This window comes from Flavobacterium sp., from assembly GCF_027533505.1.
Classification (GTDB): domain Bacteria; phylum Bacteroidota; class Bacteroidia; order Flavobacteriales; family Flavobacteriaceae; genus Flavobacterium.
On the sequence record NZ_JAPZUB010000025.1, the window covers coordinates 1 to 47,963 of the forward strand.

The 47,963-nt window shown below is 42.5% G+C and carries 44 protein-coding genes, 1 tRNA gene and 1 riboswitch; of the genes, 15 read left to right on the forward strand and 30 right to left on the reverse strand.

Going from position 1 to position 47,963, the window contains the following annotated elements; translation table 11 throughout:
- Nucleotides 1–395 precede the first annotated feature (395 nt).
- Both O9316_RS05305 and greA read right to left on the reverse strand, forming a co-directional pair.
- Nucleotides 396–785 (reverse strand): HIT family protein, encoded by a 390-nt coding sequence (locus O9316_RS05305; protein ID WP_298205523.1) that lies wholly within the window; start codon nucleotides 783–785, stop codon nucleotides 396–398.
- Nucleotides 786–787: 2 nt separating this feature from the next.
- Nucleotides 788–1,264, reverse strand: a complete 477-nt coding sequence (greA, locus tag O9316_RS05310) for a transcription elongation factor GreA (protein ID WP_298205524.1) — start codon at nucleotides 1,262–1,264, stop codon at nucleotides 788–790.
- Between the two features lie 195 nt (nucleotides 1,265–1,459).
- On the opposite strand from greA, the gene O9316_RS05315 reads away from it, so the two are divergent.
- The gene (locus O9316_RS05315; protein WP_298205525.1) at nucleotides 1,460–1,882 is read left to right on the forward strand and encodes a hypothetical protein; all 423 of its coding nucleotides are present in this window, start codon (nucleotides 1,460–1,462) and stop codon (nucleotides 1,880–1,882) included.
- Between the two features lie 34 nt (nucleotides 1,883–1,916).
- On the opposite strand, the gene O9316_RS05320 is transcribed toward O9316_RS05315, so the two are convergent.
- The 6 genes from O9316_RS05320 to O9316_RS05345 form a co-directional block, all read right to left on the reverse strand.
- A complete protein-coding gene (locus O9316_RS05320; RefSeq protein ID WP_298205526.1) occupies nucleotides 1,917–4,037 on the reverse strand; it encodes a TonB-dependent receptor in 2,121 nt (706 codons plus the stop codon).
- Between the two features lie 89 nt (nucleotides 4,038–4,126).
- Nucleotides 4,127–4,220: riboswitch (TPP riboswitch) on the reverse strand.
- Between the two features lie 42 nt (nucleotides 4,221–4,262).
- Nucleotides 4,263–4,664 carry an alternative ribosome rescue aminoacyl-tRNA hydrolase ArfB gene (arfB, locus tag O9316_RS05325; RefSeq protein WP_298205527.1) on the reverse strand — a complete coding sequence of 134 codons (402 nt, stop codon included), beginning with the start codon at nucleotides 4,662–4,664 and terminating at the stop codon, nucleotides 4,263–4,265.
- The gene (locus O9316_RS05330) at nucleotides 4,661–6,784 is read right to left on the reverse strand and encodes a DUF4301 family protein (RefSeq protein WP_298205528.1); all 2,124 of its coding nucleotides are present in this window, start codon (nucleotides 6,782–6,784) and stop codon (nucleotides 4,661–4,663) included. The genes arfB and O9316_RS05330 overlap by 4 nt, the downstream gene beginning before the upstream one ends.
- On the reverse strand, nucleotides 6,745–7,365 hold the full coding sequence (pnuC, locus tag O9316_RS05335; protein ID WP_298205529.1) for a nicotinamide riboside transporter PnuC: 621 nt from the start codon (nucleotides 7,363–7,365) through the stop codon (nucleotides 6,745–6,747). Before pnuC ends, O9316_RS05330 begins: the two co-directional genes overlap by 40 nt.
- Before the next feature lie 77 nt (nucleotides 7,366–7,442).
- Nucleotides 7,443–8,159 (reverse strand): geranylgeranylglyceryl/heptaprenylglyceryl phosphate synthase, encoded by a 717-nt coding sequence (locus O9316_RS05340; protein WP_298205530.1) that lies wholly within the window; start codon nucleotides 8,157–8,159, stop codon nucleotides 7,443–7,445.
- Nucleotides 8,159–8,788, reverse strand: coding sequence for a 4'-phosphopantetheinyl transferase superfamily protein (locus O9316_RS05345; RefSeq protein WP_298205531.1), 630 nt, complete (start codon nucleotides 8,786–8,788; stop codon nucleotides 8,159–8,161). Before O9316_RS05345 ends, O9316_RS05340 begins: the two co-directional genes overlap by 1 nt.
- Nucleotides 8,789–9,043: 255 nt before the next feature.
- Here O9316_RS05345 and ahcY point away from each other — a divergent pair, with 255 nt between their 5' ends.
- Entirely contained in the window at nucleotides 9,044–10,360 is a 1,317-nt protein-coding gene (gene ahcY, locus O9316_RS05350; protein WP_298205532.1) for an adenosylhomocysteinase, read from the forward strand.
- A gap of 391 nt (nucleotides 10,361–10,751) precedes the next feature.
- Here ahcY and O9316_RS05355 read toward each other — a convergent pair whose 3' ends face one another.
- The 4 genes from O9316_RS05355 to O9316_RS05370 all read right to left on the reverse strand — a co-directional run bounded on the left by O9316_RS05355 (nucleotide 10,752) and on the right by O9316_RS05370 (nucleotide 16,598).
- Entirely contained in the window at nucleotides 10,752–11,102 is a 351-nt protein-coding gene (locus O9316_RS05355; protein WP_298205533.1) for a DUF86 domain-containing protein, read from the reverse strand.
- Nucleotides 11,092–11,385, reverse strand: a complete 294-nt coding sequence (locus O9316_RS05360; RefSeq protein WP_297510437.1) for a nucleotidyltransferase domain-containing protein — start codon at nucleotides 11,383–11,385, stop codon at nucleotides 11,092–11,094. The genes O9316_RS05355 and O9316_RS05360 overlap by 11 nt, the downstream gene beginning before the upstream one ends.
- Before the next feature lie 38 nt (nucleotides 11,386–11,423).
- Nucleotides 11,424–13,328: a S9 family peptidase gene (locus O9316_RS05365; protein WP_298347048.1), complete on the reverse strand. Its 1,905-nt coding sequence runs from the start codon at nucleotides 13,326–13,328 to the stop codon at nucleotides 11,424–11,426.
- A gap of 99 nt (nucleotides 13,329–13,427) precedes the next feature.
- Entirely contained in the window at nucleotides 13,428–16,598 is a 3,171-nt protein-coding gene (locus tag O9316_RS05370; RefSeq protein WP_298205535.1) for a reprolysin-like metallopeptidase, read from the reverse strand.
- 206 nt (nucleotides 16,599–16,804) lie between these two features.
- On the opposite strand from O9316_RS05370, the gene O9316_RS05375 reads away from it, so the two are divergent.
- Nucleotides 16,805–17,917: an FAD-dependent oxidoreductase gene (locus O9316_RS05375; RefSeq protein WP_298205536.1), complete on the forward strand. Its 1,113-nt coding sequence runs from the start codon at nucleotides 16,805–16,807 to the stop codon at nucleotides 17,915–17,917.
- Nucleotides 17,918–17,924: 7 nt separating this feature from the next.
- Nucleotides 17,925–18,611 carry a monofunctional biosynthetic peptidoglycan transglycosylase gene (gene mtgA, locus O9316_RS05380; protein WP_298205537.1) on the forward strand — a complete coding sequence of 229 codons (687 nt, stop codon included), beginning with the start codon at nucleotides 17,925–17,927 and terminating at the stop codon, nucleotides 18,609–18,611.
- A gap of 39 nt (nucleotides 18,612–18,650) precedes the next feature.
- On the opposite strand, the gene O9316_RS05385 is transcribed toward mtgA, so the two are convergent.
- A complete protein-coding gene (locus O9316_RS05385; protein WP_298205633.1) occupies nucleotides 18,651–19,031 on the reverse strand; it encodes a DoxX protein in 381 nt (126 codons plus the stop codon).
- Nucleotides 19,032–19,188: 157 nt separating this feature from the next.
- On the opposite strand from O9316_RS05385, the gene O9316_RS05390 reads away from it, so the two are divergent.
- Entirely contained in the window at nucleotides 19,189–19,992 is an 804-nt protein-coding gene (locus O9316_RS05390; RefSeq protein WP_298205632.1) for a TIGR00266 family protein, read from the forward strand.
- A gap of 48 nt (nucleotides 19,993–20,040) precedes the next feature.
- Here O9316_RS05390 and O9316_RS05395 read toward each other — a convergent pair whose 3' ends face one another.
- From O9316_RS05395 to O9316_RS05425, 7 genes are all read right to left on the reverse strand, one after another.
- Nucleotides 20,041–20,625 (reverse strand): type 1 periplasmic binding fold superfamily protein, encoded by a 585-nt coding sequence (locus O9316_RS05395; RefSeq protein ID WP_298347050.1) that lies wholly within the window; start codon nucleotides 20,623–20,625, stop codon nucleotides 20,041–20,043.
- A gap of 18 nt (nucleotides 20,626–20,643) precedes the next feature.
- Entirely contained in the window at nucleotides 20,644–23,022 is a 2,379-nt protein-coding gene (locus O9316_RS05400) for a TonB-dependent receptor (protein WP_298205630.1), read from the reverse strand.
- A gap of 33 nt (nucleotides 23,023–23,055) precedes the next feature.
- Complete coding sequence (locus tag O9316_RS05405; protein ID WP_298205629.1) at nucleotides 23,056–23,406, reverse strand: DUF2946 family protein; 351 nt, start codon at nucleotides 23,404–23,406, stop codon at nucleotides 23,056–23,058.
- An 88-nt stretch (nucleotides 23,407–23,494) separates the two neighbouring features.
- Nucleotides 23,495–24,484, reverse strand: a complete 990-nt coding sequence (locus O9316_RS05410; RefSeq protein ID WP_298205628.1) for an aspartate-semialdehyde dehydrogenase — start codon at nucleotides 24,482–24,484, stop codon at nucleotides 23,495–23,497.
- A gap of 169 nt (nucleotides 24,485–24,653) precedes the next feature.
- Nucleotides 24,654–25,031 (reverse strand): large conductance mechanosensitive channel protein MscL, encoded by a 378-nt coding sequence (mscL, locus tag O9316_RS05415; RefSeq protein WP_298205627.1) that lies wholly within the window; start codon nucleotides 25,029–25,031, stop codon nucleotides 24,654–24,656.
- A 76-nt stretch (nucleotides 25,032–25,107) separates the two neighbouring features.
- The gene (locus O9316_RS05420) at nucleotides 25,108–27,552 is read right to left on the reverse strand and encodes a bifunctional UDP-N-acetylmuramoyl-tripeptide:D-alanyl-D-alanine ligase/alanine racemase (protein ID WP_298347052.1); all 2,445 of its coding nucleotides are present in this window, start codon (nucleotides 27,550–27,552) and stop codon (nucleotides 25,108–25,110) included.
- 5 nt (nucleotides 27,553–27,557) lie between these two features.
- Entirely contained in the window at nucleotides 27,558–28,184 is a 627-nt protein-coding gene (locus tag O9316_RS05425) for a thymidine kinase (RefSeq protein WP_298205625.1), read from the reverse strand.
- Between the two features lie 199 nt (nucleotides 28,185–28,383).
- Between O9316_RS05425 and O9316_RS05430 the strand changes: the two genes are divergently transcribed.
- The 5 genes from O9316_RS05430 to O9316_RS05450 all read left to right on the forward strand — a co-directional run bounded on the left by O9316_RS05430 (nucleotide 28,384) and on the right by O9316_RS05450 (nucleotide 34,138).
- Nucleotides 28,384–29,373: a hypothetical protein gene (locus tag O9316_RS05430; RefSeq protein WP_298205624.1), complete on the forward strand. Its 990-nt coding sequence runs from the start codon at nucleotides 28,384–28,386 to the stop codon at nucleotides 29,371–29,373.
- A complete protein-coding gene (gene rsmI, locus O9316_RS05435; protein WP_298205623.1) occupies nucleotides 29,374–30,051 on the forward strand; it encodes a 16S rRNA (cytidine(1402)-2'-O)-methyltransferase in 678 nt (225 codons plus the stop codon). It begins immediately after the preceding gene.
- Nucleotides 30,052–30,098: 47 nt separating this feature from the next.
- A complete protein-coding gene (recJ, locus tag O9316_RS05440; RefSeq protein ID WP_298205622.1) occupies nucleotides 30,099–31,799 on the forward strand; it encodes a single-stranded-DNA-specific exonuclease RecJ in 1,701 nt (566 codons plus the stop codon).
- Nucleotides 31,792–33,048 carry an MFS transporter gene (locus O9316_RS05445; RefSeq protein ID WP_298205621.1) on the forward strand — a complete coding sequence of 419 codons (1,257 nt, stop codon included), beginning with the start codon at nucleotides 31,792–31,794 and terminating at the stop codon, nucleotides 33,046–33,048. Before recJ ends, O9316_RS05445 begins: the two co-directional genes overlap by 8 nt.
- A 157-nt stretch (nucleotides 33,049–33,205) precedes the next feature.
- On the forward strand, nucleotides 33,206–34,138 hold the full coding sequence (locus O9316_RS05450) for a hypothetical protein (RefSeq protein WP_298205620.1): 933 nt from the start codon (nucleotides 33,206–33,208) through the stop codon (nucleotides 34,136–34,138).
- Here the strand turns inward: O9316_RS05450 and O9316_RS05455 are convergent.
- The 4 genes from O9316_RS05455 to O9316_RS05470 all read right to left on the reverse strand — a co-directional run bounded on the left by O9316_RS05455 (nucleotide 34,133) and on the right by O9316_RS05470 (nucleotide 36,463).
- Nucleotides 34,133–34,879, reverse strand: coding sequence for a UDP-2,3-diacylglucosamine diphosphatase (locus tag O9316_RS05455; protein WP_298205619.1), 747 nt, complete (start codon nucleotides 34,877–34,879; stop codon nucleotides 34,133–34,135). The two genes, O9316_RS05450 and O9316_RS05455, sit on opposite strands and share 6 nt — an antisense overlap.
- Nucleotides 34,880–34,881: 2 nt before the next feature.
- Nucleotides 34,882–35,334: a 6-carboxytetrahydropterin synthase gene (locus O9316_RS05460; RefSeq protein WP_298205618.1), complete on the reverse strand. Its 453-nt coding sequence runs from the start codon at nucleotides 35,332–35,334 to the stop codon at nucleotides 34,882–34,884.
- A gap of 35 nt (nucleotides 35,335–35,369) precedes the next feature.
- Nucleotides 35,370–35,537 carry a hypothetical protein gene (locus O9316_RS05465; RefSeq protein ID WP_200798314.1) on the reverse strand — a complete coding sequence of 56 codons (168 nt, stop codon included), beginning with the start codon at nucleotides 35,535–35,537 and terminating at the stop codon, nucleotides 35,370–35,372.
- A 62-nt stretch (nucleotides 35,538–35,599) separates the two neighbouring features.
- On the reverse strand, nucleotides 35,600–36,463 hold the full coding sequence (locus tag O9316_RS05470) for an Omp28-related outer membrane protein (protein ID WP_298205617.1): 864 nt from the start codon (nucleotides 36,461–36,463) through the stop codon (nucleotides 35,600–35,602).
- A 99-nt stretch (nucleotides 36,464–36,562) separates the two neighbouring features.
- On the opposite strand from O9316_RS05470, the gene O9316_RS05475 reads away from it, so the two are divergent.
- The 3 genes from O9316_RS05475 to O9316_RS05485 are packed head-to-tail and all read left to right on the forward strand — an operon-like array spanning nucleotide 36,563 to nucleotide 39,820.
- Nucleotides 36,563–37,039, forward strand: a complete 477-nt coding sequence (locus tag O9316_RS05475; RefSeq protein ID WP_298205616.1) for a TlpA disulfide reductase family protein — start codon at nucleotides 36,563–36,565, stop codon at nucleotides 37,037–37,039.
- 3 nt (nucleotides 37,040–37,042) lie between these two features.
- Nucleotides 37,043–38,743, forward strand: a complete 1,701-nt coding sequence (locus O9316_RS05480; protein ID WP_298205615.1) for a DUF6029 family protein — start codon at nucleotides 37,043–37,045, stop codon at nucleotides 38,741–38,743.
- Complete coding sequence (locus tag O9316_RS05485; protein ID WP_298205614.1) at nucleotides 38,744–39,820, forward strand: hypothetical protein; 1,077 nt, start codon at nucleotides 38,744–38,746, stop codon at nucleotides 39,818–39,820.
- Between the two features lie 56 nt (nucleotides 39,821–39,876).
- Here the strand turns inward: O9316_RS05485 and O9316_RS05490 are convergent, their stop codons facing one another.
- Both O9316_RS05490 and O9316_RS05495 read right to left on the reverse strand, forming a co-directional pair.
- Nucleotides 39,877–40,602, reverse strand: a complete 726-nt coding sequence (locus O9316_RS05490; protein WP_288040926.1) for a T9SS type A sorting domain-containing protein — start codon at nucleotides 40,600–40,602, stop codon at nucleotides 39,877–39,879.
- A gap of 59 nt (nucleotides 40,603–40,661) precedes the next feature.
- The gene (locus O9316_RS05495; protein WP_298205613.1) at nucleotides 40,662–42,473 is read right to left on the reverse strand and encodes a T9SS type A sorting domain-containing protein; all 1,812 of its coding nucleotides are present in this window, start codon (nucleotides 42,471–42,473) and stop codon (nucleotides 40,662–40,664) included.
- Nucleotides 42,474–42,648: 175 nt separating this feature from the next.
- On the opposite strand from O9316_RS05495, the gene O9316_RS05500 reads away from it, so the two are divergent.
- Together O9316_RS05500 and O9316_RS05505 are read left to right on the forward strand one after the other, a co-directional pair.
- Nucleotides 42,649–42,722 (forward strand) — tRNA-Ala (locus tag O9316_RS05500).
- 141 nt (nucleotides 42,723–42,863) lie between these two features.
- Nucleotides 42,864–43,295 carry a hypothetical protein gene (locus O9316_RS05505; protein ID WP_298205612.1) on the forward strand — a complete coding sequence of 144 codons (432 nt, stop codon included), beginning with the start codon at nucleotides 42,864–42,866 and terminating at the stop codon, nucleotides 43,293–43,295.
- A 231-nt stretch (nucleotides 43,296–43,526) separates the two neighbouring features.
- Here O9316_RS05505 and O9316_RS05510 read toward each other — a convergent pair whose 3' ends face one another.
- From O9316_RS05510 to O9316_RS05525, 4 genes are all read right to left on the reverse strand, one after another.
- Nucleotides 43,527–46,382, reverse strand: a complete 2,856-nt coding sequence (locus tag O9316_RS05510; protein ID WP_298205611.1) for a type I restriction endonuclease subunit R — start codon at nucleotides 46,380–46,382, stop codon at nucleotides 43,527–43,529.
- 2 nt (nucleotides 46,383–46,384) lie between these two features.
- The gene (locus O9316_RS05515) at nucleotides 46,385–46,831 is read right to left on the reverse strand and encodes a hypothetical protein (protein WP_287785683.1); all 447 of its coding nucleotides are present in this window, start codon (nucleotides 46,829–46,831) and stop codon (nucleotides 46,385–46,387) included.
- 361 nt (nucleotides 46,832–47,192) lie between these two features.
- Nucleotides 47,193–47,591, reverse strand: a complete 399-nt coding sequence (locus tag O9316_RS05520; protein WP_298205609.1) for an Abi family protein — start codon at nucleotides 47,589–47,591, stop codon at nucleotides 47,193–47,195.
- 125 nt (nucleotides 47,592–47,716) lie between these two features.
- The coding region (locus O9316_RS05525; protein ID WP_298205608.1) for a restriction endonuclease subunit S at nucleotides 47,717–47,963 on the reverse strand (247 nt) is incomplete at its 5' end.

Genomic DNA, 47,963 nt, shown 5'->3' on the forward strand with positions numbered 1-47,963 from the left:
CAAACCTTCCTAACGGCAGGCAGGTCTTCAAATTACCTCATTTTCAAATTGAAGTGTAAAAGTGTAGTACGTGCCGTTTATGAATGAAGCATTTCTTTTCTCTTGCTTCTTTTCTCTTTCTTCTAATTTTACCGCAAAGTCACAAAGTAGTCGCAAAGTTCGCAACGATTTAAGTAGGCAAAGACATGGCCCTTGGCCGACTTAATACCCTTAATGAAGGCGGTTTGGCGGAATATTCTTAATCCCTTAATGGTAAAAAATGGAGCTAGAAGACGTAGTTTGCCCTCACGACCTCGAAGTATCGGGAGCAGTTGTAATGATCCGTCCTCACCAAAAAGTTCTTAGAAAGTATTCCCCCTTTGGGGGTTAGGGGGCTTGGGGATGTTGTTTTCTCGCTATACTTTTTCTGCGATATTTTGAGCGAGTGCCGAAAATTCTTCGGGGGTGAGACTCGTTTTGCGTTGGAAGCGCATGTCGTCCATGTCTTGCAGCGGAATGAGGTGCACGTGCACGTGCGGGACTTCGAGTCCGACCACCGCTACCCCGATGCGTTTGCATTCCACGGTTTGTTCCAAGGCTTTGGCTACCTTGCGGGAAAACTGCATGAGTCCAAGGTAGTGTTCTTCTTCCATATCAAACAGCTTGTTGATTTCCTGTTTGGGGATACACAACGTATGTCCTTTGGCATTGGGATTGACATCCAAAAACGCCAAGTAGCGGTCGTCTTCGGCTACTTTATAACACGGGATTTCGCCGTTTACGATTTTGGTGAAGATACTACTCATGGTTAGTCGCGTGAGATTTCTAAGATTTCAAACTTCAAGGTACCGTTAGGAACAGTGATTTCCGCTACCTCGCCTACTGATTTTCCGAGTAATCCTTTCCCGATGGGCGAAGTTACTGAAATCTTACCCGTTTTTAAGTCGGCTTCACTTTCGGCCACCAAGGTGTATTTCATCTCCATGCCGTTGGCTTGGTTTTTAATTTTTACATTCGAAAGCACCAATACTTTGGACACGTCCAATTGTGATTCATCAATCAAACGGGCGTTGGCATACAATTCCTCCATTTTGGCAATACGCATTTCCAATAACCCTTGGGCTTCTTTCGCTGCATCATATTCGGCATTCTCCGATAAGTCGCCTTTATCGCGGGCTTCGGCAATGGCTTGTGAAGCTTTCGGGCGTTCTACGGATTTCAAATATTCCAATTCGTCTTTTAATTTTTTTAATCCTTCTGCGGTGTAATACGATACATTACTCATAATCATTTTTTTTACTTTAGTATATCAAAAGCCGTTGTTTCAACGTTTCATAAAATAGAAAAAATCCCATCGCGACGGGATTTCTTCCTCCAAAGATATATTTTTTTGATGAATTAATTCCTACTTTTGTTGTGTTGTAGAACGCAAATATACGCAAATTGTAGGCGTAAAATCAAGTTTAAACGAATATTTACCATGAAAAAAGGGGTCTACTTACTGTGTTTACTCGGATTACTGACCGGTTGTTCTCGGGAACAATTCAACAATGAAAATCCGTTTTTACCCAACTATGCGTTCTCCATGAGTTTGGACACCAATTTGGCCAATTACAACTCCCTGCTTTTTGCCGGCAACAGCATTCGTGTGTTTCCAGTAAACGGACCTGCCAATGGGGTGATTGTGTTTTACACCGGTGGGCAATACAATGCGTTTGACGGCTCCTGTCCCAACCAAAACATCAGCAGCTGTTCCCGTCTAACGTTATCGGGTTCCAATGCGCAATGCGAATGCGAGGGCGAAAACTACAACCTATTCACAGGACAAGCGCCCAACAAACCCTATAGCTTAAAACTGTATCGGGTGCAAGTCGCCGGAAATATCATCACTGTTTTCAACTAATAACAAAGCCGGCTTTCACCGGCTTTTTGCTTATTTAAAACTGCATCGTGAGTCCTACCAAGAAATTGCGCCCCGCCTGCGGATAGTAGTACGGAAACACATCCCACATGTATCCGTTGGAGACATAGGTTTTGTCCAAAATATTATTGACCAATCCGTTGACCGTTATCGTACGGAAAACCGATTTGGGATTCCATGCATACGAGACATTAAAATCGTTGACAAAATAATCGGGCAAACGTGCTTCGGGACGTTCTAAGTTGTTCATATACTGCTCCCCAACAAACTTACTTAACCACGTAAGGTGTAGATTCTTTATGGGTTCAAACAACAACAAACTCCCCGCAATTAGATTGGGCGAATAGGCAATCGCGGTGTTGCCTACTGCTACACCATTGTTGGTTAAATCAATGTTTTGGTTTTGACTTATCGTAAAATTGGGTTTCCAAATCCACTGTTTTGCCAATGCAATGGTCGCATCGACCTCCAAGCCCAAACGGTAACTGCGCTCGCTATTGGAACGCACCGGACTCCCCACATCGTCAAGAGCTCCTGTTAAAATCAACTGGTCGCGGTAGAGCATATAATACACGTTGGCATTGAATTGCACTTTGGACGCTTCGTAGCGCCACCCCAACTCAAAATCGTTGAGTTTCTCGGGACGTACATTACCGCCCTCATAGTCGGTGCGATTGGGTTCGCGGTTGGCGCGGGCATACGAGAAATAAAGAATATTTTTAGTGTCTACCGCATAATTCACCCCTACTTTGGGATTAAAAAAGTTGAAGGTATCATCGACCAACGTGGGTTGTACCCCATTGGCTTTGTAATTTACGCGACGGTATTGCACATCGCCGTAAACACTCCATTGGGAGGTTACATCATAAGTCGCTTTGGCAAATACGTTGCCATCGGTTTTGATGCCGTAGTCGTTATAGTATTCATCGCCCAACTCCGACGTTGAGGCGAAGCGCGCCCAAATCACGCGACCGAAGTGTAAGCCTTCGTATTTGTTCCATCCCCCGCCGAGAATCAAGTCAAACTTCTCTTTTTTGTAATTGGCTGAAAAGGTTGTCCCATAAAAATCGTTATCCAACCATTTTTGACGGATAAGGTCTGTGCTGGTTTGTCCCGCTACCGGAGTGAGACCGTACTCGGCAAAGTCGGCATCTTCTCTGTAATTTTCAAAATACCCTTTCCCTTTGGTATAATGCAAGGCTACATTGGTACTCCAGCGGTCATTCCAACGCTCACTCCAGTGCAATTGCGCATGATCTTGTTGGTAATTATCGGTTTCATTATCGTAAAAACGGGTGTTTCCAAATTCGTCGGTAAAAATCCCGGCCGAGTTAAACGTTCGGTCTATCGCCAAGGTAGGGCCATCGATCCCGTTCCAAGACTGATAGGTGCGTTCGCGTCCACCAAATACCAATCCTTTGATTAAAGTGGTTTTGCCCACATAGGTTCCTTGCAAAAAATACGACTTCAGGTCGGCACTCGCCCGGTCTACATAACCGTCGGAAGCAATTTGCGAAAGCCGTCCTGCAATTTCAAAACGATCATTCATTAATCCGGTGCTAAATTTTACTGTGTGCTTGCGGGCATTAAAACTCCCGAAGGAGTTGGCAATTTCTCCCGTTCCTTTTTTGGAATACGAATCGGTAAGCAAGTTCAAACTCGCTCCAAAAGCCCCAGCCCCATTGGTTGAAGTCCCCACGCCGCGCTGCAATTGCATACTTTGAACGGACGACGCAAAATCGGGCATGTTGACCCAAAAGGTACCGTGACTTTCGGAGTCGTTGTAAGGAATCCCGTTGATGGTTACATTGACTCGGGTAGCATCGGTACCCCGAACGCGTATGCCCGTATACCCAAAACCGTTTCCAGCGTCGGAGGTGGTGACTACCGAAGGCATATAATTCATCAAAATTGGAATGTCCTGCCCCAAGTTGCGACTGGCAATGTCTTTTTGGGTAAGGTTACTGAAGGTGACCGGTGTTTTTTTGTTTACACGTACGGCCTTGACCAACACTTCATCCAGTTGATTCACTTGGGTAGAGTCGTTGGACTTTTGCTGGGCACCAAGCCACAGCGGACCGAGAAGTAGCGTCAAGAAGACTGCAGCTTTCAAGGATTTAACATAGGAATTTTCCATTCGTAAAAAAGGTTTACGAATAACTGGGGTACATTATTCTTTGGTTAAAAAATGATTGTACTGGCCCGACATCGACGAAGGCGCGCTTCTTCTACCGCTGTCTTTTTTCCTTGGCAGCATTACCTGCCCAGGTTCAATGGGTATGATCTCAGCTCGTAATTTTGAGCACCCCGATGAGACGGCGCAAAGGTAAATTAAAAACTCGGGGAATTGCAAACCCTTTTTTTAAAAATTCGGTTTGCGGCGGTTTTGCTTGATTTCAGATTTGGATTTCTTGGCTGCTAGACGTTCCATTTTGACACTATAAGGAATGTTTGTCGCCTTTCGGGGCTTGGCCACTTCAAGGGCTTGGGCCACCAAACGAAGGAGTTTTTTCTCGGCATTGGTGCGGTTTTTCAACTGACTTCGGTCGGCTTCAGAGGTAATTTGTAGCACCCCTTCGTTGGAGATACGGGCCGCTAGTTTTTCCATGATCTGAATTTTCTCCTGTGCCCCCACGGCTTGGGAAGCCTGAACATCCCAGGTCAACACCGCTTTGGAGGCCACTTTGTTAACGTTTTGACCGCCGGCGCCGCTGCTGCGTACGGCTTTAAATTGAAGTTCTGCGAGAAGTATTTCTGAATTCATGTACGGGGTTGATGGGCCGGTTTCAACAAATCATTGACCGTTTTTACGGGATTAAACGTTTCCAAGGGGACTTCCACAAAAAGGGTAATCCATTTGGCCATAGCGCCATTCCACAACCCTGGCAATTCAAAAGCTTTCAGCGGACGACCGTCTTTGTTTTTTTCGACGATAAATCCGGTATGCGGATCCACAAATCGGGTGAGGTCAAAATTGCGCCCCTGAAAATCGCGAATGCCACACACCAAATCCACGGGGTTGAAATGGGTGGCTTGCTCCATAATGAAGCGCTGGTTTTTCTCAATTTGTGACGACTCAATAATTTGCAAAAACACACGGCCTTTCTGATCGCGCACCCAGAATGGACCTCCTCCGGGTTCGCCTTCATTTTTCACCATCCCGCACACGCGAATGGGTCGGTTGAGTGCTTCCATTAAATACTCAATCTTGCTTTCGCGGGTATATTTGGGGAAGTCATCACTGATTTCCATCAACAGTTTCTGACTGACAAACTGGGCGATTTCGTGGAGCATATCGTGGGTAACCTGGTCCTGTTGCAAGTATTTTAAATAGCGGAAAACCGTTTCTTGCACTTGCAATAAGATTCCCCCAAGGGCTTTTTTATACAAAGCAATTTGGGCGGTATGGTTGTGCGAGACGTTGTCAATATTTTTGACAAACACAATATCGGCGTTCAAGCGATTCATGTTTTGAATCAGCGCCCCGTGCCCTCCCGGTCGAAATACGATGGCATCGTGCTTATCGCGAAAGGGTTTCCCATCAGGGGTGAGCGCAATAACATCGGTTGCTTTATCTTGGTAGGAATAGTTCACTTGAATGGATACCCCGTGTGCGGCTTCAATGTTCGATTTAACCGTTTCTACGATAGCCTCAAATTGCGACTGGTACTCCTCCGACACCGTAAAATGTACTTTGGATTTTCCATCGGCATGCGCATAGAGCGCGCATTCCAACAAATGTTCTTCAATAGGCGTGATACAGACTTCCCCTTGTTGATGAAAAGGCAGGACCCCTTTGGGTTTATTGGCAAAATCAAATTGCGGCGCTGTCATCAAGGTTTTTATAAAATAATAATGCCTTTCGTCGGTGGATAAGGAATCATAATTGGGATACAACGAACGGGTGGCTTCGTTGACTTCCTTGAAAAATGGAAATTTATCAAGCGCGATTAAAAACAGGGCTAGGTCTTTATTTTTCGCGTGATTGATGTACGAATTAAGGGTATCCTTTCCGGGTTTGAAATCGTGCAAGAACTCGTTTAAAAATTTAAACATGCGACTCGCTGCGCCCGAAGCAGGAACGAATTTTTTAAGGCAAAAGGATTCCTTTTTTTGTTCAAAATACGTGGCGTAATAACGTGCTTCCTCCTCTGTCAGGGATTGAATACCATCATCGATCGTGGCAGCGCGTTCCAATTGAATCTTGGGCAAGCCATTTTTGAGGATGGAAAACTGGTAGCGCAATACCTCCCAATCCATTTTTCGGGCATGCATTTGCAAAAAGTCATGCGACGTAAAGCCCCATTGCAAGGCTTTTTCCAAATCGACAATCATTTGTTTGACTTGAGCCACTCGTGATTCTAAATCACCACTTAACTTGACATAGGGTTTTTGGTAGCGAATAAGTTGCGCTTCAAAAAACTGCAATGTTTCGGCACGATTATGGGGGCGATCGCGAAGATCATCGGGCTCCCAAGGCACATCGATATCGGTGAGAAAAATAAGGTCGTATTTATGTTTTTTGGCCGCCTTCTCCAAAATGGGATCCACAGCACCGTAATACAATTCGCCAAACGCTTTGGTAACCAATACGGTGGTATCGCAAAACAAAAAGCGACGGGCTTCTTGCAGTTTTCGATTTTCCAATTGGGTTTGTCCTAAGGCAATAGGCAATAAATCCTCGGGTTGACAGGGTTCGCCTTTTTCATTCCATTTTTCTTGTAAATAGTCACGGGCAAATTCAGGCGCCCAAACCGTATCAAAATCGGCGGCCAACTGCTGCGCAAGGGTTGTTTTTCCCGTTGATTCGGGACCGTAAAAAGCAATCCGCAAAACCGATTTTCCTAGGTTGAGGACGGGGTATTGTTTAAGATTTTCTTCCATTCGATGTAGGCTAAAACGGCCAAAACCGTGAATAGTAAATATTGTAAGGAAAGCATCCCGAGTCCGCGGTAGGCAAAAAGCGGAACAACGATGCAATCGCCGATAATCCAAAGGGTCCAGTTTTCAATCTTTTTCAATGCCATATACCACATGGCGGTAAAAAATAACCCTGAGGTAAAAATATCAATATAATTGGGAATTTCAAAAGAATAGTCAAAAAATTGGTAGACGCCAAACGTCACCAAAAGGGTCAATACAAACAATCCGAAACCGATGATTTTCTCGCGGGAGGTGGTGCGGGATATGGGGAGCGAACCCGTTGCTGCCCCTTTGGACCAGCGGTACCACCCGTAAACACTCATGAGCGAATAATACACATTAATCGTCATGTCGCCAAAATACTGCGCTTGGTACAACAAATACACGGTAATAACGGTAGAAATGAGTCCGGTGGGATACACCCCAATGTTTTCCTTTTTGGCGAAATACACGCTTAAAATCCCCGTGACAAAAGCCAAAAACTCCAAAGTAATTTGGAGTGTCGAAGCGTTTTCATAGGATTTTAAAAAGAAATCAAACATCGTTTCGGGTTGGAGCGTAAAAGTACGGATTCTCTACAGAAAACGAGGTTATGATTTTGTAAAATGCCTTTCTTGATTTATGAAGATTTAAAAAAATTGGGGTTTTCCTCAAAAGCAGTTCCAATCACCACCATCGTGGCCCCGGCTTGGTGGGCGGCTTGAATTTGGGCGAAACTACGAATACCGCCTCCCACAATCAACGGAATCGTTACCGATTGGGCTACTGTGGCAATCATTTCGAGGGGTACCGCGTGTTGCGCCCCACTCCCCGCTTCGAGATACATCAGTTTTTTACCCAACAATTGTCCCGCGAGTGCCGTCATTGCTACGTGTTGGGGATTATTACGGGCCAAAGGCTGTGTGCCACTCACGCGTTGCACCGCGGTTTCCGTTCCGCTTTCAATAAGCAGATACCCTGTGGGAATGACTTCTAACGAAGTGTGCTGCAATAAAGGCGCGGCTTTGACTTGCTGTTCAATTAAATATTCGGGGTTGCGTCCTGAGAGTAAGGACAAAAACAAAATACCGTCGGCGGCTTCGGTGATTTGTGCATAATCGCCAGGAAACAAGAGCACGGGCAGGCCGGATTCATGTTTGAGTTGGGTGACCAATTCCTCCAAATGTGGTCCTTCAAAGGTACTGCCACCCACAAGGAGATGGGTGACCGGAGTCCCTTGGAGTCGTTGGCACAAATCAGCCCCCTGCTCCGGCTGGGTTTTCTCGGGATCAATAAGCACCGCCAACAAGGACTGTTGGTTTTGGTAGGCCGTAAATATGGAATCGTATACCTTCATTAGGATTCAAAAACGCAGACAAAGATATAGTCTTCGCGCTGAATAAAATGCACGGGGAAAAATTCTGTTTGGTGCTTAAAGTCCAAACGCGCCACCGTAGTTCCCTCGGCAGGCGCAAAGGGTTGTTCACTGATGTGATTGGGGTAACTAATGCCTTTTTCATTTTTGATTTTAAACACCGCTTCTTTGATACTCCAAATGATGGTGGCTTTTTGGAGTTGTTCGGCGAGCGATAAACCCGTTAAATGTGTATCTACATCCATAAATCGGGGAGCTATCTTGAGCACTTTAGGCCGCATGGCTTCAATGTCAAGACCGAGGTTTTCGTCACTGATGGCGACTGCCGCAAAGCCATAGGAATGGGAAATTGAAACGTGATGGCCATCAGACAAATGGGGTTTCCCACTGGTGTCGTAGGTGAGATCGGTATCGGCATAGCCGAGATGCTGCAGCAAATGGCGTACGGCGAGAAACCCTTTTTGGTGGACTTCCGATTTGAGTTTGTGCAAGCGAATGAGGGAATAATCTTGTAAGAGAACTCCAGCAATCAAATAGTCTAAAGGCTCGTCAATTTTCCAGAGGTGCAGTTGGGTTTGTGGACGGATGTGTATGGTTTCGTAAAATGGCATTGGTGCAGTTTATCCTAGCCCCGATAGTAGTGGAAATCCTTTTTGGGGTGGTGGTAATGACGTGAATCTGATACGCTTGACGGCATCACCCCAAAAAGATTGCAACGGATAGCGGGAAATAGCTTCTTATTATTTTTCTGATTCTTAGCGGGTTAAATCGGATTAACGATTCATAAAATTACATTAAAGTTTTTTATTTCGAAACTTAGTTTGTAATTTTGCACCCTCAAATATAAACACAAATATACACAATACATGAGTACGAAAACTGTGCCTTACGTGGCGTACAAAGTTAAAGACATTTCCCTAGCCGCTTGGGGACGTAAAGAAATTGAATTGGCAGAAGCTGAAATGCCAGGTCTAATGGCATTGCGTGAAGAATACGGTGCTTCGCAGCCTTTAAAAGGAGCGCGCATCGCAGGATGTTTGCACATGACGATTCAAACTGCGGTTTTGATTGAAACCTTAAAAGCATTAGGAGCTGAAGTAACTTGGTCTTCATGTAACATTTTCTCGACACAAGATCACGCTGCGGCTGCAATTGCTGCTGCGGGTATCCCCGTGTATGCTTGGAAAGGTATGAACGAAGAAGAGTTCGACTGGTGTATTGAGCAAACGTTATTCTTTGGGGAAGATCGTCAGCCGTTGAACATGATTTTGGATGATGGTGGAGATTTAACCAATATGGTTTTCGACCGTTACCCAGAATTAATCAGCAACATCAAAGGGTTGTCGGAAGAGACGACTACAGGAGTGCACCGTTTGTATGAGCGTATGAAGAATGGTACCTTACACATGCCCGCAATTAACGTAAACGACTCGGTGACAAAATCGAAATTTGACAACAAATACGGTTGTAAAGAATCGGCTGTAGATGCGGTTCGTCGTGCAACGGATGTGATGTTGGCTGGGAAACGCGTGGTAGTTTGTGGCTACGGTGACGTAGGAAAAGGGACAGCGGCTTCGTTCCGTGGTGCAGGTTCTATCGTTACGGTAACTGAAATCGACCCAATCTGTGCGTTACAAGCGGCTATGGACGGATTTGAAGTGAAAAAATTAGATACGGTGATCGCTACTGCTGATATCGTAATCACGACTACAGGAAACAAAGACATCGTAGTAGGTCGTCACTTCGAAAACATGAAAGACAAAACAATCGTATGTAATATCGGTCACTTTGATAACGAAATCGACATGGCTTGGTTGAACGCGAACTATGGCGAAACCAAAATCGAAATCAAACCACAAGTGGACAAATACAACGTGAACGGTAAAGACATCATCATCTTGGCCGAAGGTCGTTTAGTGAACTTAGGTTGCGCTACGGGTCACCCCAGTTTTGTAATGAGTAACTCATTTACTAACCAAACATTGGCACAAATCGAATTGTGGAACAACAGTGCGAACTACAAAAATGAAGTGTACATGTTGCCGAAACATTTGGATGAAAAAGTAGCCGCGTTACACTTAGCGAAATTAGGCGTGGAATTGGAAACCTTAAACCACGAACAAGCCGAATACATCGGAGTTCAAGTAGAAGGGCCGTACAAGCCTGAGTATTACAGATACTAGTATTAGACGTTAGACATTGGACGTTAGTCTTTAGTCTTTAGAATTTAGATTGAATTTTCGCAAAACTCATAATTCATAATTCATAACTCATAATTTATTAAAGTCGTTTCTTCATGGAGACGACTTTTTTTATGGCGTTCCCCCGATGAGGAATACGGCTAAAATTTCGAGTTGGGCTATCGGGGTCAGGCTTTCCGCTGTATCTCCCGAAGGATCGGGAGGATGCCGCTTCAATCCTTAACGCAAGGAGAGAAAAGAAGAAAGAAGAAAGAGAAAAGAAGAAAGAAGCAAGAGAAAAGAGAAAGCCAGTGCAAAACACTGGCTTTTCTATTATAAAGTTTCTTTCAACCCTTTGTAAAATTCATTTTGCCAAACGATGGCGTTTGCCTTATTAAAAATCATCGTTGTCCAAAATGGCTTGAACATTAACTTTCAATTCGGGTAAATTTATTTTAATTACATTCCAAATCGTGAAATCATCGATACCAAAATATTCATGAATAACTAAATTTCGTAATCCAATGATTCTCGCCCAGGGTATTTCTGGATGATTTAACAGTAAATTTTGTGATAATCTATTACAAGCCTCTCCAATAATTTCAAGCTGTCTCAAGGTTGCATTAAACATCATAGAATTTTTTACAAAATGCTCTATATCGGTATCTTGCAAATAGTTTTCAATTTCAGTTATTGCATCCAAAACATGAAGCAATCGCACTTTATCACCTAATCTATCTTGCATAAATTAACTTCTTTTCTTTATCTACTATTGGTTTGATGTATTTTGACAAACCGCGTTCAGAAATCAAATCCACTTTTTTGGACAGTAGTTCTTGTAAATCCAATTGCATCTGAATAAATTCTAATCCAATAGGCTGCGAATAATCCAACTCTACCAACAAATCAATATCGCTAGTATCATTTTCTAAATCTTTACTGTAAGAACCAAAAAGATAGGCTTTCAAAACGGGTTGCTTTGAAAAAAAATCCCGTATAATATTGATTTGATTGCTATTAAGACTCATCTTTAAAGTATTTAAACAAAATTAATCAAAAAAAGCATCTATAGAGTCTCTTTCAACCATTTGTAAAATTCACGTTGCCAAACCATCGCATTTTGGGGCTTCAACACCCAATGGTTTTCATCAGGGAAATACAAGAACCGACTCTTGATTCCTTTCAACTGAGCCGCTTGGAAGGCTTCTTGTCCTTGTCCAATCGGCACACGGTAAACTCTACCGCCTTGAATAATTAAAATCGGCGTATTCCAATTGTTCACGAAGTTAATCGGGTTAAACTGACTGTAGGTTTTTTGCGCCACAGCATTGTCTTTCTCCCAATAGGGTCCGCCATGATCCCAATTATTGAAAAACACTTCTTCGGTGGTGCCGTACATACTTTCTAAGTTAAACACCCCACAATGGGAAATAAACGTTTTGAAACGGTTGTTGTGGATACCGGCCAGATAAAACACCGAATACCCGCCATAACTTGCCCCTACCGCACCCAAACGGGTTTTGTCGACATAGGCTTCTTTCGACACATCATCAATCGCCGATAAATAATCTTGCATTACTTGACCGCCCCAATCTTTCGAGATTTGTTCGTTCCATGCCACCCCATGACCGTGCATTCCACGACGGTTGGGCGCCACTACAATATAGCCTTGTGAAGCCATCAAAGAGAAATTCCATCGGAACGAATACGACTGCGTCAACGGCGACTGGGGCCCACCCTGACAATACAATAAAGTGGGGTATTTTTTAGTCGCGTCAAAGTTGGGAGGCAAAATTACCCAAACCAACATTTTCTTGTTATCGGTAGTCGTCACGTAACGGCGCTCGTATTTGGGCAAAGTCAAACTTGCATACGCCGCATCATTCACATGCGTAATTTGGTTCCACGCTTTTGATTTTAAATCATAGGTATATAACTCAGCGGCATGGTTCATATCGGTGCGGGTTACAATTACTTTGCTCCCTGAAAAGCCAACGATATCAGCCACATCAAAATCCCCATTCGTGATTTGTTTAACGGTTATGGCTATTTTGGTCAACCCCGGATTATTGACTTCGAACAATTGTTTTGTCCCGTCAATAGCGGCTACAAAATAAATCTTCTTCCCATCGGGCGCCCAAAGGAAACTATCGACACTTCCATCCCAAGCGGCGGTTAGATTTACTTTCACTTGATCGTTGATGCGAACGATAATGTCATTTTTATCCGCTTCATACCCATCACGTTGCATTTGCAAATACGCCAAAACCCCTTGTGCTGAAAAGGCGGGATTGGTATCGTAGCCTAAGTTGCCTTCGGTTAAATTGCGTGTCGTTTTGGTTTCGATGTTGTACTCGTACAAATCGGTATTGGTCGAAATGGCATAAGCGGTTCCGGCTTTCTTTTTACACACATAAATGATGGTATTGTTGGGTGACCAAATGTAGTCTTCTTCTCCACCGTGTGGTTTTTGGGGTGCGTCAAAAGGTTCGCCCGCCATAATGTCAAACGGTGTGGCTTTGGGATCCTTCGCATCAGCAAAATACACGTGGTTGTGTGTACCGTCGTTCCACGTATCCCAATGACGGTAATCGAGTCCGTTGTATACTTGCGCCGAAGACTTTTCCAATTCAGGATAAAAATCTTTCCCCAGTACTTTTTCAACTTTGGTTTCTTGCGAAGACAATACATACTTGCCATTAGGTGATACATTGCGATTAGCTACAAGGGATTCTGCATTTTGAACCTCCGTAGCGGCGCCACCCGAAACGGGAACCGTATAATATTTTGATGACGATTTATTTTCAGCCACCGAGGGTGTCGATACTTTATATACGACCGATTGTCCGTCTTTGGTCAATCCCAAAACGGAAACGCGACCTAACTTCCATAGCATTTCGGGTGTTAGGGTTTGCGCAGTTGCTGCAACACTCATAAGACTTAGGATTAGTATACCTATTTTTTTATTCATAACTCGAAAGGTTTAGTTTGTGGGAATAGTGATTCCGCCTTAAAAGTAATAAAAAAACCACTCCGAAGAGTGGTCTTTTATGAATTGAAAAAACGGATATTATTGTTTGATAAATCGTTTTGTAGCGGCTCCTTCAGGAGTAGCAACTTCCAAAAGATAGGTGCCTGGCGCAAGGTTTTGCACTTCAATACCCTCCCCTTGAGTGGTGCCGCGTTGTACTTCTTGACCCATTACATTCACAATGCGGTAAGAAGCCTCTTGCGCTAAGTCGGAAATATACAACACATCACGCACAGGGTTTGGATATACTTTTACTGCCAACGCTGGGGTACTCTCTTCTTCACGAGCTGTAGCAGTGATGTTTACCGTATAATCTTCCACTTGACCAAAACCGAAAATCTCACAAGCGGTCGGCACGGCATTGTACTTCATAGAAACACGCATACGCGTAGTGCCTAAAGCTGCTGTGGTTGGAATGGTGAACGAACCCGATACAGGCGTTGTTGTTGTTGCATTGCGCGAGAACACACGCTCACCCGTATCCAAGAAATCGCCATCGCGGTTTAAATCGATAAATACGGCATAGCCTTCACGATATACTGTGGAAGTCCACGTTGGGGTAATGGTGATCGTATTGGCCACACCACGCACTAAATTGGTAGAGATTGCCGTAAAGTCTTCATAACCCGCGGTACCTGTTGAAGCATTATTGATGGTTCTTAATTGAACGCGACCAATGCGCTCATCGGCAGTGCTGTTTCCTTGCGAAGCACAGTACGTAACTGAAGCCGTTAACGTAGTCACGGTAACGGTATTACTGTTGACTGAAACATTACCCGCTGCATCTTTAGCACGCACGTTAAAGGTATACGTTGTTGCAGCCGTTAATCCAGTTACGGCAAACGTAGTGCTGGCCGTTGATCCGATTAAAGTAGTGCCACGGAACACATCGTAACCTGTTACTGCCACATTATCGGTAGCGCCTGTCCAAGACAAGTTGGTACTGGTTGTTGTTGTCCCAGAAGCAGACAACGTAGGCGCTGTAGGAGCAGTAGTATCCGGCGCAGTGGTTGTTACAGACACCGCATTACTGGCGACAGAAACATTGCCAGCAGCATCTTTGGCACGAACCGTAAATGAATACGTAGTTGCGGGTGTTAATCCCGTTACTGCAAATGTAGTAGCGGCAGTAGAACCCAATAAAGTAGCCCCTTGGAATACATCATATCCGGTTACTGCTACGTTATCGGTAGCACCCGACCATGATAAGTTGGTTGATGTTCCCGTTGTTCCCGAGGCGCTTAACGTTGGTGCTGTAGGCGCTTGCGTATCGGCTACACCTGAAACAATAGTGAAATTGGCATTAGAAACGTCAAAGAAAATATGGTTGGTTCCTTTCACCATAATACGACAAGTGGTACTTGGTGTATTCGGAATAGTAACGGCTTGCGTTCCGTCATTGGGGGTAGCCGCTAATAGCGTTGACCAAGTGGTTCCTCCGTTAGTCGATAAAAGAATATCAACATTGGCACAGTTTACTCCATTGGCCGTAGTACCAGCCACATTCCAAGTAATAGTTTGTGACGATCCTCCTGTATAGGAAACAGCTGTGTTGGGCGCTGTTACCGTAAACGGACCAGCCGTACCATTTACGGTTACAATCATATCGTCGCTATTGTTATTTCCACCACCGATGCGGTTATCGCGAACGGTTAAACGGAAATTCATTGTACGGGCCACCGAAGGCAAAGCTTCTACGGTAATTTCAGTTCCCGCTGTAGTGGTAGCACCCGCTAAGATTGATTGCATTCTCGGGAAATAACGCACAGGAGAAGTAGACGAATTATACGAACGGAACGTAGGACCGCTGGTACGGGTAGCACTAGCCGCCGAACTCGCCCCTGTAGCCGTTGAAGCGGCGTTGTCAAACTGCTCCCAATTGTACGTGATTACATCGCCATTGCTATCGGATCCAGTTCCTGTCAACATAAAAGGGGTACTGCGTGGAATCGTATAATCCAAACCGGCATTGGCCGTGGGCACTGCATTTCCAGTTGGCGTATTCACCGAACAGGTTTTGGCTTTGATATTGTTGGTCACTTGCTGGATGCTAAATGCATGAAAATACGCATCCGAATTGGGCTGCACATCTTGACTGGTGATTCCAGCGTAGCCCATGATCGTCGATCCAGAACCCGGCTCCATGTTGGCCCCTGTTCCTTCGTTACTCATAGAAAATGTATGATTCGCTCCAAATTGGTGCCCCATTTCGTGGGCTACGTAATCGATATCAAACGTATCCCCTGTTGGAATCGTACTTGAGGTAAAAGCACTTCCTTTTCCAGAAGCACAAATACAACCGATACACCCGGCATTTCCATTGTTGGATGCTCTTACAAATAAATGTCCTACATCATAATTCGCATCACCAATTACCGAAGTTAAAGTAGATTGCAATTGACTGTTGTAGCTCGTGGTATAAGGATCTGTTGCTGCATCGGTATAAATAACCAAGTCGGTATTGGCAATCAACACCATACGCGCATTGAAATCATTTTCAAAAACCCCATTGACACGTGTCATGGTATTATTTACAGCAGCTAGTGCTAAGGCTTTTGTTCCACCAAAATAGGCAGTATACTCTCCCGTACAGGACAATGCCAAGCGGTAGGTGCGTAATACACCATCATCAGCATTAGGGCGCGCTTCCATACTGTTGGTTAAGACTTGTGCCATGGGTTCGTCATCCACCAAACAACGAAAGGTATCTGAAGCGGCATAAGACCCCTTTTGAAAAATAGTATAGGTGTTTAAGTCCTCCGTCAAAGGTTCGATAAACTCCGCTTTGCGATCGGCACCAAGCACCATCGATTTAAATCCTAGTGGGGAAACACTGAAATAGGCCGTTAAGGTTGGATTATCAACCCCGTAGCCGATATAGGATTTAATTTCAGGATATTGTGCAGCTAGAGCAGGATCCATATTGGAATTTTCAAACACTTGAAAACGCTCCATAGCCCCTTGACTGTTGGGAATTTCGACAATTACAGCACTCGAACGACCTGTAAAGTTACGTTGGGGCGCAGCTTGCAAGGCTGCTTTAAAATCATTGACACGCAATTGCATCACATTTTGCTCTGGAAGTTGCATACGACGCTCCAACAAGGGGGTATTTCCTCGTGAGGTTCGACTCCAAAACGAGCCCTTTTGCTGTGCCGAAACCAATCCAGTAAAGGCCAAAAGAGCAACAGTTAGTAATCTGTACTTCATATTCAATCGCTTTTTTTAGGTTATGAAATCGAAAGTATTAAGTTTTTGTTAAGAAATTGCGGCGCATTAACAAAAGATATTAACAAATCGACAAAGCGCATGGCTGAAAAATAGGTATTTAACAGCATTTTTTCTATTTCATTATTACATTCCTAAAATTAAGCCACAAAAAAAATCTGCGTATTTTCGTAAAAAAATAAAGCGGGATGACCTATAGTTTTTGGGAATTAAAAAATTGGTTTACAAATGTCGATTACACCATCGTGGGTAGTGGAATTGTAGGATTGCATTGCGCTTTACAATTACGGCAACGGTTTCCAGAAGCTAAAATTCTAGTGCTGGAACGCGGTATTTTGCCCCAAGGTGCCAGCACTAAAAATGCGGGTTTTGCTTGTTTTGGTAGTATTTCAGAAGTTATAGACGACTTGAAAACACACTCGGAAGAAGAAGTTATCCAATTGATTAAAAAACGTTGGGAGGGGCTGCAACTGTTACGCAAAAACATAGGCGATGACCAATTGGATTTTAAACCGCACGGCGGATATGAATTGTTTTTGAAAGAAGACGAAAGCTTATATCATGAATGTTTGCAAAAAATCCCCTTCGTCAATGACCTTTTAAAACCGCTCTTTAAATCGGATGTTTTTGCCCGAGAAATGGATCGATTTGATTTTAAAGGCATCCACGAATATGTGGTTTTCAATCCTTTTGAAGCCCAAATCGACACGGGAAATATGATGCAAGTTTTACTGCAAAAAGCCGCTGCAGCGGGCATTCTCATCCTCAACCAAATGGAGGTCAAGAACCATTATGAAAGCAACAATCAGGTACACGTTGAATTAGAACATACAAGCTTTACCACCCAAAAATTACTTTTTACGACCAATGGCTTTGCGGGTGGCCTAACCCAAAATGCGGTTCGTCCTGCTCGTGCCCAAGTGTTGATTACCGAACCCATTCCGGACTTAGATATACGAGGTACTTTTCATTTGGACCGCGGCTATTATTATTTCCGTAATTTTGAAAATCGAATTTTATTGGGCGGCGGGCGAAATTTGGATTTTGAAGGAGAAACTACCACTTCAATGGAAATTACTCCTACAATTCAATCCCGATTGGACCAGCTGTTAAAAGAAGTCATTCTTCCGGGTAAAGAGGTAAATGTTGCACACCGTTGGAGCGGCATTATGGGCATTGGAACTAGTAAAAATCCCATAGTGGAGCGTTTATCAGAACATACCTATTGTGGCGTTCGCATGGGCGGTATGGGTGTCGCCATCGGGAGTTTGGTTGGTAAAGAATTAGCGGATTTGATTTAATCTCACTATGAAACGTTTCTTGAAAATTGTTCGGAAAATTATCCTTTGGTTTTTTGGTTTATCTATAGGTAGTGTCATTTTATTTAAATGGGTGCCCATTCCGTTTACCCCTTTAATGATGACGCGCGCCATTGAAAACAAATGGGAAGGGAAAGAAATGATTTGCAACCACGATTGGGTGCCGTTGGATAGTATTTCGGTCAATCTTCAACGGGCGGTTATTGCTAGTGAAGATGGAACTTTTGAAGAACATTGGGGCTTTGATTTTACCGCGATGCAAAAAGCGTTCAAAAACAACCAAAAAGGACGTCGCATCAAAGGGGGAAGTACGATTTCACAACAAACCGCCAAAAATGTATTCCTATGGCAAGGAAGAAGTTATGTGCGAAAAATCTTTGAAGCCTATTTTACCGTTTTGATTGAAGTAATTTGGGGTAAAGAACGCATCATGGAGGTGTACCTCAACAGTATCGAAATGGGCGAAGGTGTGTATGGCGCCGAAGCAGCTGCACACTACTGGTATGGCCATTCGGTGCGCTCTTTAACCAAACGGGAAGCAGCGGGTATTGCGGCCATTCTTCCAAATCCTCGAAAATACAAACCCGTCAATAGCTCGAGCTACATTGAACGCCGAAAAGATAAAATCCTGCGCATTATGCGGCATGTGAATCGTCCTAGCTATTTAGAACCTTAAAAAAAAGCGTTGTTTTATAGAACAACGCTTTTCATTTTATTATAAAAACAACGATCGGTATTGCGACCAATGTTTGTAAATTAATATACTATTCAAAACGGCGATTACTAAAGCTACCAGCATCCCTGAAGCATCTAAAAATAAATGGAAGAGCACAATATTAATGGAAATTGGCGCTAACATAATTAAAGCAAAAGCAATCCATTTTCGAGTCAATAATAATGCCCCGATGAATACTTCCAAAATCCCTAACACTTTTAAAACATATCCCGTAGCTGCCAAAGAAGTCATAAAAGAGGCTGCATTGTCAGGCAATTGTGGCAACGGAATGATAGGTGAAGGAAGAACTTTGTTGAGTCCAAAAACCACCAAGACGAGCCCTAGCACTATTCGGACAATTTTAGTAAACATTGAATTCATAATATACAGGTTTATTGGTTATAATTATGGTAAAAATATAACATTATTTATTTATTTTTTGTATTCGTATTGTTAATTTGTAAATAATACCCTCTACACTTGTTCTGTTGTAACGTTTCGATTAGGGTTCACACTAATAGGTAAAAAAATAAACAACATGAATGCACATGAAATTGATTATACCATTTATGGTGAAGAAATGCAATACGTAGCCATTGAATTGGACCCTCAAGAAGTAGTGGTTGCCGAAGCGGGAAGTTTTATGATGATGGACCACGGCATCCAAATGGAAACCATCTTTGGCGATGGTTCGGCACAACAATCCAGTGGAATCTTTGGAAAATTACTATCGGCAGGAAAACGGGTATTAACTGGCGAAAGTTTATTTATGACAGCCTACCTCAACCAGCATCCTGAAAAACGAAAGGTTTGTTTCGCTTCCCCCTACCCAGGCAAAATTATTCCGATTGACTTAAAGCAATACAACGGTAAATTTATTTGTCAAAAAGACGCTTTTTTGTGTGCGGCCAAAGGAGTCGCAGTGGGCATTGAATTTTCACGCAAACTAGGTCGTGGTCTTTTTGGGGGTGAAGGATTCATCATGCAAAAACTAGAGGGAGATGGAATGGCATTTGTCCACGCTGGTGGAACTTTAGCCCGCAGGGATTTGGGTCCAGGCGAAATCCTAAAAGTCGATACGGGTTGTATCGTAGGGTTTTCACAAGAAGTTGATTATGATATTGAATTTATCGGCGGTATCAAGAATTCCTTGTTTGGGGGCGAAGGACTCTTTTTTGCCACACTACGCGGTCCGGGTACGGTATACATTCAATCGCTTCCCTTTAGCCGTTTGGCCGATCGAATTATAGCCTCCGCACCAAAAGCAGGTGGCAGTTCTCGCGAAGAGGGTAGCCTTTTGGGCGGTCTTGGCAACTTATTGGACGGTGACAATCGTTTTTAAACAAAAAAGCCTAACAAAATTGTTAGGCTTTTTTTTGAATCTTTCTAATTAGTTGATGGTAATTGGATATTGAACTTGCACATCGGTGCTTCCCCCTGCGTTGGTAATATCACCAGCCGCCACTCCAGCTGCTGCTTTGTTAGGCATGTGGCGTAAAGTCACTGTTAAACTTCCTGTTCCTGCATTTCCTGACAAATAATTGAAAGAAAGGCCAATCGGTCTCCCAGAAGAATCTGAATCGGTGTAGGTAAAGGTTCCTAACCCACTTGTCGGTTGAAAAAATACTTGGTGTTCTAAACCTTCGGCTAAGATTTCTGCCGTTTTATCTTCCGCAGGAGTTTCAGCCTCGTTCAAGAAACTTACCGTTCCTGTGTAGGTAGTGTTTGGTGCTAAATTTCCCGAAGCAGTAACCACTGGGGCATTGGGTCCATCCCCGTCCAAATCTCTTGACGTCAAGGTAATCACTTGCCCTCCTCCTGTTAAACGAACAGTTACGGTGGTAATCACCTCCTCCTCGTTAATCGGTGTATTGTTATCGTCGTCACTACAGGATACCATCCCCAAAGTTAGCGCAGTTACTGCCACAAGACGAATTGATTTTTGTACTTTTTCTAAAGTGTTCATTTTTTTCATTTTTTTTAAAGTTAGAAGTTAAAAATTGTAACGTAATTGAACTTGAACATTTCTTCCCATTTCATCAGCAAAAAAACGTTGCCGATTCAAATAATTACGATAGCTGGTGTTTCCGATATTTTGCACCCCGAGTCCTATAACCCATGCTGACTTATTTTTCGTAACCAAAGTAATTGCTGCATTCCAATCCCATAACACATACCCAGGTGGGGGTGTACTTACATCAACGGTTACCGGTATCAACTGATTATCGACCACAATGGAAGCGTCAATATTCGTATTGGGATAACGGTGTTGCTGTGTCATCCACAAGCAACGCAATTGTGTCGTCAACCCATGCCACTGCGGATAGTCAAACTGAATATGTTGGGTGATATTGAATGGCGGAATATCAATAATTGGCGTATCCGTAGTTTGATCGTGCGCATACACCATCGCTCCCATCACACCATAACTCCAATGGGCATTCCAACGTACTTGGGCATTCCAATCCAATCCCAACAGTAAAGCGTCGGTGCGTTGGTACTCCCAAACTGGAAAAGCGCCGCGAATCGTGGTTTCAAAACCTACCGGCCGCAAGTACATAAAATCCTGAATGCGATTCATGTAAGGAGTTGCTGTTAGGGTAAATGGTGTGCTTCTATAATTGATTTCCAAGGCGGTTTTAAATGCTTTTTCCTGCGTTAAATTCAAATCGCCCAATTCAATCATCCCGGTAGCATGATGCAACCCATCACTAAACAATTCCGAGGGATTCGGATTGCGCACGGCCCGCCCTAAACTCAGTAGAACGTCCCAACGCGCATTCGCATTCCAGCGTATCCCTGCCGAAGCACTCAAGTTGTGGAAAAGAAACTCCGGACGGGTATTCCACTGCGTCCCTGCGTCGCCCACAATAAAATGGTCAAACTGAGGGCTGTAATTGCGTTCGTTCCAGCGGGATTTTAGGTAAAACTTTTGGGCGATCATTTGCGAAAAATCATACCGAATACCCGCTTCAGCAGTCCATTTTGGGGCAAAAGCATATTGATACACCCCATACCCTCCAAAATCCACTTTTTCATAGGTGGGAATCAAAGGCCGAATACCCGTATCCGGACTCGCTGCATTGTGTTGGTATTGTCCCATGAGGCCGGCTTTTAAAACCGACTTTTCCGTTTGTTTTTTGTAATCCGACAAAAGGGTATGCGTGGTCAACGTCAAATCCAACGAAGGTGTGTTTCGGGCCTGTCCCCGACGGATATCGTATTCAAAGCGTTGATTGTACTGCATTTCATATTGGGTGTTCCAACTCTCAGTTCCGGAGAGTATGTAATTCAAGAACAGTTTTCCACGCCAATGACGTACTTCCTGTTTGGGATTGGAAATACCGTACCCAAAATCTCCCACAAAATACGGCTGTCCGCTGGTTATAGCATAGTACAAATCGGTGACGTTCCCTATGTGGGAAGCCGTTAAAATGGCCATTTGCGATTGATAAAAACTCGTTGCAGCCCCCCAAACTACTTTTTTCCCAATATGCTTGAGGTCACCACTAAACGAATACTCGCGGCTCCCCGAATTGGATAGCACATAATCGGGCGCTTCTCGATCGCCAAAATACTTCATCCCCGTTTGCACATTCCATGCCCAATCGCAAAAATTTCCACGGTGAACGGCCGCATTAACCGCACCACCGCGTCCATTGGATTGCAAACTGACTACAGCACTACCTGAAAGTGTATCTTTGGTAAACGCAAGGGGTTCTATAAGGATTAGTCCCCCAATGGCATCACCGCCATATTGCAACGCCCCAGCCCCTTTAATTACACTAATTTTCCCAGCCGTGTTACTGTCAAAATTAGGGGCATGATCGACTCCCCATTGTTGGTCTTCGCTACGAATCCCATTGACGACAACGGGAACACGACTACTGTGCAATCCTTGTAGTACGGGTTTGGCAATGGTACTTCCTGTTCGTAGAATACTAACCCCTGGAATTTCAGCCAAAACCTCAGCCAGACTTCGCGCAGCATTTCGTTGCAACTCGACCGTTTTTACTTTGGCCTCCACCACAAGACCTTTGTTGGAAACTGGATTTCCCTTAACAGCTACTTCTTGCAATACAACAGGATCTTTTTGCAAGCGAAGTACCAAATCTTGTGCTTGGGTTACCTCAATAAGCGTATCCTTTCGTAGGTAACCCACATAAGTAACAAACACTTTGTGCTTGCCTTGAGGGACGTTACGAAATTGAAACGTGCCGTCTTTTTGTGCATTGACGGACTGGTCGGAAAGGTGGATATGCGCGCCTTCGAGCGGTTGCTGTAGGGAACCATATACAATCCCCGTTACGGTGTGTTGCCCATATAAAAGGAAACCCCACAGCAAGGAGAGGACATAAATAATTTTTGACATGGATAATGCATTAAGATCATACAAACGAGTGTATTATCCTAATGGCGGTGCGCGAAGTGCAGGGTGAAAACCGGAATACCCGGAAATCGAAATACTATGGAAAGAAAATAGTTCCTGGGGGAAATTAGAATCCGGCCAAAGCGTGAATTCCAATGCAATGGGTTTTACGTAAGCCCCAAAGGCAAACTCACATTGAAAACATTTTTCATAATCATGATGCGCGTGAGAAACCTCGGTAGTCCCTTGGGTATAATGGTGATGGCAGTGCGCAGTTTCAAATTCGTGCGCAATATGACCCACCGCATGGACCGCCTGCAACACGACAACTCCCAGAAAAGCTAGGGATAAAATTCCACCAAAAAGTAACCGACGAACATTCATCATGGGTCAAAGATAAAGTTTCGGCAAAAAAATACCCGTCGATTTACCATTTTTTTAAGAACCGACGGGAATATATTTTGTAAGAAGTAGATTATACGAGTTCGTGCGCTACCAAATATTCGGCAATTTGAATGGCATTGGTGGCGGCTCCTTTGCGTAAATTATCGGCTACAACCCACATATTTACGGTGTTCGGCTGACTTTCATCTTGGCGAATGCGTCCCACAAACACTTCATCTTTTCCGTGGGCATAGAGCGGCATCGGATAGGTATAGGTGTCGGTATTATCTTGCACGACTACGCCCGGTGTGTGATGCAAGATTTCGCGAATTTCATTCAAGTTACAGGGATGATGAAACTCCACATTTAAGGCTTCACTGTGGCCGCCAACCACGGGAATACGAATAGCGGTGGCGGTGACATGAATCGTATCGTCACCGATGATTTTCTTGGTTTCACGGGTGAGTTTCATTTCCTCCTTGGTGTAGCCGTTGGCCTCAAACACGTCGCATTGCGGGATGGCGTTGCGGTGAATTTGGTATTTGTAGGCCATTTCCCCTTGTACACCTGCATATTCATTTTCCAATTGTTGCACCGCTTTCACCCCTGTTCCTGTAATGGATTGATAGGTGGAAACAACCACGCGTTTTACGCCGTATTTTTTATGTAAAGGAGCCAACACCATCACCATTTGTATGGTGGAACAGTTGGGATTGGCAATGATTTTATCATCTTTGGTTAACTCGTAGGCATTGATTTCGGGCACGACCAATTTCTTGGTGGGATCCATGCGCCAAGCTGAGGAGTTGTCGATTACGGTAGTGCCCACTTCGGCAAATTTGGGAGCCCAATCCAAAGAAGTTTGGCCACCCGCGGAAAACAAGGCGATATCGGGGTGCCTGTCCACAGCCGTTTGCAATCCGACTACGGTGTAGCCTTTCCCTTTCCAAGTGATTTCTTTCCCAACCGACTTCTCGGAAGCGACAGGAATTAATTCCGTTACGGGAAAATTTCGATCGGCTAACATTTGTAGCATCACTTCGCCTACCATACCGGTAGCACCAACAACGGCAACTTTCATGGTCTTTCTGTTTTAAGTTGAAATTTGAGTAGTTTGCGATTCAAGAAAACCAACAGTTCCTTGAACAGTCCCGCAAAAATAACGAGAAATTACATCGGTTGGTACATTTTAAAAAAAGAAAAACCACCCGCATTGGAGTGGCTTTAGTTAGCATATGTAGTCTAGCGGTTTACTTCTTCAACAAATCGCGAATTTCAGCCAACAATTGTTCTTGCGTGGGTCCCGCAGGCGCTGCTGGAGCGGGTGCCTCTTTTTTCTTCATGCTGTTGATGGCTTTCACTAAGATAAAGATTACAAAAGCAATAACCAAAAAGCTAATGACCGCCGACAAGAAATTTCCATATAAAATTCCACTATCGGTTTTTAAATCTTTTAGATTTTCAACATGAGCGGCTTTCAACGCAGGATTCAAAATCGCTGGTGTGATTACATCCGACACTAATGACGTTACAATCGCGCCAAAAGCACCTCCTATAATGACCCCTACGGCCAAATCCATAGCATTCCCCTTGGCGATAAAATCTTTAAATTCTGATACCATTCCCATTTTTATTCGTTTTTTAAGGTTAGTAGTTCAAAGCTATGAATTTTAACAATAAATTTAGATTTTTTACCCTAAAAAATTACTCCCGATAAAAAATTCGCTTCACGCGTTGGGAGATCGAAGTCATGATTTCGTAGGGAATGGTCTCCAATACCTGCGCCATGTGAATTACCGAGGGGTCTTTCCCAAAAACAATCACTTCATGGCCTTCTTTGCAGTCGATATCGGTCACATCGACCATCAGCATGTCCATGCAAATGCTGCCGAGAATTGTCGCGCGTTTTCCATTTATCACCACATACCCTTTGCCGTTGCCCCAATGGCGCGAGATACCGTCGGCGTAACCAATAGGCACAGTAGCCACGCGGGTCAAGCGTTCGGCCATAAATCGGCGGCTATAGCCCACACTTTCGCCGGGTTCGACAACCCGAATTTGAGAAATAACTGACTTTAACGTGGCGACTTGCTCCAGTAATTTTTGCTCGTCTTCGTCATTGGATATTCCATACAATCCGATGCCTAAACGCACCATATCGTATTGTGCTTGACCGAAATTGGAGATGCCCGACGTATTTAGGATGTGGCGAATGGGTTGTATGTTTAATGCCTCCATGAGTTGGGTTGACAGGTCTTCAAATAAAGAAAGTTGTGCCAAGGTAAAATCCACAAACGTCATGTCGTCACTCGCCGCCAAATGCGACAAAATACTTTTCACTTCCACGGCTTGGGTTTGCTGCAAACGGGCAATCAAGGCAGGAATATCTTGTTCCATAAATCCCAATCGGTGCATGCCCGTATCGAGTTTGATATGAATAGGAAAACGCTTCAATTTTTTTTGCTCCGCCAATTTGACAAAAGCATGCAACCCTTTTAAAGAATAAATCTCTGGTTCGAGACCGTGTTGTATTAACGAAGGATAACTTGTGCTCTCGGGATTCAACACCATGATCGGCAATTGGATTCCCGCTTGCTTCAACGCTACGCCTTCATCGGCAAAAGCTACCCCCAGATAATCCACCTTGTGATGGGCGAGCAACTTGGCTATTTCATACCCGCCATTGCCGTAGCTGAAGGCTTTGACCATCACCATGAGTTTGGTTGGGGAGTGTAATTTAGCTTTGTAAAAATTGAGGTTGTGACTGATGGCATTAAGGTTGATTTCAAGCACCGTTTCGTGGGTTTTTTCCTCCAAAACCGTGACGATATCCTCAAAATGAAAATGACGTGCCCCCTTGATTAATATTGTTTCTTGCTCAAAAACCAACGTATCGATCACGTCCAAAAAGGCTTGGGTTGAAGGGAAAGCCAAACAATTGGGAAATTTCCTTTTGTAAGCACTAATCGTAGGCCCGATGGCAATCACTCGGTTGATATGGTTGGACACCACGAGCAACGAAACTTGTGCATACAAAGCGTCATTATCTAATCCACTCTGAAAAATATCGGAGAGTATGAGCGTCTTCTTTTTAAACTGCTGCTGACTTTCTAGAAAATCCAAAGCAATTTTTAACGATTGAAAATCCGAACTGTAGCTATCGTCAATTAAGCGGGTTTGGTGCTGTCCGTTTTTGACTTTCAATCGCATTTCTACAGGATACAATTGCGCCATGCGTTCCTGAATCACCGCTTCATCATAACGCAAATACAGCAACACCATCAAACAATGCATGGCATTTTCTATAGAGGCAAAATCCGAAAACGGGATAACAACTTTAAAACATTGTTTTTGGTAAGTAATTCGCAATTCGGTGTAGTCGGGTTGCTCGTCGGCCATGACAAACACATCCGCTTTTTTATCATCCGAACTCCAAGTGAATGTGCGTATTGTAGACGGCAAAAAGGCTTCTATGGTGCGGTTTTTATTTAAAATCAAAAGCTCAACCGCCGAAAACAACTTGAGCTTTTCTTTGATTTTTTCACCAGCACTTTGAAACCCTTCATCGTGTGCCGAACCAATATTGGTTAAAATTCCTAGCGTGGGTTGGATAATTTTTTGCAAATGCACCATTTCATCCACCGTTGAAATCCCTGCTTCAAAAATACCCAGGTTGTGTTTTTCATTGATCCCCAACACCGATAAAGGCACCCCAACTTGCGAGTTGTAACTCTTAGGACTGCGAATAATATGATAATCGGGACTTAATAAAAAATTAAGCCATTCTTTGACGATGGTTTTGCCGTTGCTCCCCGTCACACCAATGATTGGGAACGAAAATTCCGACCGGTAAGCCGTGGCCAGTTGTTGCAAAGCGACCAAGGTATCGGGAACAATCAAAAAGTTGGCTTTCCCCACTAAAGCCTCAGGAACTCTTTGAACCACAAAATTGGTGACGCCTTGGGTATATACCGTTTCCAAAAAATCATGCCCATCGTGATTGGGACCGCGCAAGGCAAAAAACAGCGTGTGTGGGCCATTTTGCAACGAACGGCTATCAATAGACACGGCATCCACGATGGCGATATCATGCGGCCCTTGAAATTGCGCTTTCAAAATGGGAACGAGGGTGCGAATGGAGCGTGTCACAGCGGTTAAGAATTGGGATCGGTCGATAAATCTTCGGGATCGTTAACTTCAATATGTTCGCGCATCGCCTTGTAATACGCCGCACGACTAAGCGGTTCGTACTCTTCGGTTTCCCCCAAAAGAACGAGATTATCGTTATTGGATTTGCGGTAACTGTAATGAGCGAGGTTGCCCGTGCGGGTGCATACGGCATGGACTTTAGTCACATATTCGGCCGTAGCCATTAGTGCGGGCATGGGACCAAAAGGATTTCCCTTAAAGTCCATATCGAGACCGGCCACAATGACCCGAATGCCTGAATTGGCCAAATCATTGCATATTTTTACGATTTCATCATCAAAAAACTGGGCTTCATCAATCCCTACCACATCACACCCTTGCGCCAAAATAGCAATGTTGGCTGCCGCAGGAACGGGGGTGGAGCGAATTTCATTTTTGTTGTGCGAAACGACCATTTCTTCATCATAACGCACATCGATGGCAGGTTTGAAAATTTCTACTTTTTGTTTGGCAAATTGCGCCCGACGCAAACGCCGAATCAATTCCTCTGTTTTCCCCGAAAACATGGAGCCGCAGATGACTTCTATCCACCCAAATTGCTCTTCGTGATTAACCGTATTTTCTAAAAACATTTACTAAATTGGTTAGATGAATTTAGGTTTTTCTGTTACATTTGTACAGAAACAAAAATATCAAAATTCCCCTGACTTGCTCCGGTTATTGGGATAAAGTTATGAAGAGTTTGCATATTTTTGAAGGAAATGACCGAACAAAAGACCCAACGCGAACTACCTTAAGGTAGCAACCGTATACCCAAAATTGTAATGCACCATGAAAAAAAGACTGGAAGCTGAATTGATTAGTATTGCACACCGCATTTTAAAACTACGCAACAAATCGGAAGTAGACCAACTCTACACGGAAACCCGAAAATTATACGAAACCCTAGCGGTTTTAAAATTTTACGGCGATCATTTTGAAACGCTGAAAAATGACATCAGCGCCGAAGAACTTGAAACCCGTCTCGAAGCCGCACTTACTTCTCCTGAAGTGGTTACAGCACCTACAGTTGACTTGACTACAGCCGTTGAAGAAACGCCTGCGCCTGTCGTAGAAGTTTTGGTCACGGAAGAAGTTAGAGAAGAACCCGTCGCTTTGGAAACGCGTGAGGAAACACCCGCAATCCAAGAGGAAACCGCAGAAGTAATTGCCGAAACAGCTTCCGCAGAAGAAACCCCCGAGGAAGAACCCGTTATTGTGGGAGAAATAACGTTGGAAGAGGAAGAAATGGAGGAAGATGTTCCGATGACGGAAGCCAAATCGGACTTGGATTTCGAACCTATTTTTGAATTGGCCGCTGCACCCCTAGAAGAAGCAGCATCTATTTCGGAACCTGAAGTGGCTGCCGCTCCCACACAAGAAGCCGTAGTTGAAGTACCAAAAAAAGATGAACCTAAACAAATTTCCTTTGAAGAATTGTTGGGCGAAAATTACACCGAACCCATTTTTGTCAAACCCGACGATGTGGTTGTGCCTCCCTCTCTTAAAACGGTCATCGACGAACAAGGGAAATCACTCAATGAATTGCACTCCAAAAGCATCAATATTGGCTTAAACGATAAAATTGCCTTTGTGAAATATTTGTTTGCCGACAGCACCGAAGATTACAACCGCGTCTTGTCGCAATTGAATACCTTCTCCACGTTTCCCGAGGCCAAAGATTTTATCGACGAAATCATCAAACCCGATTACAACAATTGGGAAGGGGTGGACGATTATGCCGAACGGTTTATCGCGATTGTGGCCAAAAAATTCTCGTAAATGGGTAAATTGTATTTGGTCCCTACGCCTATTGGCAACTTAGACGACATGACATTTCGTGCCGTAAAAGTCTTGAAAGAGGCCGATATCATTTTGGCAGAAGATACTCGCAATAGCGGTAAACTTTTGAAGCATTTCGACATTGCGACACCCATGCAAAGCCACCACATGCACAACGAACATAAAACGGTAGACCATTGGGTGAAACGCATGCAAGCCGGAGAAACCGTGGCCTTGATTAGTGATGCGGGCACGCCTGCAATATCCGATCCTGGATTTCTGTTGACTCGCGCTTGTGTTGAACAAGGAATTGAAGTCGATTGCTTACCGGGAGCGACCGCCTTTGTTCCAGCGTTGGTCAATAGTGGTTTGCCCAACGATCGCTTTATTTTTGAAGGCTTTTTACCCGAAAAAAAGGGACGACAAACGCGTTACCTCCAACTCGCCGAAGAAACACGAACCATGATACTCTATGTTTCGCCCCATAAATTGGTGAAAACCTTGGGCGAATTTGTACAGTATTTTGGGGCCGATCGCCTGGTTTCGATTTCCCGTGAAATCACCAAACTCCACGAAGAAACGATTCGCGGAACCGCCGAAGAAGTACTGAAACACTATGAAGCTAAACCCCCCAAAGGCGAAATTGTCGCTGTGGTGGCAGGGAAACCTACGAAATAAATGAGAATACATGTTTATATACGCCAACTTTTTAAAACCTAACTCTTATGCGCTGGAACTTTCACTCAAAGCCGAATCCCTCCGCCGTACGCCATTTGATGGACGTATTGCACATCGATGAACTCGTGGCCAACTTATTGGTACAACGCGGCATTACCACCTACGATGAAGCGAAAGCTTTTTTTCGCCCTACCCTAAACGACTTACACAATCCGTATCTCATGAAAGATATGGAACAAGCGGTATTGCGCATCGAACAAGCCATCAACAACCGGGAGAACATTCTCGTTTTTGGCGATTATGATGTGGATGGTACCACAGCCGTCTCTTTGATGGCTTCCTACCTTCGCAGTTTTTATCCCAATGTGGCCACCTACATTCCTGATCGCTATGCGGAAGGCTACGGGGTGTCCTATCAAGGAATCGATTTTGCCGAAGACAATACCATGAGCTTAATCATCGCTTTGGACTGCGGCATCAAATCCATCGACCATGTCAACTATGCCAAAGCCAAAGGCATCGATTTTATCATTTGTGACCACCACCGTCCCGGAGATACGCTTCCTGATGCGGTGGCGGTTTTAGATCCGAAACGCGACGATTGCTCCTATCCCTATGACGAACTTTGTGGATGCGGTGTCGGATTTAAATTGATTCAGGCTTTGTCCGAACGACGGGGTCAATCGCTATTCGACTTAATTCCCTATCTCGATTTGGTCGCAACAGCCATCGCTGCCGATATTGTACCCATCACGGGAGAGAATCGGGTGTTGGCTAAATTTGGCTTGCAAGTCATCAATGAAAATCCGCGGCCGGGTATTAAAGCCTTACTGACTCAAGTCAAAAAAAGCGAACTCACCATAACCGATGTGGTGTTTATCATTGCACCACGCATTAATGCAGCAGGCAGGATCAAACACGGTAACGCTGCGGTGAGTTTGTTGACCGAAATGAATTTGGAACAAGCGGTTCAGTTTGCCACCGATATCGAACAACACAACAAAGACCGTCGGGAACTCGACAAAACCATCACGGAAGAAGCCTTGAAACAAATTCAGGAATTGAATGAAACCGATCGTTTTACCACCGTAGTTTACCAAGAAAATTGGCACAAAGGGGTCATCGGTATCGTGGCGTCACGCCTTACGGAAACCTATTACCGTCCGACCATCGTATTTACCAAAAGTGGTGATAAACTAGCCGCCTCCGCCCGATCGGTCAAAGGTTTTGATTTGTATGAAGCCCTAGAAGCCTGTAGCGAGCACCTGATTCAATTTGGAGGGCACATGTATGCCGCAGGAATGACCTTATACGAAGAAAACTACCCCGCTTTTAAAGCCGCTTTTGAAAAAGTGGTCAAAAACACGATCGCCCCCGATCTTTTAATTCCCGAAATTGCCGTCGATGCCGAAATCCATTTTTCGGAAATCACCCCCAAGTTGATGCGGCTACTAAAACAATTTGAACCTTATGGCCCAGGAAATATGACGCCAACATTTCTCGCCAAAAACCTCTACGACACGGGCTATGGCAAACGCATTGGCAGCGATGAAACCCATTTGAAGTTAAACCTCAAACAAGGCACATCCGAAACGATAGGGGCTGTCGGTTTTGGCTTAGGCGATAAGGTAACCATGATTGAAAACCGACAAAAAATAGATGCGGTTTTCTGTTTGGATGAAAATGAATTCAACGGTTCCGTAACTTTGCAACTCCGACTGAAAGATTTACGCAAGCACCATGACTAAAAACGACCCCTACGAAGCCCTGCGCTTTCGCGAATTTAACTTCTTCCTCCTTATGCGTTTTGCTCTGGTCTTTGCGTGGTCGATGCAATTTGTCATCATCGAATGGGAAGTCTACACCATGACCAAAGATCCGCTCTCACTTGGGATTATCGGACTCATGGAAATCATCCCCGCGGTGAGTATGGCGCTGTTTGCGGGACATATCGTCGATCAAAACGAAAAGAAAAGTCTGTTGGTCAAATGTTTAATCGCTTTTTCACTCATCAGCCTCGGCTTGTTTGCCCTAACCCTTCCCGCCATCAAAGCGAACTTTGCCGCTCAAAATCTGCTCTATGCCATTTATGCTTTGGTGTTTTGCGGGGGATTGGTGCGCGCCTTTATCACCCCTTCCGTTTTTTCGCTGTTGGGCCAGTTGATTCCCAAAAAAGTCTACCCTAACGCCTCTACTTGGAGTAGTTCGGTATGGCAAATTGCAGCGGTTACCGGACCCGCACTTTCGGGAATTGCCATTCGGTATTTTGGGGTGCATTATTCGCTGTGCTTTGTGTTTGGTTGTACGGTTTTGGCCCTGCTTTTTCTCACACCAATCGAAAAGAAACCTATTTTAAACACCAAAATCGGCGAACCCATGATGCAGAGTTTGAAAGAAGGTGTACGCTTTGTTTTTCACAACAAAACCATTTTAAACGCCATCACATTGGACATGATTGCGGTGCTTTTTGGAGGTGCCATTGCCTTACTCCCCGTTTTTGCCCAAGATATTTTAAAAGTAGGTTCCGAAGGATTTGGCATTTTGCGTGCGGCACCCGCTGTGGGATCGTTTCTTACCATGATCTTAGCGGCTTATATTCCGTTGAACAAAAATGCGGGTATGAAATTGTTGGTGGCCATATTTCTGTTTGGCGTTTGTATGATCGTGTTCGGCCTCTCGACGTACTTCTGGCTGTCGGTAGCGGCTTTATTTCTTAGTGGTGTATTTGATGGCGTGTCGGTGGTTATTCGTCAAACCATTTTGCAACTGGAAACGCCCGATCACATGCGCGGACGGGTCGCCTCAGTGAATTCCATTTTTGTAGGATCGTCCAATGAATTGGGTGCCTTTGAAAGTGGTGTTACCGCCAAATTGATGGGTACTGTAACGGCAGTCGTTTTTGGCGGCACGATGACGCTATTGACAGTGACGGCTACGGGATTACTCTCGCCTTCCTTCCGGAAATTGGACATTCATAAAAAAATTGAAGAATTATAATTCTTAGGCAGCAACAACTCCATCGTTCTTCGCAACACGGTCCCGCTCTTCGCTATATCCCCGAATAAATCGGGGGATGCCTCTGTGATCGGGGCTGAATTCACGTGCTGTTTTCAAAAGACATTCAGATTTTTTGTACCTTCAAATTTTAAATTCAATGCGGGACTTTCTTCTTTTCTGGCTTCTACTTTTTTCCTGTTTAGGAATTGCGCAACCTAGCAAACTTCTCCTTTTGGATGAGGAAACCAGCGAATTTTTACCTGAGGTCAATTTCCAACTTTTTCATCAAAAAAAGAAAGTTTTTGAAGGTATCGCTCCTGAAAAAGAGGCATTGACGTTGCCACAAATAGTGTTTGACTCGATTACCTTTTCCAAATTTAATTTCGAACCCAAAGGGTTTTCAAAAGACAGTTTAAATGATATCGTTTACCTCAAGAAAAAAATATATGCATTGGACGAAGTAGTCGTTGGCGTCCAACCCGGAAAAATTACCTTGGGCGAACACAACCGCATTTTACCGCATTCAAGAGGTATGTATCTGCAAAAACAATTGTTCTTTGGAATTTTACTATCGAATGATCAAGCGTTTGACTTGGCCTTGGAACACGTGCAATGGTATGTCAAAAAGGTGGTACATCCTACCAAATACCGCATTCTTTTTTATAAAGTAGTGGTGAATAGAGAAGTCATACAACGCACCAACATTTCACCCCTTCAGGCCATCCCCGTGTACATTTCACCCGTTCAAACTTTAGAACCGAAACAAAAAAACAAAATCAACACCCCGGTCGATTATCTCCTAACGTCAGGAGAAGAAATTTTGGTTTCTATTGAATTGGTCGACTATGTTGACGCCAATCAAACCGTGATTTCACCTCCCTTGGAAGAGCAAACCTTAGTTAAATTTCAATGTTCGGACGAAACCAACTTTTATACGAAATACCGGGATGTCGTTACCGAAAAAGAAACGGAAGAGTTATTCAATGCCAATGTTTGGATCAACTATGATTTTGCATTTTACTTTTATAAAAAGCCCAGTAAAAGCACGATTCGCACGCCTACTGTCAATTTGATTGGACGGAAATTATAGCTCAAATTTTTCGAGGGTCATTCGAGTGCCATCAAAAACGCCATAGGTGAAATACCCAATCCAATCCCCAAGATTGATGTAGGTCGATTGTTCATTTAACGCTATGGTCATGGGTAAGTGTCGGTGGCCAAACACAAAGTAATCGTAGTGCTGCGTTTGTAATTTTCGTTTGCAATATTGTACCAGCCATTCGTTATCTTCGCCCAAGAACTTCACATCGGCTTCTCCCGAAATCAGTTTGTTTTTAACCGAAAGATACTGGGCTAAACGAACACCTAGATCGGGATGCAACCAGCGATAAACCCATTTTGAGACGGGATGCGTAAAGACTTTTTTCATGCGTTTGTAGCCTTTATCGCCAGGACCTTTTCCATCGCCGTGTCCAATGAGAAACGACTTGCCGTAAAACGTAAATTGTTTATTGTCGTGATACACAGGAATGTTCAATTCCTTCTCAAAATAATCGTGCATCCACAAATCGTGATTGCCTACAAAGAAATAAATCGGTATCCCGCTGTCGCGAATTTCGGCCAATTTACCCAAAACACGTACAAAACCTTTGGGAACAACCGTTTTATATTCAAACCAAAAATCAAATAAATCGCCGAGCAAAAAAATAGCTTCCGCATCTTGCTTCACGATGTCCAGCCACGCTACAAACTTCTGTTCGCGTGGAAAGCTCGCTTCAGCAGTCGGCGCACCCAAATGTTGGTCGGAAGCAAAATAGATTTTTTTGGCCATACTTACGCATTATCAGACGCATACCATTCGGCATAAGACGTCTCCGTTTCTTGTAATCGTAACGAAAAGAGTTGAATATTTGCGGGGAGACGGTTGCTGATTTTTGTAGCAAAATCAATCACCATATTTTCACTCGTAGGTTGGTAATCGACCAAAATAACATGATGCCCGCGCTGTTGTAGCTCCCGAGCTAATTCAACATGGGGCGTGTTTTTATTGAATACCGTAGCATGGTCAAACACGTCGACTATTTCTTCTTTTACGATTTTTTTCAAATCGGTAAAATCAATCACCATTCCGTATTTTACATTTGACGTATCGGTAATCGGCTGACCGATAACGGTAACCGATAACTTGTAACTGTGTCCGTGAACGTTTTTACATTTTCCATCATAGCCATACAAGGCATGTCCGGTTTCAAAACTAAATTGTTTGGTGATTCGAATGGTACTCATACTGGTAATTTACCCGACAAAAATACGGTTTTATTCTAATCCTTTCGGTTTTTGGAACGGTAATAAAGCAGATACGCCAAGCCCACCAATACCACAAAAGGCAATAGGTTTCCTATCCAAACGCCGATTGCATACCCATTATCGGGAGCTTCTTGAAGTTTTTTATCGATGGCTGATTGCAGGAATAGCACTAAAAATTTCATAAAAACAATGATTTCTTCTATAAAAAAAGGCTGTTCGGTTGGAACAGCCTTAGAGGTATTTTTTAGGGATTCTCTTGGAAGTTTTGATTTTCATTGGCTTTCGCCTCCCTTGCATTGATCACTATATTGTCTTCTCCACGCGTCACGAAGGCCACAAAGCTGATATTTTCTGGAGTAATCTGAGGTGCATTCGGAAAATTAGAGGGAGGTGTTATAGTAGGAATCGGAATGGAGAAATTGCGTGTAAGCGTTGCCCCATTTACCGTGCCTGTAATCGTTTCCCCAACGATATTGGTTAACGAAGCACGCAAAACGTGATTGTGCTCAAAATTAGGAATAGGGTTCACCCCATTGTATAAATCGTTGTAATAGTTTCGTTGGTTAAAAAGTAATTTGTCTTCCAACAAATACACCACCAACTTCAGATTTTGATAATCATCTAAGCATTTGATTTTCACATCCAAATTGATATTCCCGTTGGCTACCGTAGAGTTCATAGCCAAACCAATGGTTGCGTTATTTGAGGTCAAATCCAAAGCTTGTTGCACATTTGACGTTTCGGGAAAACCCCAAACAATCATGCGGTTTAAACGAGAAACGGGTAAAGCAAGTGGCGAGTTGGGTAAAATTAAATTTTTTAACGGCGCTATCCCAGGGAAATGAAAAGGATCATTCCCGTTGTGAATAGCCACAGAAACAACTTTATCAGAGGCTGCTTTGGCTTCTTCAATAGCCCATGCTACACGGGTACAATTGCCACACCAAGTGCCTGTGTAATCTTCAATTAACACATTTTTTTTGAAGTATCCTGAAATAGGAGGCGCAGTAGATGATCCATCAGGACGGTTTTCAATAATCTCGGTGTCTTGACATGAAACCATTAGGAAAACCATTGCCAAAAAAGCCGTTGTGATCTTAAATTTCATAGCAAAATCAATTTAAAATTTAAAGCATACAAATAAAAAGAAAAATCATTTAAAATTTATAATATTATTTATTTATTTGTAGCACCTTACCCTTGAATAATGAAAAATATATTTTTTTTACTCTTGCTTTCTTGTTTTTTGACAACAGCACAAAGCACATTACCTGAAGTTACCCTAACCAATCTTGAAGGAAAATCCGTCGTATTAAACCGCGATTTTGTAGAAAAAGACAAGCTCTATATTATCTCTTTTTGGGCGACATGGTGCGGCCCTTGTATCAATGAATTGGACGAATTAAACGATGTGATTGAGGACTGGAAAAAAGAACTCAATTTAGAAGTTATCGCGGTATCGACCGACGATGCGCGCACTCAAAAAAGAGTGAAACCATTGGTCAATGGAAAAGGATGGCCGTATACGATTTTGTTGGATACCAACCAAGATTTAAAAAGAGCGTTGACCATTGTAAATATCCCCTACACCATTGTGGTCAAAAACGGACAAATCGTGCATATCCAAAACGGGTATGTCCCGGGAAGTGAAGCTGCATTATTAGCCAAATTGAAGCAATTATAATTCATGAAAACGTTTTCTTTTTTTGGCCTTTCGTGCATCGGATTCCTCTGCTGTTCTTTTTTGATGCATGCCCAAAACAACACCAATGCCGCTGGGGTCCTGAGTGGTGGATTTGAAACCAATACCCAATGGTATTTGAATGACAAAGGGCTCAAAGACGAGTTTAACAATCCCACGGCGCAACCCGAAGAACCTCTGCGTTCCAACAGTTATTTGTTTTTGAACTACAACTATAAAAAATGGACGTTTGGTATTCAAGGCGAAGCGTATGAGCAAAATGCCTTGTTGAACATGAATCCCAAGTTCAATGGAACCAACGTAGCCACTTATTTTGTCCAATACAAAGGAGATCAATTGGAGGCCACCGCTGGGTATTTCTATGAACAATTTGGCAGTGGTTTACTGTTTCGAAGTTGGGAAGACCGTGCTTTAGGAATCAACAATGCCTTGCGCGGTGGACGGGTGATTTTAAAACCTGTAACTCATTTTACCTTAAAAATGGTGTATGGACAGCAGCGTACCGGATTTGATGTCACCGATGCACAAATTTTTGGTGGGGACTTTGAATGGGGGCTCTCCAAAGTTTTTAAATGGGAAACAACCGACTTGAGTTTCGGTGGTAGTTATGTTGGACGGTATGAAAAAACGGATATTGTAAATCCAAATTTTGATGCCTTGACCAATGCCTATGTGGGACGCATCAGTCTTACCCACCAATCCTTCTATCTGTCGGGGGAATACAATTACAAATCGCCCGATGCAGTTGTACAAGCGCCAGGGCAAATCGACAATCGCTTAATCAAACCCGGTAGCGCCATTTTATTAAACATGGGGTATTCCAAAAAAGGGTTTGGTATAGATGGAACGTTCCGACGTCTCGAAAACATGGGATTTTTCTCCGAACGGGCCGCCAAAGGAAATGTGTTCAACGATCGAATCATGAATTTTATTCCCAGTTTGACCAAACAACACCATTACAATTTGGCCAATATTTATGTGTATCAAGCCCAACCCAATGTACTATTAGCAGGATCCGATTTTGTGAAAGCGGGTGAAATTGGGGGGCAAATCGACATGTTTTACGATTTCAAAAAAGGAACGGCCTTAGGTGGAAAATACGGTACTAAAGTCGCCATGAATTTTTCGAATTACAATGCATTAAGCGGTACATTCTTCATTTTCAATCCGCAAGATTACGACACCGATTTCTTAGGATTTGGCCAACGGATGTTCTCGGACTTTAACTTTGAAATCACCAAAAAATGGACCAACAAATGGTTTACTCAGGTAAGTTATATTAAGCAATATTACAACCGACAGTATATTGAAGATGCTGCTGGTGAAGTAAATACCCATATCGTGGCTGGAGAAGCCATTTACAAATTTGACAAAGGACAATCCATTCGCGTCATGGGCGAACACATGTGGGCCGATTATGATCGAAAAAATTGGGCTGCCGCTACGGTTGAATTCAACTTTAATTCCAAGTTCTCGATGTATGTTTATGATTTGTACAACTATGGAAACGATTTGAGTCATTACCGAAATCATTACTACAACATTGGTGGGGCATTTCGAAATAAAGCAACCCGTTTGGGTCTTAATTACGGTCGTCAACGCGGCGGTTTGGTGTGTGTGGGAGGTGTTTGCCGTTTTGTGCCTGAAAGTTCGGGTCTTACACTAACGTTTAATACATCATTTTAAATGAAAATGATTCGACTCAAAGGGATTTTCTTCAGTCTTGTTATAGTAAGGCTACTGATTTCCTGCTCGTCGAATGAATCAGAATATACGGCGATACCCGAAAGTCCGGTGCAATGCGACCTTTCGCAAGTACCCTATGCTAAACTATCGGATTATCGTTTTTTTGAAGGAGAATTGAAAAATTTAATCCCCGCAATAGGAGTTCTCCCCTACCAACCATCCAGTGAACTATTTACGGATTATGCCTTAAAAAAACGTTTTGTTTGGATGCCAAATAATACCAAAGCGACCTATGTGAGCGATCGCGAGGTGTTGAATTTGCCCGTGGGTGCCGCATTGGTTAAGGTATTTTACTACAACACGGTACTCCCTGGATTAACCACAAAAATTATAGAAACGCGGGTAATGATTCGAAAAAGTACGGGTTGGATTTTTGCCGAATACATTTGGAATCCCGAACAAACAGAAGCCTTTCTGGAAACGGCCAGTACTTCGCGCACGCTCACGATTCAACAGGGTAGTGAAACCCTAACTTTCAACTACAGAACCCCCAACACCACCGTTGAATGCAACCGCTGTCATGGCGATTTGGTGACGCAGCAAAAAACACCGATTGGCATCAAACCTCAAAATCTAAATTGGAATTATTCAGGTACACAAAACCAACTGACACAATGGATAAATGCAGGGTATTTGGAATCTAATTTACCGTCGTCAATAACCACTGTTCCCAACTACAACAACACCGCTTTACCGATTACCGATCGTGTTCGGGCGTATTTTGACGCCAACTGTGCCCATTGTCACCGCGTGGGTGGAGAAGCGCAAGTGCATCCGTTACGCATGGAGTACACAGATACGAGCGACCCTGAAAACATGGGTGTAGGCGTGGGTGCTTTACACACCTTACCGGGCTACAATGGTCGTATAGTACAACCCAATAATGTGGGCCAATCGATTCTCCATTACCGCATGCAAACCACTACCGATTTATTTTACATTATGCCAGCTATAGGACGCTCAGTGCAACATCGAGAGGGCGTTCAACTGGTGGAGCAATGGATCAATAGTTTTTAGAATAAAAAAAGACCTGTTCAAATGAGCAGGTCTTTTTATATACATTGTGAAACGTATTAGTTTTTGATCACTTTTTTGGTACCTACATTTCCATAAGCATCGGTAAATTGTATAATATACATACCGGTTTGCCATGCGCTGGTGTCTAAGGTATGAATCCCATAAGGTAAATCGCGTTGTAGCACTGATTTTCCTTGAACATCAAAAACCTGAACTTGCGATGCCTTCAAGACATCCAACGTTAATTCTGAAGTAAAAGTAGTGGCTTTGATCAACACCCCATTTTGCTGCAATTGTTCGATATCGCTCACCGAAAGCGCTGGGTCAAAACGATAGGTTACGTCAACAAAATTCCCCGAAGGATTTCCTGCTTGGAAAAAACGGAAGGAATAATCTTTAGGGTAAGGTGCTGAACCTAATACGGTGTTGTAAAAGTGTCCATCATTGCCGCTTTGACCCCCCGGAGGTAGTGTCAAAAAAGGAAGATTTACGGGATAATTCATTCCTTCCTCTACCGATGATAAGCATTCATTAGCAAAACACAATTCAAAACCTTCACCGTCTGTATTGACTAATGAAGTACAGTTAATACGCACATTTACCGAAGCTGTTGTCGATAAATTTTTAACATAAAAATCCAACGAACCTTGTGGATACAGCGTTGAATTAAAGGCAATCACTTGACCTGAAGCAACAGGTGTATTATTGTGACGGGTAACTGCAATTTGTGCCTGGGTAAAACCCATCATGGCTAACATTCCGAAGAGAGCAATCTTTTTCATAATCTATTTTTTTGGGGAGTGTTAATGGGGAGACGGCTAATCTCCCCGTTTACTATAAATTAATTTAAAATAATTTTTTGGGTTTGAGAAGCGCCTGCTTCATTGGTCATGGTCGCTAAGTACATTCCTTTTTGCAACGAAGTCAAATTCATTTGACCCCCATTTTCAAGCGCATTAGCACGATATACTACTTTTCCAGTCATATCCGTAACGGTAATATTTACCGTACCTTCAGTAGCTACTTGTAGAATTCCGTTGGAAGGATTGGGGAATAAACGAGCGATATTTTGTGCCGTAAAGGAACCATTAGATAATGCATCGGTGGCAAAAGCAGCTTGCATAATGGCTTTGGTTACATCATTTTGAATGAATACAATTACTTTAATATCTGATAGTTCTTCAATATTCAATCCCGTTAAAGTTTCTTGTAATGTAATTGAAGACGGCGTATTGAAGGTAAAATTAACATTAGTTCCACTGGCATCGGGTAACATTTTCATGACCACGTTTTTAAAAGAGGTTTCGCCGTTAGTCGCTACGTTACCCGTAGTTACCCCTTCTACTACAACAGCATGAATGGTATAATTTCCAGAAAGGTAGGGTGTTGTGTTTACTGTAACTGTTAAATCGGATCCATTCAATAAACGCGTGGCATTGATACCGAAGTAAGCAGGTTCAGTTAATGCGGCATCTAAAGCCGTTTGCAATTGTGATGTGCTGAAACTCGTACCTTCTTTGGCATCTACAAATAAAGTAGGTGCACCCGTAACACCATAATACCCTACGCGCTCACCAATTTCAGATGTATAGTAAGGGTCTCCTGCCCCTGGCCAGTTCACTTGATAGGAAATCAATGCTAAATTATTTTGGTTGGCTCCTGTATTGTAGAAAGGTGTAAAGAAGTTGGTGTTGAATGAAAAACAAGGAGGACATGTTGAACTCGAAAACTTTTCATACAAAGGAAGACGTGCTGTAGAACCGCTGGCTACAGAAACGTTTTTGGTTACCATATCATTCGTTGTGTCGCCGTCATTTCCAGCTCCATTTACATTGGATACCCAAACTTTTAAAAGATAATTTCCAGGAGTAGCATTCCATTGGTCATTGTGCGTAAACGTGTACGACTGCCCCATCGCTATGTTCAATCCAGAGAAAGTTTGTGAATAGATGGTTCCTGTACCAATTTGCCAATTTACAGTCATTGTGTTGATAGCAGATGTTCCCATATTTTTAATCGAACCCGTAATCACTTTAGAACCTGCCAAAACAATTGGATTCATATCCACCGTTGTAGTTTCTGCGTCGATTGCTTGGATTTGCTCAACCGTGATTTCATCGATAAAAATGTTGTTCCCGTATCTTGAAGTTCCCAAGATATTGATATATCCTGTACCTGAAACCGTTCCAGGTATATCAAAAGAGTAGCTGTACCAACCATCGGCGGGTACAATAGGCGCCAATTGACGTGAACGGTTAACAGTTCCCAACAAAGTTCCTCCAGCTGCGGAAGTAGTGTTGTAGAAAACCTGAATGTTATCAGCATCGGTAGGATATCCTGAATCGCGGAACATTTTTAACTTCACACGGTAATTTGCCCCTGCAAAAGTTATTGCAGGCGAAGTGAGACGACCTGTTCCGTTGTTAGGAATGGAATACGAGGCGAAACGAGCCATCCCGGCACCTGCAAAAGTAGCACAGGTTGGATTGGTCCCGGAGGTTCTGCGAGACCATGCACTGATGGTTGTTCCCGCATCACTAGCTGTTGTAGTGGAAGTCCAGCCTAAAGCCGTATCGAAGTTTTGAGAGGCAATGATTTGTGCCTGACCCAAAAAAGAAACCAATAAGGATGTCAACAAAGTAATTTTTTTCATTTTCGGTTGAGGTTAATAGTTTGTACGTTTTTTTTTAAAGAAGCACAATTTTAAGAATAATTTTGCGATAATTTGCTATAAATCAGTATTTTTTTGCTTTAAGTATACAATTCTTTAGAAATCAAAAAAATATTTGGGGTTGATAGGTAAATTAGTATATTTGCAACGCATCCAAGGGGATGTAGCTCAGTTGGCTAGAGCGCTACGCTGGCAGCGTAGAGGTCGTGGGTTCGAGCCCCATCTTCTCCACTTAGTAAAAACGCATTAGTCTTATAATCAGATTGATGCGTTTTTTATTTGTTTAAATCTGTACGATTCTTGTACGATTGAATTAAAATTGAACTTTTTTTCGACTTTTTCCACGGTCAAAATATTTATTAAAAAAAAGCTATGGAAGACGAAAACTACATCCTTTACCTTGACGGATACAAAATACGAATCAAAGGATTCACCTTTGCTGAAACTTACGCAACTGGTTTACCTCCGAGTAAAGAATCACTAAATCATTATAATAAATTACTTATCGAACCTGACTATCCTATTGAATGGGGATTAAATATCCCATCGGTAATTAATCGCAATACGATTCAATACGATTCTTATGGATTATTACCAAAATACATATATACCGTATGGTTATATAGCCCTAAAAGCATCAATGACCCTTTAAGTAATTATGAGGGAAGCCAAATAATTTGTCATTGGTTTGGCGAAAGCATGGAACCAAATATCTCAATACAGCAGTATATTATTCAAAAGCTCGATAAATTTTCATGGCTCGATAAAGCTCAAAACATCAAACCATTTATCACTAAAAGATAATTTGTCTTAAACAGTTTGATTTTTCGCTTACACCTCTATAAAAAGGTGCCTCATCCTGGTTTTTTGTCATTATGTTAAAGAGCGTTTACCCCATTGTATTGGGTACAAAAAGGTACCTTAAAAAGATATTTTATCCCAAAATCCCCAAAATTTTTTCTTCGCCTTATCATGGATTCCATAGCAGACCTCAAAAAGGCGGAGGGGGGACAGGGGGTAACGGGGGGAGGTAGGTTAACCAGTTATCCCACTCACAAACGTTTTCACAAACGTTACAATCTTATCTAGGATTCTATCACCTGTCTTCTTGCGTTCTAATATGGTTGGTTTGCTTCCTTGTATCAAGTCCAGTACTTCATCGCGTAACGGTTCCTGTTCTGAAAACAAATAATTTTCAATAAGACGTTCGGTCTTCTCTGGGGATAAATTCTCCTCGGAAACTATTTTATTGAAAGCCTTAACTTGTTCTTCATTCCAAAATTTATCGAACTCTTGCGGTATGGTTTCGCTGTCTTCAATAATGGGTAAGTTCTCTTTAATAAAGCGCTCAATCAATTCGCGTTTACTTCTCAAATCGGCTTCACCACTCAATAAATTTAATATGTCGGCTTCGGTCTTCACCGCATCTTTCTTGCTGTCTGTTTTTAACTTCATCAGCAATTGAAGTATATAGGCTACGTTGATTTCATCACGGTGCAACAACTCCAATTCAAAATCAACATCCTCTAGTATCGACACTTTGTCTTTTTCATGTTCGGTTCTAACCTTATCATGCAAATCCAAATACTTGCTCTTGTAGTCTTCAAACTCTTGTTCCTCCATTTCAAGGTCTGACCAGCTAAAATCGGCAAAAGCGGTCATGGTATTGCGAATACGCATTAACTCACGGAACGCTTTAATAAACTCTAGTTCTTCATCCTCGGTTCTCAATTCATTTACGGAATCAACACTTGGAACCAACGCTAAAAGTTTTTGATACGCTTCATTAAATTTAACCGCATAATCTTCATACGGCTTCATAATAATTACATCAATTGCATCCTTATTGCTAAATAGCGTTATGGCTTGGTCTGTAACGTCTTTTAAGTTTCGGAACACCACAATATTCCCTTGGGATTTCATCTCATTCAACACCCTATTGGTGCGTGAATAGGCTTGAATTAACCCATGGTATTTGAGGTTCTTATCTACATATAATGTATTGAGTGTTGGACTATCAAAACCAGTTAGGAACATATTGACCACCAGCAAAATATCAATTTTACGATTTTTTACATTTTTGCTTACATCATTATAATACTTATAGAAGCTCTCGCTGTCTTTGGTTGAAAACTTGGTATCGTACAACTGGTTGTAATCGTTAATAAATTCATCCAGTTTTTCACGGCTATGTCCTTGCAATCCGTACAATGCTCTGGGTTCTTCCACTACCGACAATTCATCGGGTAAAAAGCCGTTGGCATCAGCATCGTTTTCATTGGCCGAGTAGCTGAATATGGTGGCTATTTTTAAACTATGTTGGCCAGATTCTCTTTTCTTTTTAAATATTTCGTAGTACTTAATCAACGTTTCAACGCTTGAAACACAAAACATCCCTGTGAAGTTTCGACTATGTGTTTTACGGTCATGGTGCGCCAGAATATAATCTACAATCTTCTCCAATCGCGTTGGATGCTCCATTAACTCCTTGGTATCAATATCTTCAACTTCAATATCCAAATTGGTGTTGCGGTCTTCTTTTTGTTTGTACCGTCCCACATATTCCACCGAAAACTTCAATACGTTTTCGTCTTTGATTGCATCCGTAATCACATATTTGTGTAAGCAGTCACCAAAAAGTTCTTTAGTGGTTCTACGTCCCAATTCATTCTTTACCGAGTTATCGGCAAATATCGGTGTGCCAGTAAATCCAAAGAGTTGGATGTTATTGAAAAATTCTTTGATACGGTTATGTGTTTCCCCGAACTGGCTACGGTGACATTCATCGAAGATAAAGACAATACGTTCGTCTTTAAGACGATTCATCCTTTCGAGATGCTGTTTTTTGCTTATGGCTGTGTTTAGTTTTTGAATGGTGGTTACAATCAACTTGGTATCATCAGCAAACTTATCTACCAGCATTTTGGTGTTATCGGTTCCGTCGATGCTTCCTTTGCTAAAGCTGTTGAACTCTTTAGTGGTCTGGTAATCCAAGTCTTTACGGTCAACCACAAACACTACCTTTTTGACCTGTGGCAAATTCATGATAATTTGACTAGCCTTGAATGAGGTCAATGTTTTACCGCTTCCTGTGGTGTGCCAGATATAGCCGTTGTGAACACTATTCTTTACACGGTCAATTAATGCTTCAACCGCATAGAATTGGTACGGACGTAACACCATTGGAATTTTATGGGTTTCGTTCAATACAATGTATTTGCATATCATTTTACTGATATGGCACGGTTCCAAAAACTCGCTGGTAAAACCGTTGAGAATGTTGGTAAGGCGTTTATTTTCTTTGTCCGTCCAATAGAACGTTTGTTTGAATGATTGGTTACGATTGTTGGCGTAATACTTCGTGTTTACACCGTTGCTAATCACAAAGATTTGAACGTATTGGTATAAGCCCGAATTGGAACCGAAGGAATGGCGTTGATAGCGATTCACTTGGTTAAACGCTTCTTTTAACTCTAAACCTCTACGCTTTAATTCTATTTGTACCAACGGCAAGCCGTTGATTAATAAGGTGACATCATAGCGATTCTTGTATTGTCCCTCAACGGTGACTTGATGTGTTACTTGAAACTGATTTTGACACCAATGCTCTGTATTAATGAACTCAAAGTACAAATTGTCCCCGTTGTCCCGAATGATGTGCTGTTTCTCCCGTAGCGTTTTTGCTTTTTCAAATACCGAACCTTTGGATAATATATTCATAACGCGTTCAAATTCGGTGGCTGAGAATTGAATACGGTTGTGCTTTTCCAACTGGTTTTTCAAGTTGGCAATCAGCTCTTGTTCGTTGGTGATACTGGCCAGACCATACCCCATTTTTTGGAGCTGGGCAACCAATTGTTCTTCTAATATGGCTTCGGATTGTTTGGACATATTTATTTTTTGGCTTCTGAAATTAAATCTCTATATCTACTGCACGTCTCATATTCTTCATTGTTTTCTGCTTCTTCAAGAAGCTCATTTAGTTTGTTGACATCCAACTCTAATAATGATAATACAATTAAAGTCCCAGTATTAAATTCTGAAAAACGTGTTTGTTGTATCTTATTAGAACCGTAGTCACCTTTACCAATATCATTGGTAATTATTTGGTATTTCTTTGAACCATATTCAATAAACCAATCAATTGAATCCTTGCCAAATGCGTTGATAAAACTTTTACAGTCATCACATTCATTTGCATGACTTAACATAAAAAAAACTGAAATCTCAATTTGAATGTGAGGTGGTTCAAGGTGCATTTTTGGTGTAACTATAATCCAACTTAAAGTGTCATCAATCAAGATTTCAGTTTTAATTTGGTTGTTAAAGATTCTAATCATAAAATGTTTATTTAACGTGGTGAAATTTGACTACTTTAGACTTCTTTTATTTATGTAAAATTTTGATTTAAGTAATTTATTTAAATTAAATTATCAATTTTTTTAATGCTAACATGTACTTGATTAAGTCCATATAGCAACTCACTTTCATTAATATTCATCCAATTAAAAAGATTTAAAATAGCACTATAGTGCATACTCACATATGATGTATCAATTATAGGATGACCCAATCTAAAACATATTGCTTCATGATGTGCTATTCTATTTCGGATGTTGTTTACTTTTTCTAATTCGTTAAAAATAAATGTTTGATTATATTGAATCGAAGGCGTTGATTTTGGCTTCCCAGGAAAAATTTTTAATAACGTCTTACCACAAGCATTAAATTGAGGTTTTGCAAATAAATATCTCCAAAATCCATTTCAGCTATAAGCTTATGTTGATTAAAATGATGGCTAACCGCCTTAATGCCTTTGTTTACTATTTGTTTGGTTCTTTTGCATTTTGAATCATTAAATACTCCTGTTGTTTTTGTGCTTTCTGCTAACCAATTAGAACCAATTGTAACAGTATAATGGTTGTTAATTTTGTTTCTTAACGCAATTTCAAAGCAACTAATAATTGTAAATAATTGCTGGGATAATTTTAGATTTAACCTATATAAAGTCATGGCTTTTCTACTATCACCACCACAGGCATCTAAGTATCTATTCATGCGAGGAGCTGACATTATCTCCTCAAAATCTAAATATCTCATAAAAAATTTTTTAATTCAAAATTTATCAGTTACTTTGCATCATATTATTCCCAGTAGCCCCTGTTATAAATCAAGCTATTGGGTTTTTGTTTTTTATAGCTTTTATAAATTCCCCCTCCGTCATCTTAACAAAACATCTGTTGCAACAACCCCTTTTTCCAGCGCTCCATACCGTCCAACTCGGACTGGCAATGTGTGATTTTATCATCAATGGCCGATAGAAAATTGGCAATTTTGGTTTGTTCTGGTATTGACGGTAAATCAATACTCAAATTTTTCACTATATCTGCGGATAAATTACCTTGCCCGCCTTGCAAAAATGTCTTTGTGATAATATCTTTCTTAGACTTTAGAACAGAATATATGTAATAA

What these genes read in the sequence shown, in the direction of transcription:
- O9316_RS05305 (WP_298205523.1), bottom strand. Translation starts at nt 785, where the DNA reads ATGAGTAGTATCTTCACCAAAATCGTAAACGGCGAAATCCCGTGTTAT.
- greA (WP_298205524.1), bottom strand. Translation starts at nt 1,264, where the DNA reads ATGAGTAATGTATCGTATTACACCGCAGAAGGATTAAAAAAATTAAAA.
- O9316_RS05315 (WP_298205525.1), top strand. Translation starts at nt 1,460, where the DNA reads ATGAAAAAAGGGGTCTACTTACTGTGTTTACTCGGATTACTGACCGGT.
- O9316_RS05320 (WP_298205526.1), bottom strand. Translation starts at nt 4,037, where the DNA reads ATGGAAAATTCCTATGTTAAATCCTTGAAAGCTGCAGTCTTCTTGACG.
- arfB (WP_298205527.1), bottom strand. Translation starts at nt 4,664, where the DNA reads ATGAATTCAGAAATACTTCTCGCAGAACTTCAATTTAAAGCCGTACGC.
- O9316_RS05330 (WP_298205528.1), bottom strand. Translation starts at nt 6,784, where the DNA reads ATGGAAGAAAATCTTAAACAATACCCCGTCCTCAACCTAGGAAAATCG.
- pnuC (WP_298205529.1), bottom strand. Translation starts at nt 7,365, where the DNA reads ATGTTTGATTTCTTTTTAAAATCCTATGAAAACGCTTCGACACTCCAA.
- O9316_RS05340 (WP_298205530.1), bottom strand. Translation starts at nt 8,159, where the DNA reads ATGAAGGTATACGATTCCATATTTACGGCCTACCAAAACCAACAGTCC.
- O9316_RS05345 (WP_298205531.1), bottom strand. Translation starts at nt 8,788, where the DNA reads ATGCCATTTTACGAAACCATACACATCCGTCCACAAACCCAACTGCAC.
- ahcY (WP_298205532.1), top strand. Translation starts at nt 9,044, where the DNA reads ATGAGTACGAAAACTGTGCCTTACGTGGCGTACAAAGTTAAAGACATT.
- O9316_RS05355 (WP_298205533.1), bottom strand. Translation starts at nt 11,102, where the DNA reads ATGCAAGATAGATTAGGTGATAAAGTGCGATTGCTTCATGTTTTGGAT.
- O9316_RS05360 (WP_297510437.1), bottom strand. Translation starts at nt 11,385, where the DNA reads ATGAGTCTTAATAGCAATCAAATCAATATTATACGGGATTTTTTTTCA.
- O9316_RS05365 (WP_298347048.1), bottom strand. Translation starts at nt 13,328, where the DNA reads ATGAATAAAAAAATAGGTATACTAATCCTAAGTCTTATGAGTGTTGCA.
- O9316_RS05370 (WP_298205535.1), bottom strand. Translation starts at nt 16,598, where the DNA reads ATGAAGTACAGATTACTAACTGTTGCTCTTTTGGCCTTTACTGGATTG.
- O9316_RS05375 (WP_298205536.1), top strand. Translation starts at nt 16,805, where the DNA reads ATGACCTATAGTTTTTGGGAATTAAAAAATTGGTTTACAAATGTCGAT.
- mtgA (WP_298205537.1), top strand. Translation starts at nt 17,925, where the DNA reads ATGAAACGTTTCTTGAAAATTGTTCGGAAAATTATCCTTTGGTTTTTT.
- O9316_RS05385 (WP_298205633.1), bottom strand. Translation starts at nt 19,031, where the DNA reads ATGAATTCAATGTTTACTAAAATTGTCCGAATAGTGCTAGGGCTCGTC.
- O9316_RS05390 (WP_298205632.1), top strand. Translation starts at nt 19,189, where the DNA reads ATGAATGCACATGAAATTGATTATACCATTTATGGTGAAGAAATGCAA.
- O9316_RS05395 (WP_298347050.1), bottom strand. Translation starts at nt 20,625, where the DNA reads ATGAAAAAAATGAACACTTTAGAAAAAGTACAAAAATCAATTCGTCTT.
- O9316_RS05400 (WP_298205630.1), bottom strand. Translation starts at nt 23,022, where the DNA reads ATGTCAAAAATTATTTATGTCCTCTCCTTGCTGTGGGGTTTCCTTTTA.
- O9316_RS05405 (WP_298205629.1), bottom strand. Translation starts at nt 23,406, where the DNA reads ATGATGAATGTTCGTCGGTTACTTTTTGGTGGAATTTTATCCCTAGCT.
- O9316_RS05410 (WP_298205628.1), bottom strand. Translation starts at nt 24,484, where the DNA reads ATGAAAGTTGCCGTTGTTGGTGCTACCGGTATGGTAGGCGAAGTGATG.
- mscL (WP_298205627.1), bottom strand. Translation starts at nt 25,031, where the DNA reads ATGGGAATGGTATCAGAATTTAAAGATTTTATCGCCAAGGGGAATGCT.
- O9316_RS05425 (WP_298205625.1), bottom strand. Translation starts at nt 28,184, where the DNA reads ATGTTTTTAGAAAATACGGTTAATCACGAAGAGCAATTTGGGTGGATA.
- O9316_RS05430 (WP_298205624.1), top strand. Translation starts at nt 28,384, where the DNA reads ATGAAAAAAAGACTGGAAGCTGAATTGATTAGTATTGCACACCGCATT.
- rsmI (WP_298205623.1), top strand. Translation starts at nt 29,374, where the DNA reads ATGGGTAAATTGTATTTGGTCCCTACGCCTATTGGCAACTTAGACGAC.
- recJ (WP_298205622.1), top strand. Translation starts at nt 30,099, where the DNA reads ATGCGCTGGAACTTTCACTCAAAGCCGAATCCCTCCGCCGTACGCCAT.
- O9316_RS05445 (WP_298205621.1), top strand. Translation starts at nt 31,792, where the DNA reads ATGACTAAAAACGACCCCTACGAAGCCCTGCGCTTTCGCGAATTTAAC.
- O9316_RS05450 (WP_298205620.1), top strand. Translation starts at nt 33,206, where the DNA reads ATGCGGGACTTTCTTCTTTTCTGGCTTCTACTTTTTTCCTGTTTAGGA.
- O9316_RS05455 (WP_298205619.1), bottom strand. Translation starts at nt 34,879, where the DNA reads ATGGCCAAAAAAATCTATTTTGCTTCCGACCAACATTTGGGTGCGCCG.
- O9316_RS05460 (WP_298205618.1), bottom strand. Translation starts at nt 35,334, where the DNA reads ATGAGTACCATTCGAATCACCAAACAATTTAGTTTTGAAACCGGACAT.
- O9316_RS05465 (WP_200798314.1), bottom strand. Translation starts at nt 35,537, where the DNA reads ATGAAATTTTTAGTGCTATTCCTGCAATCAGCCATCGATAAAAAACTT.
- O9316_RS05470 (WP_298205617.1), bottom strand. Translation starts at nt 36,463, where the DNA reads ATGAAATTTAAGATCACAACGGCTTTTTTGGCAATGGTTTTCCTAATG.
- O9316_RS05475 (WP_298205616.1), top strand. Translation starts at nt 36,563, where the DNA reads ATGAAAAATATATTTTTTTTACTCTTGCTTTCTTGTTTTTTGACAACA.
- O9316_RS05480 (WP_298205615.1), top strand. Translation starts at nt 37,043, where the DNA reads ATGAAAACGTTTTCTTTTTTTGGCCTTTCGTGCATCGGATTCCTCTGC.
- O9316_RS05485 (WP_298205614.1), top strand. Translation starts at nt 38,744, where the DNA reads ATGAAAATGATTCGACTCAAAGGGATTTTCTTCAGTCTTGTTATAGTA.
- O9316_RS05490 (WP_288040926.1), bottom strand. Translation starts at nt 40,602, where the DNA reads ATGAAAAAGATTGCTCTCTTCGGAATGTTAGCCATGATGGGTTTTACC.
- O9316_RS05495 (WP_298205613.1), bottom strand. Translation starts at nt 42,473, where the DNA reads ATGAAAAAAATTACTTTGTTGACATCCTTATTGGTTTCTTTTTTGGGT.
- O9316_RS05505 (WP_298205612.1), top strand. Translation starts at nt 42,864, where the DNA reads ATGGAAGACGAAAACTACATCCTTTACCTTGACGGATACAAAATACGA.
- O9316_RS05510 (WP_298205611.1), bottom strand. Translation starts at nt 46,382, where the DNA reads ATGTCCAAACAATCCGAAGCCATATTAGAAGAACAATTGGTTGCCCAG.
- O9316_RS05515 (WP_287785683.1), bottom strand. Translation starts at nt 46,831, where the DNA reads ATGATTAGAATCTTTAACAACCAAATTAAAACTGAAATCTTGATTGAT.
- O9316_RS05520 (WP_298205609.1), bottom strand. Translation starts at nt 47,591, where the DNA reads ATGAGATATTTAGATTTTGAGGAGATAATGTCAGCTCCTCGCATGAAT.